Source organism: Methylomonas sp. Uni0011, assembly GCF_056850255.1.
In genome coordinates this window covers 573,833-617,756 of record NZ_JBVVNO010000001.1, presented here as the reverse complement: position 1 = coordinate 617,756, position 43,924 = coordinate 573,833, and the positions used below count along the sequence as shown (strand labels likewise).

Here is a 43,924-nt window from a genome sequence, read left to right as displayed (position 1 = left end):
TAATACCTTGATCTCTTTATTTTTTGTTTCTTTCATGATCTGCGCTAATTCAACTGTCATTTTAAAATGACTATCTTGGCCCACTTGAGCCGGTTGGTGAAGTGGGGCGGACCATTCCATTAGGTCTAGCAATTAAGCATCCTTGAAAAGTTTTGCTATGTTTCTAGACCTGACCCCTTTTTGTGTGTGCTACGAATACGACCCTAGCGACAACCCGAGCACTCTCACCATGCCGACGGCCAGCACCGAGCTGACTGTCACAACGTCAACCAGATCAGCAGCGCCAACGGCGTGGCCTGTAGCTACGACGCCGCCGGCAAACTCACCGACGACGGCATCCGCACTTACCAATGGGATGCCGGCAAGCGGCTGCTGAAAATCTGCTTCAAAGCGAACGCTCAAGCGACGTGGCAGGACGTGGCACACTGCGGACAACCGTTAACTTGGCGGAACGATTCGGCGGCTTTTTTGACTGCGCTGGCGCAACTGGCGATAGAGCCCAAGTAGCGAATGCTGTCCTTGGCCGGCAACAGGGTGCAGGCCGCGTTGTGAACCAGATGATCTCCGTTTGCTTGAGCATTGATTTCGACGTAAAACTCAGCCATGGTCTTTACCTCATAAAAGTATGTTGGATTGCAGGTTGGGCCCGAATGTCGTCGACCGGCGCATCCCGCGCCAACGGCCTGGAATGACCTGGCAGGACTCCGCTCCGACACTGTTCGGGTGCGATTGGCTCAGAGCAAGCGCCATGCCACGTCGTGGTCGCGGAGCACGGCGGGACCGGAAACGGCCGGCGCAAAGTTTGCCGATGCCCGTTGGCCGCGGCGTTCCCGGCGGAGCCGGCGAAAGAAAGCCGATTCATTTTTCGCAAAACGTGGTCCGGTTATGCCGGGATCGTCTTGTCGCATTTCCTACAAGAGAGCTGGGTTTTGTCGACCGTCAAGGCCGGCTGGGCTGGTCCAGCCGTTTAGGTTTCACGGTGAAACTCGGTCTGCACGATCTTGCTATCTGGTCTGGTTTTTGCTGGTTTCGGGGTATCTTTCACTGCCTGGAATATTGCGATGCGCTACGAACCTCACTCAGACGAAATTGCTGCCGTTCCCGAGATGTCCGATGAAGAATTACTGGAGTATTTCTTGTACCGCGTGTTCGAGACCGACGAAGTTTGGTGTCTGAAAGACGCCGGGCAACCGGTGCTACGCGACGTGGCCGGCCGGGACACGCTGCCGGTTTGGCCGTATAAAATCTTTGCCGAGGCTGCCGCCAACGGCGACTGGGAGGGGCTGCAGCCGGTGCCGGAGTCGGTGGACTATTTCACCTATCAGACGCTGAATCGCGCCGCCGGTCAGGACGTGGTGGTGGAAATCCTGCCGCGAGGCCAGGCGGCGGGATGTTTGATTACACCGCAGCGCTTGTTCGGCATGCTGGAAAATATGATGGAAGCGCGAGACTACACGGTAGGAGATTGAGCCGGCCGAGAAGGTGGTAGCCGCAGTCGAATCCCGCTGCGGCTAACCTGGCTTGATCGCGGCGGCGGCAGCGGCAAGCTCGCTGGCCGACAAAAGCGTGAACGGATAGCGCCGAAACTGTATAAATAAGGCTTTCGGCCATTTCGGGTTTGGGCTTATGCAAGAAATTATGTACGACGTCAGCAGTCTGTTGATCGCATTGTTATTGTTATTGTCGATGTTGCTGGCGATAGAGATCGGATATCGTGTGGGCCTGCGCATCATGCCGACGGTGCGCGACGACTTCAAGGCCCATGTCAACGCGACCTCGGCATCGCTGGTCGGCATCCTGGCCCTGTTGTTGGGTTTTACCTTTTCGTTGTCTTTGCAGCGTTACGATAGCCGCAGCGAGGCGGTGGTCGACGAGGCCAACGCAATCGGCACCGCCTATTTGCGCGCGCAATTGCTGGCGGAACCGCACCGCGGGCAGACCTTGGCCTTGCTACGCGAGTACCTGGATTTGCGGGTGCAGACCGGTAACGTCGATCTGACCGAGCGGGTGCGGCGTAAAGCCTTGATCGCCGAAGCCGGCAGAATGCAGGCCAGACTATGGGAATATGCCAGCCAGGCTAACGCCGCCGCACCGAGCCCGGTGACGACCGGCTTGTTCATTCCGGCGTTGAACGAGATGATCGACAATTTCGGCAAGCGCGACGCCGAGATGAACCGGCACGTACCGGAATTCGTGCTGTTGCTACTGTACGCTACTTTCCTGATGACCGGCGCTATCGTCGGTTACGCCACCGGCCTGTCCGGCCACCGCGCTTCTTTCGTCACTCATATCATGGTCGGCTTGATCGTGGTGTTAGTGTTCATCATTCTTGATCTGGACCGGCCGCACCGCGGTTTGATTCAGGTCAGCCAGGACAGCCTGACCGGTTTGCAGGCCGCGATTCGTGGTCAGGCCGGCGCCAATCCGGCGGAGTAGAGGCATGACGCGGCGCGCTGAGAAAATATCGGAATCGACCGGCATCGCCCCACCGCCGGACCGGCTGAGGCCCAGCCTGCACTGGTTCCATCTGCTCGCGCTCGGCGTCGGCGCCATCGTCGGCACCGGCATTCTGACCTTGATCGGCGTCGGTGCCGGCAAGGCCGGTCCGGCCGTGGTGGTGTCTTTCGTGTTTGCCGGCCTGGTCTGCGCTTGCGCGGCGCTGGCTTATGCCGAAATGGCGACTGCGATGCCGCAGGCCGGCGGCGCTTACACCTACGCCCGGCTCGTAATCGGCGAGCGGATCGCCTGGCTGGTGGGCTGGAGCCTGATTCTGGAATATTCGCTGGTGGTCAGCGCCGTCGCGGTCGGTTGGTCGGGGTATGCCGCACCGTTGCTGCACGACGTGCTGGCGATTCAGTGGCACTGGATGCAAGGCCCCGAGGCCGGCGGCAGCGCCAATCTGCCTGCCGTGGCCGTCATCGCCGCAGTGGCGGCAGCTTTGATCTACGGTACCAGGGAAAGCGCAACTTTCAACGCACTGCTGGTGGGCTTGAAACTGGTCGCCTTGCTGCTGTTCGTCGTGCTGGCGGCGCGCGAATTCGACCCGGTCAATCTGCAACCTTTCATGCCGTTCGGTTTTGCCAAACAAACCGGCGCCGACGGCGTCGAGCGCGGTGTGATGGTCGCCGCGGCCATCATCTTTTTTGCGTTTTACGGTTTCGATGCGATCGCCACCGCGGCCGAAGAAGCCCACGATCCGGAGCGGGATCTGGCGCTTGGTATCGTCGGTTCGATGTTGGTCTGCGTGGCGATTTACATTGCTGTGGCGCTGGCGGCGTTGGGGGCGCTGAGTTACGAACGGTTCGCTGCCAGCCCGGAGCCGTTGGCCTTGGTGTTGCGCGAACTGGGTCAACCATTGGCGGCGCGGTTTCTGGGCTTGTCTGCCGTTGTCGCATTGCCGACCGTGATTCTGGCGTTCTTTTACGGCCAAAGCCGGATTTTCTATGCGCTGGCGCGGGACGGCCTGTTACCGGCCGCGCTGGCCAAAATTTCCCGGCGCGGCACGCCGGCCGGCGCCACGGCCTTTACTGCGTTGTTGGTCGGCGCCATCGCCGGCACGTTTCCGCTGGCGGAGATCGCGGCATTGGCCAATGCCGGAACCTTGCTGGCGTTTAGCGCGGTCGCCGCCAGCATGCTGATCTCCCGCCGGCAAGGTCCGCCGCCGCCGGGCCGCTTCCGCGCGCCGCTGCCCTGGCTGACCGGCCCGCTCGCCATTCTGGGCTGCGGCTATCTGTTCGTCAGCCTGCCGTGGCAAACGCAAGCCTATTTCCTGATCTGGAATGCCTTGGGCGGCCTGGTTTACTGGATTGCCGGCCAACGCCGCCGCTCTTGAAGCTGCCGTAACCGGCGTCATCTGTTCGGCTCTCATCTCCACCGTTTTCACAGTCCCGCTTGCCCGGTAAGGCATAAAGCGGAGGACCGTCGGCACCGGTAACCCTTAGCTTAACGTTCCCCAGCTTCAACGCCGGCTCAGCCGCCGCGAACCCGCAATCGTCTTGCGCCCATGCTACGGCGCCGATTTATTCTCAAGTTTAACTGAGCCGTAACATACCTCCCTTATTCTTTATCGCGTTAATTGCATAAGGTGCTGACAAAATCCAGAAAATACCGGAAACGTGCAGAAAATAGTGACCAATTTTACGGAACGTGCCGTGATGTCGCGGGGCTGGGTTGGCTTTTGTCGCATGATTACGGAGTCTAGCCAGGCGACGCCGGGCGCAATGCGGAAACCGATGGCGCGTAACGACAACACCGCAGGCCGCGACCGCCAACAATAGCCGGTGGTGTGGCTGATTCCTGTCTCTGCTTATGCTGCTTTCGGATATGTCTGTGAACAATTTCACGTTATTTGGGATAAGTCCGTTACTGATTCAAAGTTCCAAAAAAAATATCGTAACGCTGCATCGGCTAACGCTGAATTTGCACAGCAAACAACCCCGATTCGAAACGAAGAGAGCCTTAAAGAGTGAAACCCGTGACTAGCGATTCAATTGCATCCGTGCTCGGAGCCGAGCAAAAAAATGCCGATTCCGCCGCAGCGGCGCCGGTTGCCGATTTATTGGGTTTGCTGGAACACCGTGCCGAAACCCAACCCGATTTTCCGATCTATCACTACCTGCGCGACGGCGAAGACCTGGCGGAAACCCTGTCGTTTCGAGACGTGGCCTTGAAGGCGAAAACCGTGGCCGCGGCTTTGCAAGGCATCGCTGCCGAGGGCGAGCGGGTCATGCTGTTGTATTTGCCGGGTATCGAATTCATTACCTCTTATTTCGGTTGCCTGTACGCCAAGCACATCGCGATCCCGTTACCGCCGCCGCGCCAATCGCGCATGCTGCAAACCCTGGAAAAAGTCCTGGAAATCGCCCGTTCGGCGCAACCGGTGGCAGTGTTGACGACGCAGGCCGTCAAGGAAAAGGCCGAAGAACATTTCGGCAGCCTGCCCGAGTTTGCGGCGATGCGCTGGCTGGCGACCGATACCTTGGATGCCGGGCTGGCCGCCGCCTGGCGTAAGCCGGAAGTCGCAGCCGACGATATCGCCTTCCTGCAATACACCTCGGGTTCGACCTCGTTGCCGAAGGGCGTGATCCTGACCCACGCCAATCTGATGTGCAACATGCACTACTTCGACCGCAGTGGGGGCCACAGCGCCGAGTCCCGATTGTTGACCTGGCTGCCGCCGTTTCACGATCTGGGCCTGATTTACGGCCTGCTGACGCCGGTCTATTGCGGCATGGCCTGTTACATCCTGCCCAATGCCGCCTTCGTGCAACGGCCGGCGCGCTGGCTGGAAGCGATCAGCCGCTTCGGCATTACCCATACCATGGGGCCGAACTTCGCCTTCGACCTGTGCCTGCACGGCGTCAGCGACGAGCAATTGGCCGGTCTGGACCTGAGCCGATGGCAACACGCGCTGAACGGCGCCGAGCCGGTCAGGATGCAGACCATGCGCGCCTTCACCGAACGCTTCGCCGCGGCGGGCTTCGATTTCCGCGTGTTTAGCCCCAGTTGGGGATTGGCGGAAGCGGCTTGTATCGTTACCGGCCTGCATTACGCCAGTAGCGGCCAGCACCGGCACGAGCGGCCGGCGGCGGAAGAAGTCTGGGTCCGCGCCGCCGAATTGCAACGCAACCGGCTGGTATTCGCCAGCGCCGACGACCCGTCGGCATTGTCGCTGGCCGGTAGCGGCTACCCGATTGCCGATACCGAATTGCTGATCGTCGACCCCGACAACTTGACGCCATGCCCGCCCGACCGGGTCGGCGAAGTCTGGGTGCGTAACGGTGCGGTATCGCCGGGCTATTGGCAAAATCCGGAGCAGACCCAAGCAACCTTTCACGCCTGCGTGGCCGGCGACGATTCCGGCCGGCGCTGGATGCGGACCGGCGACCTGGGCTTTTTATACGCCGATCAACTCTACATCACCGGCCGCTTGAAGGACGTCATTATCGTTCGCGGCCAAAACCATTATCCGCAGGATATCGAATGGACGGTGGACAAGGCCCACCCGTTATTAAAGATGGGCGGCGCCGCGGCCTTCACCGTCACCGCCGACGGCGAGGAACGCCTGGTGGTGGTCGCCGAAACCTCGCGCCGTTTCAAGCCCGAGCAGCATGCGCAGGAATTGTTCGCGGCGATCCGCAAGGCGGTGGCCGACGGCCACGAGCTGCAAACCGCCGCCATCGCGCTGTTACGGGAAAGTGCGATCCCGAAAACCACCAGCGGCAAAATCCAGCGCGCGGCAACCAAGCGCAGCTTCCTGCAACACAGCTTGCAGCCGTTGGCGCAATGGATCAATCGCAATCTGGAACGGCAACTGGCGCCAACCGAATCCGGCGCCGCCGCAACCCGGCCCGACGCCGAGGCGGTGCGCGCCTGGTTGCGGCAGCGGGTAGCTGAAGTGTCCGGTCTGGAGCCGGCCGAAATCGGTTGCGATGCCGCGTTCGGCGAATTCGGCCTGGATTCCAACCTGTCGGTGCGCCTGACCGACGAACTGGAAAAAGCCTTCGGCTACGGCCGCTTGCCGGCCAATCTATTGTTCGACTACCCCAGCATCGACCGGGTCGCGGAGTATTTATGCCGCGGCGAAGCCGAGACGCTCGCTAGCGAATCCGGCGCCGAAGCGAGTGCCGACATCGCGATCGTCGGCATGGCCTGCCGCTTTCCGGGGGCGGACGACACCGCGGCGTTCTGGGATTTACTGAGCGCCGGCACCAGCGCGGTGCGGCCGCTACCCGCCGAGCGCAAGGCCTTGCTGGCCGGCTTGGTGGACGATGTCGACGCGCTGGGTGCCGCCGGCTGGCTGGACGGCATCGACCTGTTCGATCCGGCGCCGTTCCATATTTCGCCGAAAGAGGCGGAGATACTCGATCCGCAGCAGCGCTTGCTATTGACCGCGGCCTGGACCGCGCTGGAACAGGCCGGCATTTCCCGCGAGGAATTGGCCGGCTCCGCTACCGGCGTGTTCATCGGCATCAGCGGTTCGGAGTACGGGCAATTGGCCTGGCGTAGCGACAGCAGCCTGGACGGCCACGCCGGCACCGGCACCGCCGCCAGTATCGCCGCCAACCGGCTTTCTTATTTTCTGGACTTGCGCGGTCCCAGCCTGGCGGTGGATACGGCCTGTTCCTCGTCGCTGGTGGCGGTGCACCTGGCCTGCCAAAGCCTGCTGGCCGGCGAATGTGACACGGCTCTGGTCGGCGGCGTCAATTTGATGCTGAATCCGGCCTTGACCCGCGCGCTGGGCAAGGCCGGCATGTTGTCGGCTACGGCTGCCTGCCACAGTTTCGACGCCGCAGCCGACGGTTACGTGCGCGGCGAAGGCGTCGGGCTGGTGGTGTTGCGCCGGGAAACGCAGGCGGCCGCGCGCGGCAATCGGGTGCTGGCTTACATCGCCGGCAGCGCGATCAACCAAGACGGCCACAGCTTCGGTCTGACCGCGCCGAACGGCGTCGCCCAACGCGCCTTGTTACGCCGGGCCTACGCCGTGGCCAAACTGGAGCCGAGTACGGTCGATTATCTGGAAGCGCACGGTACCGGCACCGCGTTGGGCGATCCGATCGAAGCCGGCGCCCTGGCCGAGGTGGTCGGGGCCGGCCGCGAGCGGCCATGCCTGATCGGTTCGGTCAAGGCCAACATCGGCCATCTCGAAGCTGCGGCCGGCATTGCCGGCCTGATCAAGGCCGTGTTGTGCCTGCAACACAATGCCGTACCGCCGCTGGCCGGATTCAGCGCGCTGAATCCGCACATCCGCTTCGATGCCAAGGCGCTGGCGGTCAATACCGAACTGCGCCGTTTCGCGACAGAACAGCCGTTACGCCACATCGGCGTCACCTCGATGGGCTTCGGCGGCAGCAACGCCCACGTCGTGCTGCGCCGGGCGGAACCGGCCGCTGCCGCCGTAAATCGGCCGCAGCGTTCGCATTACGCCTTGTTGTTGTCGGCAGAGCGGCCGGCCGATTTGGCGGCGTTGGCTGAGGCTTACCTGGATTTTCTGCAAGCCGGCGCCGAGCGCTGGGCCAGCCTGTGTTATCAGGCCAACCGCGGCCGCAGCGGCTTGCCTTACCGCAGCGTGTTGCATGCCGCCGACAGCGGCGAATTGCTGGCCGGCCTGGCCCGGCTGGCGCAAAGCGGCCTGGCTGGGCCGGCGGTTGTCGTCGGCACGCCGAAACCGCTGGCCTTCCTGTTCACCGGGCAGGGTAGCCAATATGCCGGCATGGCCCGCGGATTGTACGCGCATGCGTCGGTGTTCCGGGCCACGGTCGACCAATGCGATCTGTTATTGAGCGGCGCCGGTATGGTACCGGTGGCGCCGTTGTTGTACGGCCCGGATGCGCTGGATAGCGACCATCTGGCCGAAACCGCGACCGCCCAACCGGCACTGTTCGTGGTCGGCTACGCGCTGGCGCGCTATTTCGAAAGCTGCGGCCTGGCCCCGGCCGTCGCGGTCGGCCACAGTCTGGGCGAATACGTCGCCGCCTGCTTTGCCGGGGCGATGTCGCTGGCCGATGCCTTGCGCCTGGTGGTGTTGCGCGCGCAACTGATGCATCGTTGTTCCGACCGCGGCGGCATGCTGGCGATGCTGACCGGCAAGGCCGCCGCTCTGGAACTGATCGCCGCCGACCCGGCGTTGGCGCTGGCAGCCGACAACGGCCCGGCGCAGGTCACGGTTTCCGGTCCGCTGCCGGCGCTGGAAGCGCTGACCGAACGCGCCAAGGCTGCGGGTATCGCCGTGCTGCCGTTGAAGGTCAAGCGCGCTTTTCACAGCGCCGACATGGAACCGATACTCGAAGAATTCCGCGCCGTCGCCAATCAGGTGGCGTGGCAAGCGCCGCGGCTGCCGGTGATCGGCAACCTGCACGCGGCGCCGGTAGCGCGCTTCGACGCCGACTATTGGGTCGAACATCTGCGCCGACCGGTACGCTTTAGAGAATGTATCGCCGCCGCCGAGGCGTTAGGTGTCGGAACGTTTTTGGAGATCGGCGCCCAACCGGCATTGGCCGCGATGCTGCGTCGCTTCGACCCGGCGCCGGCCGTCGTCTCCAGCCTGGATGCGCAGCGCCCCGACTGGCTGGCGCTGAATTCGGCCCTGGCCGAGTTGTGGCGCGCCGGTTACCGCGTCGATTTCGGCGCCGCTTGGGCCGGCGAAACCTTCGACCACCTCGATTTGCCCGGCTATCCGTTTCAACCCAGCCGTTTTTGGCTCCAACCTACCACCAGGACACCCATGACGACCGCGACCGCCACCACCACGACCGGCGAACTTGCCCGTTTACTAGCCCCGTTGCTGAAATGCGCAACCGATGACATCGACCCCAACCGCTCGTTCCTGGAACTGGGCGCCGACTCGCTGGTGCTGGTGGAGTTTCTGCGTCAGGTGCAGGGCCGTTTCGGCGTGCAAGTTGCGATTCACAGTTTATTCGAAGACTTGCGCAGCCTGCAGGCGCTGGCCGTCTGGCTGGCGGAGCAGGGCGCTACTTTGCCGGCCGGTGCCGAGGCAGAGTCGGCCGCTGCCGTTGTAGCGGTCGCTAGCTGGTTGCAACGCCAGCTCGGCCTGTTGCTGAAACGCCCGGCCGACGAATTGGACAACCGGCGCAGTTTCCTGGAATTGGGCGCCGACTCGCTGGTGTTGACCGAACTGTTGCGCCTGGTAAGCGAACGTTATGCGGTCGATATCGGGATGGCGCGCTTGTTTGCCGAGCTGTCCAGCATCGACACGCTGGCGCCGGCGCTTGCCGCCGCCAGCCCGAAACTCGACGCCGAGCCGGCCGCCGCCGCGGCATTACCGGCGGCGGCCGAATCCGAACAGGCGCCGTTGCCGTCTGCCGCTCCCAGTGCCGCCGCGCCAGGCGAATGGCACGGTCTGCTGGAGCGGCAATTGGATGCGTTCAACCGCCTGGTGCAAGATCAACTCGGCTTGTTGCGCGGCGGCGTCTCTTCGCCGTCGCAACCGGCGCCTGCCGTGCCGGCATCCAGCCCCAGTCCGGCGCCGGCAGCTGCTCCGGCTCCGGCTTTGCGGCCGGCAACGCCGTTGCCGGCCGCCGGTAATGCCGCGGCGGCCGGCTTGAACCCGGCGCAACAGCAACATCTGCGCGAACTGGCCGCTGCCTACCAGGCCAAGCATGCCGGCTCGAAACGTTATGCCGAAACCTACCGCGAGGTGTTCGCCGATTACCGCAGTTCGCTTGGTTTTCGCCAAGCGACCAAAGCGATGATCTTCCCGCTGGTGGTCAAAACCGCGGCCGGTTCCCGGATTTACGACCTGGACGGCAACGAATTCGTCGATTTGACCATGGCCTTCGGTTCCAGCCTGCTCGGCTACAACCCGGAGTTGGTCAAGCAAGCCCTGGCCGCCCAGCTGGCGGACGGCATCCAGGTCGGGCCGAAAAGCCCTCTGGTCGGCGAGGCGGCGCAGTTGGTGCGCGATCTGACCGGTTGCGAGCGGGTGGCTTTCGCCAATTCCGGCACCGAAGCGGTGATGACCGCGGTACGGATGGCCAGAGCCGTCACCGGTCGCACCCGCATCGTCCGCTTTGCCGGCTCTTACCACGGCCATTCCGATACCATGCTGGTCAAGGCCGGCGGCGAGGGTGGCAGCGGTTTGCCGATCGCGCCCGGCGTGCCGCTCTCGGTGGCGCAGGACGCCATCGTGCTGGCCTACGGCGACGAGGCCTCGCTGGCTACGATCCAAGGCCATGCCGGCGAACTGGCAGCCATCGTGGTCGAGCCGGTGCAAAGCCGGCGGCCTGGCCTGCAACCGCGCGAGTTTCTGCAGCGCTTGCGGGAAATCGCCAGCGCCGCCGGTTGCGCGTTGATATTCGACGAAATCATCACCGGTTTTCGTTTGGCGCCGGGCGGCGCCCAGGAATATTTCGGCGTCCGCGCCGACTTGGTCACTTACGGCAAGGTGGCCGGCGGCGGCATGCCGATCGGCATCGTCGCCGGCAACGCCCGCTTCATGAACGCGATCGACGGCGGCCCCTGGCAATTCGACGACGACTCTTATCCGGCGGCCACCGCGACTTTCTTTGCCGGCACCTTCAGCGGCCATCCGCTGACCATGGCCGCCGCCGTTGCGGTACTGCTCCAGTTGCGCGATGCCGGCCCGGCCTTGCAAGCCGGTATCACCGCCAAGACTGCGCGGCTGGTACAGGAATTGAACGACTATTTCGCCGCCGAGGGTTTCGCGATTCGGGTCAACCACGCCGGCTCCTTGTTTCGCTTCGTGTTTTTTGACAATTACAGCGTCGAATTCCAGCCCATCGAAGCCAATCTGTTTTTCTACCACATGACGCTGCGCGGCGTGTACATCTGGGAAGGCCACACCTGCTTCCTCAGCAGCGCCCATAGCGACGCCGACGTCGACTTTATCGTCCGTGCCGGGCGCGAATCGGCTCAGGCCCTGCGCCAAGGCGGTTTCTTCCCGCCGCCGGCCGGATCGCCATTGCCGGCCAGCCGCGACGCGGCCGGCAGCGAAGCCGGCGCCCAGGCATTGAATGCACTGGCGACCGCGTTGGCGGCCCAGGCCTTGCAGGAATTGCAAGTCTTGCCGGCACATATCGGCGGTATTTGCAAGGTCGAACGCGCCGCTGGCGCCATCGGCGTGGCGCCCAAGCGCCGCCGCCTGTTCGGCCGCCTGTTTGCGATGTTGAACGAAGCCGGCTGGCTGCGCGCCGTCGGCGAAGACTGGGAGTTGCTGCAAGCGTTGCCGGTGGCGACCGCGGATCTGGAACGTGAGGCGCGCAGTTCGGCCGACGCCGCCGCAGTCGACTTATTGTTGCAGTGCGCCGCCGCGTTGCCGGCCGTGCTGTGCGGCCGCAGCGATGCGGCGGAAGTGCTGTTCGGCGGCGAAAACTACGCCTTGCTGCAACGGCTTTACCGCCACGCCCCCGGCGCTGCCGCGGCCAATGCGGCTCTGGCGCGGGCGGCGGCCGCCGCCGTTGCCGACGTTTCCGGTAAAGCCGCGGTATTGGAAGTTGGCGCCGGCACCGGTTCGGCCACAGCGCAATTGTTGCCCGGCCTGAGCCGCCGTGATCTGCGCTATCTGTTTACCGACCTGTCCAGCGCCTTTTTACACCGCGCCGAGCGCGAATTCGCCGGCTACCCGCAGGTCGAATACGCCACCCTGGATATCGAACGCGACCCGGCCGAGCAGGGTTTTGTCCGGCAAAGTTTCGATTTGATCGTGGCCTCCAACGTGCTGCATGCGACCGCCGAGCTGAGCAAAACCCTGAACCATCTGCGCAGCCTGCTGACGCCGAACGGCCGCCTGCTGTTGCTGGAATGCGTCGGTCGCCAGCCCTGGCTGGACTTGATCTTCGGCCTGACCGACGGCTGGTGGGCGTTTCAGGACAGCACGTTACGAGCCGACTATCCGTTGCTGCCGGCCGCCGCCTGGACCGATTTGCTGCAACGCGCCGGCTTTATCCAAGCCGCCGCCGAAGTCCATGCCGGTTATCAGGCGGTTATCACGGCGCGGCTGCCGCAGGCGCCGGCCGCGTTGCCGCTGAACGGCGCGCAGCAGGACATCCTGGTGCATCTGGAATTGAGCGAGGAAGTGCAGGCGGCTTACAACGAAGTGGTGCTGTTCGAGCTGGCCGGAGCGCCGGAGCGGGACAAATTGGAGCAGGCCTTTCGCGGCGTGGTGGCCCGGCACGACTCGTTGCGCGCTGCATTGAGCGAGGAGCGTAGCCAGGTCGTTATCGGCCAGGAGCCGGATGCGGCGCTGGTCGAAGCCGATTTTTCCGACTTGCCGGATGCACTGGCCGAAGCCAAGGCCCGGGAATGGGTGTTGGCGCGCAGCGCCGAACCTTTCGATCTGACCCGGCCGCCGCTCATTAAAGCGTTTCTGGCCCGGCTGGGCGACGACCGCTACTGGTTGCTGTTTCTGGCCCATCACATGATTATCGACGGCATTTCCTACGGCTTGCTGATCCAGGAAATCGTCGAGTTCTACCGCCACCTGCGCGACGGTAGCGCGCTGGCGCTGCCGCGGCCGGTGACGCTGGCGGAAGCCAATCGCCGGGTTGCCGCGCAACGGCCGCAGGATCGCGAATTCTGGTTGCAGCAGTTCGGCCAGGGCGTCCCGGCACTGGATTTGCCGACCGATTATCCGCGCCCGCCGGAACAGCGCTTTGCCGCCCAGCGCACCTGCCTGGTGCTGGATGCCGCGGTCGCGGCCCAATTGAAAGCGCTGACCCAACGCTGCAATGCAACGCCGTTCATGGTCATGCTGGCCGTCTACCGCTTGCTGTTGAACCGTCTGAGCGGCCAGCAGCGCTCGGTGATCGGCGTGCCGGTGTCGATGCACGGCGACCGGCCCGGCGAAAGCTTCATCGGCTTTGGGGTCAACGTCCTGCCTATCGTCGGCAACAGCGATAGCCAGGCCACGTTCGCCGACTACCTGCAACAGGCCAAGCACGACTTTCTGCAAGCTTTCGAACGCCGCGGTTTTCCGTTCGCCGAACTGGTGCGCGCCGTCAATCCGGAGCGCGATCCGAGCCGGCCGGCGCTGGTAAGCGCGGTGTTCAATTACGAGGCGGTCGGCGCTCTGGCCGGCGGCGGTTTGCGTTTCACGCCGCTGGTGCCGCCAAGCGCCCACACCAAATACGAATTGACCTTGGACGTGGTGGCCGACGCCAGCCAGACCGTGCTGGTGCTGACCTACAACACCGCGCTGTTCGCAGCCGACACCGCGGAACGTTTGCTGGCGCGTTACGCCAAGCTGTTGGCGCAACTGGCGGCGGCGCCGAACACCCGGCTCGGCAGCATCGATTTGCTGCTGGATGCGGAACGCGAGGGCTTGGGCATGAATCCGCCCATCGCCTACGACAACCGCTGCCTGCATCATTTATGCGCGGACCAGGCCAAAAGCACGCCGGAACAGATTGCGCTGCGGTGGCACGACACCGAGTTGAGCTACCGCGAACTGGACGCCCAGGCCAACCGGCTGGCGCATTTGCTGCAACAGCATGGCGTCGGTGTGGAAGACCGGGTGGCGGTATGCCTGGCGCGCGGGCCGCAATTGGTGGTGGCCTTGCTGGCGGTATTGAAGGCCGGCGCCTGTTACGTGCCGGTCGATCCCAACTATCCGGCCGAACGTCGGGCCGTGATCTTGCGTTGCGCTGAAGCCAAACTGTTGCTCGCCGATACGGCCGATGCCGCCATCTCGGCCGCCGCCAACGCCGCGCCGATGCTGAGCCCGGCCGACCCGCGCCTGGCCTCGTGCCCGGACACGGCGCCGGCCAGCACGGTCAGCCCGGAACATCTGGCCTATATCATTTTTACCTCCGGCTCCACCGGCCTGCCCAAAGGCGTGGCGATCGAACATCGCAACGCTGCGTCGATGATCGACTGGGCGGCGCAGGAATTCGCGTTGCCGGCCGGCGCCGGCATGCTGGCCTCGACTTCGGTCTGCTTCGACCTGTCGGTTTACGAAATCTTTTACCCGCTGGCGCACGGCGGCAAGGTGGTGATGGTGGATAACATCCTGCACCTGCCGGAACTGGCGCGCCAGGACGATATCGCCGTGATCAACACGGTGCCGTCGGCGATGGAAGAAATTCTGCGGCAGCGGGCGGTACCGGCATCGGTACGCACCATCAATCTGGCCGGAGAAGCCTTACCCTTGGCCCTGGTGCAGGGCATCCAGCAGCACTATCCGGACGTGGCGGTCTACAACCTGTACGGCCCTTCGGAAGATACCACTTACAGCACCTTCGTCCGTTTCCCGGAACGGTTCCAGGGGCCGGTGACGATAGGGCGGCCGATCGCCGGCAGCCAGCTTTATCTGCTGGACGCCGATCTGAATCCGGTGCCGGCCGGTGGCAAGGGCGAAATTTATCTGGCCGGCAACGGCTTGTGCCGGGGCTACTTCGGTAACCAGGCCGGTACCGCGGCCGCGTTCCTGCCGGATCCGTTTTCGGCGACGCCGGGAGCGCGCATGTACCGCACCGGCGACCTGGGCCGGCTCAATCCCGACGGCATGGTCGAATACCTGGGCCGCTCCGATTTTCAAGTCAAGATTCGCGGCCACCGCATCGAGCTGGGCGAGATCGAAACCGTGCTGGCGCAAGTGCCGGGCGTGCAGCGGACGGTGGTCATCGCCGACGGCGAGCCCGGCCGCCAGCGTCTGCTGGCTTTCTACAGCGCCGAGACCGAGCTGGGCGACGTGCTGAAACAAACCGCCGCGGCCAAGTTGCCGGCATTCATGGTACCCGGCGTCTGCACCCGAGTGACGGAATTTCCGTTGAGCCCGAACGGCAAGATCGACCGGCGCCAACTGGCGCAACTGGCCCATGGTCAGGAAGCGGCCGAGGCCGCGCTGGGCGGACAGTTGCCGCGCAATGCGCTGGAAAGCGAAATCGCCGCGATCTGGGCCGAGCACCTGCAATTGGACAGCATCCATATCGGCGACGATTTCTTTGCCCTGGGCGGCCATTCGCTGCTGGCGACGCAAATCCTGTACGAAATCAATCGCCGCCACGGCTGCCGCTTGCGGCTGACCGACATCATGAAACACCCGACCGTGGCCGAACTGGCGGAAGCCGTATTGGAGCACGCATTGCAGGATTCGCCGGATTTGCAGGCGCTGCTGGCGGAACTGGTGCGCGACGGCGCCGAATTGGCCGCGTCCTGAGCCAACGGGTTAACTGGAGACAAAGAGATGGCAAACACACAATCATTGATCGCCGAGCTGAGCAACGAACAGCGCCAGAGTCTGATGGCCAGACTGCAACAACGGTCGCAGGACGATAGGTCCCAAGCCCAAACCGACTTCTACGTACCGAAACTGCAGCCAATGGGCGAGGCCCGCTTCGAGCCGTTTCCGCTGACCGACATTCAGCAGGCGTATTGGGTTGGGCGGCAGGCGGCATTCGATCTGGGCAATATCGCCGCCCACGGCTACATGGAAGTCGACTGCCGCGGCCTGGATCTGGTGCGGCTGGAAACGGCTTTCAACCGGTTGATCCAGCGCCACGACATGCTGCGCGCCGTCGTCAATCCCGACGGTCGCCAACAGATTTTAAAAACGGTCCCCGCATATCGCTTTGAAGTGCTGGACGCCAGTGTCGCCGGGGACGACAGCAACGCCAGTCTCGAGCAAGTCCGCGAGGAAATGTCGCACCAGGTATTGGATACCGCGGTGTGGCCCTTGTTCGACATTCGCGCCAGCCTGCTGGCGGACGGCGTGGTGCGGCTGCATCTGAGCATAGACGTGCTGATTTTCGACGCCTTGAGCTTCGACATCCTCAGCGAGGAATGGCGCCGGCTGTACCAGGGCGATGAATTGCCGCCGCTGGAACTGTCCTACGCCGACTACGTCCGCGGTCTGGAATTGATGAAGCAAACCGAAGCCTACCGCGAGTCCTGCAACTATTGGCGGGAAAAAATCAAGGACCTGCCGCCCGGCCCGGATTTTCCGCTGGCCGTGGCTCCGGAAAGCATAGCCCGCCCGCAATTCCGCCGCCTGTCCGCCAGCCTGGACGCCGCGCGCTGGGGCCAAATCAAAAGCCGCGCCCAACGCCTGGGCGTGACGCCGTCGGCGGTGCTGCTGGCCGCCTACGGCGCCGTCGTCGCCCGCTGGAGCAGCCGCAAACGTTTTACCTTGAACTTGACGCTGTTCAACCGGCTGCCGTTTCATCCGCAAGTCAATGTGCTGGTCGGCGACTTTACGTCGGTGGTGTTGCTGGAGCTGGATTATTCCCGGCCGGCGTCATTTTCGGAACGGGTCAAGTCGGTGCAGGCGCAGTTATGGCGCGACATGGACCATCGCTACGTCAGCGGCGTGCAAGTGTTGCGGGAATTGACCGAACAGCGCCGCGACGCCAACGCCTCCTTGTTCCCGGTGGTGTTTACCAGCGCGATCAAACCGAACCCGGCGGACGACACCCCGGCGGCGATGTCGTGGCTGGGCGACGTGCATTACACGATTACGCAGACGCCGCAGGTCTGGCTGGACCATCAGGTCACCGAAGACGCCGGCAAACTGGAATACGATTGGGACTCGGTGAGCGGCCTGTTTCCGGACGGCTTCCTGGAAGCGATGTTCGACGCCTACCGGCAACTGGTCGGAGGTCTGGCTCAGGACGACATGCTCTGGCAACGGCCGGAACTCGACCTGTTGCCGCGGGAGCAGCGGCAATTGATCGCAGCAGCTAACGCCACAGCGGCGCCGGTGCCGGCCGGATTGCTGCACGAGCCTTTCGTACGCCAGGCCCGTGCCAATCCGGAGCGGATTGCCGTGATCGACGCCGAGGCCGAATTCAGTTACGGCGAGCTGTACCGGCTGGCCAATCGCTTGGCGCAGCGCTTGTGGCAGAGCGGTGCCGGTAGCGGCGAGCTGGTCGGCATCCTGTTGCCGAAAGGCCGCTGGCAGGTGGTGGCCGCCTTGGGCATTCTCGAGGCCGGCGGCGCCTATCTGCCGATCGAACCCGGTTACGGCCCGGACCGGATCGCCCAGATTATCGAATTATCCGGCTTGCAGCGGGTGGTGGCGGCAGATGCCGCTGCCGGGCTGAGGCTGCCGGCGGGTATCGAAGTGCTGACGGTCGCCGAATTGGCGGCGTCGGCGCAGCCGGTCAAAGCGCTGCCGGTAATGCGGCAGCCGACCGATCTGGCCTACGTGATCTACACCTCCGGTTCCACCGGTACCCCGAAAGGGGTCATGATCGACCATCGCGGCGCCCTGAACACCTGCGTCGACATCAATCAGCGCTTTGAAGTCGGTCCGGACGACCGGGTATTGGGTTTGTCGGCGCTGAATTTCGACCTGTCGGTCTACGACATTTTCGGCGTACTCGGTGCCGGCGGTGCGCTGGTGTTGCCGGATGCCGACCGCCAGCGCGACCCCGGCCATTGGGACGAGATGGTGCAGCGCCACGGCGTCACGCTCTGGAACACCGTGCCGGCATTGATGGACATTTACACCACCTATCTGGACGAGGTGGCGCGGCGGCCGAATACCAGCCTGCGGCTGGTGATGATGAGCGGCGACTGGATTCCGCTGCCGCTGCCGGAGGCGATTCGGCGTAGCTGCCCCAATGCGCAACAGTTCAGCCTGGGCGGCGCCACCGAAGCCTCGATCTGGTCCATCATCTATCCGATCGGCGAGCTCAGCCCGGACTGGCGCAGCATTCCCTACGGCAAGGCCATGCTCAACCAAAGCTTTCACGTGCTGGACGAGCAGATGCAAGCCTGTCCGGTCTGGGTGCCGGGCGAGCTGTACATCGGCGGCATCGGCGTGGCGCTGGGCTATTGGCGCGACGCCGAGCGCAGCGCGGCCCAATTCGTCACTCATCCTCGCAGCGGCGAAAAGCTGTACCGGACCGGCGACCTCGGCCGTTTGCTGCCCTGCGGCAACATCGAGTTTCTCGGCCGTAAGGATTTCCAGGTCAAGATCAACGGCTTTCGGGTCGAATTGGGCGAAGTGGAAATCAATATCGCGCGCTTTGCCGGCGTCAAGGCGGCGGTGTGCGCCGTCACCGGCGACAGCGGCCGGGCGCGGCAGTTGATCGCCTACTACGTGCGCGACCCGGAGGCACCGGCCGCCGCCAAAACGGAGGACAACGACAAAATCCGCTTTCGCCTGTCGCAGCCCGGCCTGCGCCGCTTCGACGCCGCGGCCGAGGCGGTGGCGCTGGCCGCGGAGCCAGAGGCGAGCGATGCCGGCTATCGCCGCCGCTCGCAGCGGCTGTTTCCCGACACCGCCGTCGATCTCGGCAGTCTCGGCCGGCTGTTGAGCCGGTTGCGCCGCGATCCGACTGCGGCCACCCCGAAATACCGCTACGGTTCGGCGGGTTCGCTGTATCCGGTGCAACTCTATCTCTATGCGGTACCGGGCCGGATCGCCGGCCTGGCCGGCGGCATGTATTACTACGATCCGGACCAGCACCGTCTGGTGCATTTGCCCGGTAACGGCCGGATCGACGCCGCGTATTACGGCAGTTGGAACGCGGCGATGGTCGACAGCGCCGCCTTCCACCTGTTCCTGGTCGCCAATCTGGAGGCCATCGAACCGCTGTACGGCCAGGATTCCATGCACCTGTGCCGGATCGAGAGCGGCCTGATCACCCAAATTCTGGAGCAGGACGCGCATCGCTTCGGTCTGGCTACCTGCCAGCTCGGCGGTTTCGATTTCGAACGGGCCCGGCCGCTGTTCCAGCTGGAACAGCGTTCGGCCTATCTGCACGCGCTGGTCGGCGGCGTCGAACTCGGCGACGCGGAACTGCGCGAACTGCAACTGGCGCAGGCCCGGTTCCAGCATTCCGACGCCGGTTTCGAAAGCCGCTTGCGCGACTACCTGAACCAGAAACTGCCCGACTACATGGTGCCGTCGCTGTTTATCCGCCTCGACGAACTGCCGCTGTCCGCCAACGGCAAACTCGACCGCAAAGCCCTGCCGCAACCGCGCAAGGAAGTCGAGGCCGTCGCCGCGGTGGCGGTGGCCGATTCCGATCTGGCCCGGCAAATCTGCGCCGTCTGGCGCGAAGTGCTCGGCGTGGACAGCGTCGGCCCCGGCGACAATTTCTTCGACCTGGGCGGTACCTCGGTGGACATGATCAAGATCCATACCCGGCTGCGGCCTTTGTTGAGCAAGGACGTGCCGTTGCTGGACATGTTTTTCGTCTATCCGACCATCGCCGCGCTGGTCGACTATCTGCAACCGAAACCGCGCGCCGCGGCACCGTCCACTGCGGCCGCAGACGGCGCGAAACGGGAACGCTCCGGCCGGGCGCCGCGTCGCCGCAGCGGCGCGGAATAAGCCCGCCTGCCGCCAATTTCATCGAAACATAGACAACGGAAGCAAAGCACATGCAAGCAAATCAAGCCAACTCGGGCGCCATTGCCATCATCGGCCTTGCCGGCCGTTTTCCGGGAGCGAATTCGGTCAGCGAATTCTGGGACAATCTGGTTGCCGGCCGCGACGCGTTGCGGCATTACACTCAGGACGAAGTGCAGCAGGGCATCGCCGCGCACGACGCCGCCTCGATTCCCTACGTCCGCAAGCAAGTGGCCGGCGGTTCCTGGGTGGCCGCCGGTTATTACCTGGACGACGTCGATAAATTCGACGCCGGTTTTTTCGGCTATACCCCGGCCGAAGCCGAACTGCTCGATCCGCAGCAGCGCCTGTTCCTGGAGTGCGCCTGGGCGGCGCTGGAAGACGCCGGTTACATCCCGGACGACTGCCCCGGCACGGTCGGCGTCTATGCCGGCACCGCCTTGTCGCGCTATTTTTTCAATAACATTTTCCCGAACCGCGACATCATGTTCGCGTCGTCCAAGGACTTGATCGCCGGCATCGGCAACGAGCCGGATTACATCACCAACCGCACCGCATACAAGCTGAACCTGACCGGGCCGTCGATCACGGTGCAAACCGCCTGTTCGACCTCTCTGGTCGCGATCCACCTGGCCTGCCGGGCCTTGCGCGCCGGCGAATGCGACTCGGCGCTGGCCGGCGGCGCCCTGGCGACCGTGCCGGGCGGCCTGGGCTACCAATACCAGGAAGGCAGCATGGCTTCGCCGGACGGCTTGTTGCGTACCTTCGACGCCAAAGCCGAGGGCACCGTGTTCAGCGAAGGCGGTGTCGGCATCGTCGTATTGAAACGCCTCGAAGATGCGTTGGCCGACCACGACCGGGTTTATGCGGTGATCCGCGGTACTGCGGTAACCAACGACGGTGCGTTCAAGGCCGGTTATACCGCGCCGGGTATCGACGGCCAGATGCATGTGATCGAGCGGGCCTTGGCCGATGCCGGGGTCGATCCGGACCAGATTAGCTATGTCGAAGCCCACGGCACCTCGACGCCGCTGGGCGATCCGATCGAGATTACCGCGTTGGCGCGGGCCTGGCGCAAGCATACCGAACGCACCGGCTATTGCGCGCTGGGCTCGCTGAAAACCAATGTCGGCCATCTGGCACCGGTGGCCGGCGTCGCCTCGGTGATCAAGACCGCCCTGGCCTTGTGGCACCGCACGCTGCCGCCCAGCCTGCATTTCGGCACGCCGAATCCGCGCATCGATTTTGCCAACAGCCCGTTCTTCGTAAACGACACTCTGCGCGACTGGGATTGCGCCGGTACCCGTTACGCCGCGGTCAGCTCGTTCGGCATCGGCGGCACCAATGCCCATGCCATCATGGAAGAAGCGCCGCCGCAGCCGGTCACCCGTTCCGGCGCAAAATTGCGCAGCTTCGTGTTGTCGGCCAAATCTTCCAAGGCCTTGAGCCGGGCCGCGGCAAATCTGGACGATTTCTTGCGCCGCCAACCCGGCGTCGATTTGGACGACGTGGCTTTTACCTTGCAAGAGGGCCGCAAAGCCTTTCCGGTACGCGCCGCCGTCGCTGCCGATAGTTTGGAAGCCTTGCAGCAGGGGTTGGCCGCGATTCGCGACAATCCCTCCAAAACCAAAGCGCTGCCGGCCGACGCCAAGAAAGTATTCCTGTTCACCGGCCAGGGCAGCCAGTATCTGACCATGGGGCGCGGGCTTTACCAAAATCTGCCGGTATTCCGCCAGGTATTCGACGATTGTTGCGACCAGCTGCGCAGCCATTTGGGGCTGGATTTGCGCGATTTCGTGCTGGCCGCCGATCCGACCGATGCGGCGCTCACTGAACAACTGGGGCAGACCCGCTTGGCACAGCCGATGCTGTTCGCCTTCGAATACGCGCTGGCGAAACAGATGCAGGCGCTCGGCATCGAGCCGGACGCGATGATCGGCCACAGTCTGGGCGAATACGTCGCAGCCTGCCTGGCCGAGGTGTTCGAGCTGGACGCGGCCTTGCGGCTGGTGGCTTTGCGCGGCGCGCTTATGCAAGCCATGCCGTCCGGGGCCATGCTGTCGGTGTCGCTGGACGAAACCGCGGTAGCGGCCTATGTCGGCGGCGAGGTCAGCCTGGCCGCGGTCAACAGTCCGAATGCCTGCGTGTTGTCCGGACCGCACGCCGCGATCGCGGCGGTACGCGAGCGGCTGGAAGTGGCCGGCGCCGCCTGCCGGCCGTTGCTGACTTCGCACGCCTTCCACTCGGCGATGATGCAGCCGATGATCGCCGATTTTACCGCCGCGGTGCGGCAGGCGGCGCCCAAGCCGCCGAGCCGGCCCTACGTCTCCAACCTGACCGGCGACTGGATGGCCGCCGCCGACGCCTGCGACCCGGACTACTGGGCCCGGCATTTGCTCGGTTGCGTCCGCTTCCGCCAGGGTATGGCCACCTTATTGGCCGGCGGCGGCAGTTATTTCATCGAAATCGGCCCCGGCAACGTGTTGAGCACCTTCGCCAGACACGCGATCAATGCCGCCAAAGCGGCGGCGGCCGTGGTGCAAACCGTGCGCCATCCCAAGGAAACCAAGCCCGATGCGCTGGTATTGCGCCAGGCGCTGGGCGATTTGTGGGCGGCCGGGCTGGAGCTGGATTGGGAACGGATCGATAGCGATAACCAGGGACGGCGGATTTCGCTGCCGACCTATCCGTTCGCCCGCGAGCGCCACTGGCTGGAACCGCCGCAAGCCGGCGCCGCCGGCACGGAAAACCCGGCGCAACGTCTGGCCGATCCGGCGCAATGGTTTTACGCGCCGTCGTGGAAACGCCAGCCCGGCCGCCTGCCGGACATAGGAGATTGGTCCGGCGAGCGGGTGTTGATCGTCGCCGAGCGTAACGGATTCAGCCGGGCCCTGGCCGAGCGGATCGAGGCGGCCGGCGGCAGCGCGGTGATTGTCGCGCCGGGCGCCGGCTTCGCCGACGACGGCGAAAGCGGCTACAGCCTGAATATCGGCGACGCCGCCGACTTCGAACGGTTGGCGGCGGTGTTCGCCGAGGCTCAGCCGACCGCAATCGTGCATGCGCTGTGCGCCACACCGCGCTCCGCGGCCGGACTCGACAGCGAGGACTATTGGCTGGAGCGCAGCTTTCACAGTCTGGTGTTTCTGGCGCAGCAGTTTTCGGCCGAGGCCGGCGACCGCCGCCTGCCGTTGCTGACGCTGTCCAGCGAAATCCACGACGTGTTGCCGGCCGAGCCGGTCAACCCGCTGAAGGCGGCGTTGCTTGGCGTGCATCTGTGCCTGGGCCACGAATACCGCAAATTCCTGAGCCGCAATCTGGATTTCAGCCCGGACGATCTGGTCGGCGCCGCTGCCATCGCCGTCAGCGCCGACCGCGCTGTCGGCGAACTGGCGCGGCTGCGCGGCGAAACCAAACCGCTGCTGGCGCCGGCCGACCATTTCGCCGCCTGCCGCCACGGTTACCGTTGGGCGGCGCACTACGAACCGACCCGGATCGACCCGGCGCCGCTGGATTTCACCGCCGACGGCGCCTATCTGGTGACCGGCGGTCTGGGCGGGCTGGGTCTGGCCGTGGCCGACTACATGGCCGCCCGCGGCGCCAAGCACATCGTCCTGCTCGGCCGCTCGGCCTTGCCGCCGAAAGCCGAATGGCCGCGTTGGCTGGCCGAACACGAGGCGCAGGACCGGACCACCGATCGCATCCGCAAACTGGCGGCGATCGAAGCCCGCGGCGCCGAAGTGGAAATCTGCCAAGGCGACGTGGTCGACGCCGAGCGTATGACCGAACTGGTTGCGGCGTTGCTGGACAAATACGGCCGGATCGCCGGGGTGGTGCATTCGGCCGGGGTGGCCGGCGGCGGCTTGATCCAACTGAAAACCCGCGATGCGGCCGAAGCCGTATTGCGGCCCAAAGTGCGCGGCATTCTGGCCTTGCAGCAGGCGTTCCGCGCCGCCGATACCGAGCCGGGCTTCATCGTGCTGTTTTCGTCCTTGTTTGCCGTGATCGGCGGTATCGGCCAAGTCGATTATTCCGCCGCCAACAACGTGCTGGACGCCTATGCCCGCGCCGGTTTCGGCACCAGCAAGGTGGTGTCGTTGAACTTCGGCGGCTGGCGCGAGACCGGCATGGCGGTCGATGCCGGCTTATATGCCCGGCGCGAACTGCCGCCGCTGCCGGCCGGCAAGACGCTGGCTCATCCTTATCTGCACTCGTGCCAGGAAAAATCGGCGCAACACGCCAGCTACACGGCCTGGCTGCGCGAACCGGACCACTGGGCGCTGCTCGAACACCGGATCGAAGGTGTGGCGACGATGCCCGGTACCGGCCTGGTGGAAATGGTGCGGGCGGCGTTCCAGGATTACCGCGGCTCCGAACAGGTCGCGATCGATAATTTGTATTTCTTCCGGCCGTTGATGGTGCCGGCTCTGGACATGGCCGAAGTGCATTGCGACTTTAACGCGTTGCCGGGCGGCGGCTACGGCTTCGAGGTCTACACCCGCGAAGCCGGGGTCAAGGCGCCGCTGCTGGCCGGCGATATTTACGCCGCCGAGCTGGCGGTGGCCCGGATCGACCCGCAGGCATTGGCGGCAAGTTGCGCCGGCGAGGTGCTGGATTTCAGCGACGGCCGGCCGCAGGCGGTGCAGGACGATTCCGGCTTCCTCAGCCTGGGGCCGCGCTGGCAAGTGCTAAGCCAGATTCGCTGCGGCGGCGACCATCTGTTGGGCCGTTTGCAGTTGCCGGCCGCTTTTGCCGACGACCTGAATCAGTTCATGCTGCATCCCAGCCTGTTGGACATGGCCAGCGGTCCGATCACCGGCCATCTGTTGCGGCGGCTGGATTTGGATATCGACGGCGAGTACCTGCCGTTCGGTTATGGCCGGCTGACGATCGCCGCGCCGCTACCGGCCGAATTTCTCAGTCACGTTTGTTTCCGCGGCCTGAGCGGCGACCGCGAATCGCTCAGTTTCGATATTGCCTTGTACGACATGGCCGGGCAGCGCCTGGCCCAAATCGACGAATTCACCTTGAAGAAAGTGCCGGCCGGCGCTTTTGCCTTGCCGCCGGCCACCGCCGCCGATAGTCATGGCGAGGACGATAGCTTGTCCACCGCCGAAGGCCTGGAGATCTTCCAACGGGCGTTGGCCTCTGCCGCCTCGCCGCAGTGGGTGATCAGCCCGCAGCCGCTGGATGCCTTGCTGGAACGGATGCAGGCGCAACGTGCCGCCGAGGAAGCCGGAACAACGGCTGCCAAGCCGAAACTGCAGCGCGAGGACGCCGATGCCGCGCCGCCGACCAATCCCACCGAAGAAATCCTGGTCGGCATCATGGAGGGCGTGTTGGGCATCGAACCGGTCGGCATCCACGACAATTTCTTCGACATGGGGGTGGACTCGGTGATGGGGATACAAGTCGTGTCGCAAGCCAAGCGCTTCGGCTTGACCGTGAAACCCAACCAGTTGTTCGAACACCAGACCGTTGCCGCGTTGGCGGCCGCGATCGGTGCTTCGGCGCCGGCGGCGGCCGAACCGGCCTGGCTGACTTTCGGTCAGCGCGAATTGCTGGCGGCCGGCCGGGGTTGGGACAGCCTGCAGCTGGAACTGCCTGTTGCAGTCACTACCGACGATCTGGCCGCGGCGCTGGCCGCGGTGGCGGCGGACTACCCGCTGCTGCTGGCCCGGATCGAGACTAACGGCGAGACACCGAGCTGGGCGCAGGCGGAAACCGTTGCAATTCTGGCGGCGGACGCGGCGGCGGAAGCCGGCGGCGACGCCGCGTTCCGGGTCTTAGCCGATGGCCGTTGGCTGGTGCTGCAAGCCCGGCCAGCATTGGGTCTGGATGCGGCCGGGCTGAGCCAAATCGGTGCCGCCGTGCTGGCCCGCTTGTCGGGTAGCGCCGCTGCGGCGCCGCTCGCGCCCTGGCGTCCGGCCGCCGCCGCCGATTTGGCTGCCGCCGCCGGCGAGCGCGATGCTCAGGCCGAGAGCGCCGGCTATGCCGCGGTGCCGGATCAATCCGCAGCGCTGGCAGCGACCGGCGCTTGCGCCGCCGCGGCCGAAATCCGGATCGAGGCCGACCAACTTCAGGGCCTGGAACGCCTGCGTGCCGCGTTGAATCTGGATGCCGAGGATCTGCTGCTGGCGGCATTCGCGGCCAGCATCGGCGAATGTTTTGCGCTGGAGCCGGTCGCGGTCCGCTACGCGCAAACCCATATCGTTGCCGAATCCGGCGCCGTGTTGCGCTACAGCTATCCGCTCTGTCTGGAAACGGACAGCGATGCATTGACGGCGACCACCCTGGCCAAAGCTGCCCGCAAGCAAGCGCCCAGCGCCGGTTTCGGTTTCGAATTGGCCGCTTCCGGATTGCCGTTGCCGAGCGTGCGCTTCACCTGGCTGGGCCAGTACGGCAACGGCCGGTTCGAACCGGAGGCCGTGCTGGCCGCCGGCGAAGCCTTTGCCGTCAGCGCCTGTCTGGCAGCGGACGGATTGCTGTTGCGGTTGGCTGTGGATGCCGAACAGGTAGAGCAATTGCCGCGACTAAGCACGGCGTTGGAAAGCACCGTGATTGCCTACTTGGCTGCAGCCGAACAGGCCCAGGGCCGGGGATTTACTGCCGCCGATTTCGGCGACGCCGGTTTGTCCGAAGAAGACTTCGCTACCTTGTTCCAAACCATCGAATAACGAGTTGATAGAGCCATGACCATCGATCGCGCCAACATCGCCGACATTTACAAGCTGACGCCGATTCAGGAAGGGATGTTGTTCCATTCCCTGAGCAGTCCCGACTCCGGGGTCTATGTCGAACAGTTCAGCCAAACCGTACCGTTCGACGTCGATGCCTGCCTGTGGCAGCAAGCCTGGAACCATGTGATCGCCCACCATGACATTCTGCGTAGCGGCTTTTTCTGGGAAGGCTTGGAAAAGCCGGTGCAGGTGGTGCAGCGCCAAGCCGAAATCCGGGTCGATGCCCTGGATTGGGCGGACCTGGCCGAGGCGGAACGCGAGCAAGGCCTGCAAGCGCTACGCGCCGCGGACGCCAAAGCAGGGTTCGATTTGGCCAAGGCGCCGTTGCTACGCTTGCGGGTGATTCGGACCGGGGCGGAGCAGAGCGTGTTGCTGTGGACCTACCACCACATCCTGCTCGATGGTTGGTCAGCCTTTATCGTGCTGGATCAGGCCCTGCAGGCTTACATGGCATTGGCGGACGGGCGCGAGCCGGCGTTGCCGGCCAGTGCGCCGTATAAAAATTACTTGCGCTGGCTGGGGCAACAGGACCGGACCGCGGCCGAGACTTTCTGGCGCGATTACCTGGCCGGCTTCGCTGCGCCGACGCCGCTTGGCCTGGTCGAGGGCAATCCCGACGCCGAGCCGGACTGCGACTACGCCGTGGTCCGTCGGGCGCTGGGCCAGGCGCGGGCGGAGCGTTTGCGCGAATTCGCCCGCGCCGCGCGCTTGACGCCGAATAGCGTGATTCAGGGTGCGTACGCCTATTTGCTGGCTTTGTACAGCGGCGAGGACGACGTCGTGTTCGGCTGTACCGTGTCCGGCCGGCCGCCGGAACTGGAAAACTCGCAGCACATGGTCGGGCTGTTCATCAATACGCTGCCGTTGCGGGTGCGCATCCGCGCCGCCCAGCCGGTAGCGGCATGGTTGCGGGAGTTGCAGGACGGTTTGCTGGCCTTGCGCAGCTACGAACACAGCCCGTTGGTCGAGATTCAGGCCTGGAGCCCGATCGGGCCGGGGCTGCCGTTGTTCGATTCGATGCTGGCGGTGGAATCGTTTCCGCAGTCCAGCCAGGTGCAACTGCCCGACGTTGCGGTGGCGCAAAAGACCAATTATCCATTGACGCTGGTGGTCGAACCGGCGGGCGAGATGAATATCCGCGCCATGTTCGATCCGCGCCGCTATGCGCCGGCAATCGTCGAACGTTTCCTCGACCATTGGCAAACCGTGCTGGACCAGATGCTGCTGGATGCCGAGCGGCCGCTGGCCACGCTCAGCGCGATGGCGGAAGCCGAACGCCTGCGCCAGGCGGCCTGGAACGCGACCGCGACCGATTTTCCGCGCGAGCGGGACTTGGCCGCGTTGTTCGCCGAGCGGGCGGCGTTGCACCCGGAGCGGACCGCGTTGGCAGTCGGCGACGTCCGCCTGAGTTATGCCGAACTGGACCGGCGCGCCAATAGTCTGGCCCATTTTCTGTTGGCGCAGGGTGCCTCAGCCGGCGGCCAAATCGCGCTATTGCTGGAGCCTTCGGCGGAACTAATTATTGCGATACTGGCTGTCGTCAAAACCGGCAATGCTTACGCGCCGCTCGATCCGAAGGCGCCCGCCGCCCGGTTGACCGGCATGTTGCACGACCTGAGCTTTAGCCAACTGCTCAGCCACGGCGGCCGCGGCGACGCGCTGGCGGCGGACGGGCTGCAGATTATCGATCTGGACCGGACTTGGGCGAATTGGAGCAGCCAGCCGGACACCGCGCCGGCCGTGACTGTCGATACCCGGCGGCTGTTCTACGTGATCCATACCTCCGGTTCCACCGGCAAGCCCAAAGCCGCCGGGGTCTACCACGACAGTTTCATCAACTTCATCTTGTGGTGGAACCGCGAATTCGGTTTCGGCAGCGCCGACAAATGTCTGTTGATCAATAAAATTACCTTCGATCTGGCGCAGAAAAACGTCTGGGGCGCCTTGCTCACCGGCGGCGAATTGCACCTGGCCGTCGGCGACCATTTCGATCCGGACTATGTGCGCCGCAGCGTGGCCGAGCAGGGCATTACCTGGATCAACTGTACGCCGAGCATGGGCTACGCGCTGGCCGAAGGCGAAGACGTCGATTACCGCGACTTGGCCTCGCTGCGCTACTTGCTGCTGGGCGGCGAGCCGGTGAACAAGGCCAGACTGGCGCCGTGGCTGTTGTCGGCACACAGCCGCTGCGAATTGGTCAATACCTATGGCCCGACCGAATGCACCGACCTTTGCACCACCCATCGCTTCAGCCGCGAGGAGCTAGAGCATCCGGAGTGGCCGGTCACGGTCGGCAAAAACCTGCCCAACGTGCGCATGCTGGTATTGGACCGCTTCAACAATCCGTTGCCGGCCGGCATCGCCGGCGAGGTGATGATAGGCGGCGTCTCGCTCGGCGTCGGCTATCTCAACAATCCGGGCTTGACCGCCAGCCAGTTCATTCCGCATCCGCAGCCGGAAGTTGCCGGCGAACGCTTATACCGCACCGGCGACTTGGGCTACTTCCGCGAGGACGGCAGCATCGTCGTCAAAGGCCGGGTGGATTATCAAGTCAAGGTTCGCGGCTACCGGATCGAGCTGGAGGAAATCGATACGGTATTGCGCGGCCACGCCGCGGTGCAGGACGCCGTGACCGTGGTCAGCGGCGGCGACCGCCAACAACTGGTCAGTTACCTGGTGCCGGCGGCGGCTATCGCCGAGCCGGCCGAGTTCCGCGCCGAGTTGCGGGCTTATCTGGCGCAACGCCTACCGGATTACATGGTGCCCAGCGTCTTCGTCCTGTTGGCGGCGATTCCGTTGAACGCCAACGGCAAGGCCGACCGTTCCGCGCTGCCGGTGCCGAAGGCAAGCGATGCGCTGCAGGCCGCGCTGGCGCAAGCGCCGGCCGACGCGGTGGAAGAGGCCTTGCTTGGCGTCTGGCAGAAAGTGCTGGGCCGCGACGACATCGGCGTCAACGACAATTTCTTTGCCTTGGGCGGCCATTCGTTGACGATCACTCAGGTGTTCTCCAGGATTCCGAAGCTGTTCGAGGTCAAGCTGGGCCTGTCCGAACTGTTTCAACAGCCGACCATCGCCGGGCAGGCTGCATTGATCCGCAACCGGCAAGCGGGCGGCGCGCCGGCTTATCCGGCATTGGTCCGGCAGGAACGGCCCGAACCCTTGCCGCTGTCCTACGCCCAGAGTCGGCTTTGGTTCGTGCAGGAATATGCGCCGGACAATCCAGCCTATAACGTTCCCAACGCGGTGTTCCTCGATGCGCCGGCCGATGTCGAAGCCGTGCGCCTGGTACTGGCCTGGTTGACCCGCCGCCACGAATCGCTACGCACCTGCTTCCCGGCCGCCGGCGGCGAACCGCGCCAGCAGATTTTGCCCGATTTCGAACCGCCGCTGGTCATCGACGATCTGTCGGCGTTGGCGGAGCCGGAACGCGAGCTGCGCATGGCCGAGCTGGCCACGGCGGAAGCGCAGGCGACCTTCGATTTGGCCGCCGCGCCGCCGCTACGCTATCGGCTGTTGTTGAATCCCGAAAATGCCGTGTTGTTGGCGACCTTGCACCACATCGTCACCGATGGCTGGTCCACCGATATTTTCGTGCGCGAATTTCGCCAGGCCTACGCCGCCTACCGATACGGCACGGAGCCGGATCTACCGGAACTTGCGCTGCAGTACGCCGATTATGCGTTGTGGCAACGCCAGCTTTTGACTGGCGAGCTGCGCGAAACCCAGCTGGCCTACTGGCGCGGCGAGCTGGACGGCGCGGTGCATACCATCGGCCTGCCTTACGATTTTCCGCGGCCGGCGCAACTGTCCTGGCGGGGCGGTATGGTCCGCGACCGCTACGCGCCGGAACTGGCCCAGGGCTTGAAAGCGCTGGCGGAAAAACAGGGAGCGACGCTGTTCATGGCGCTGATGGCGGCCTTCGAATTGTTGTTGTACCGCTGGTCCGGCCAGGACGATTTCGTGCTGGGTACGCCGATCGCCAACCGCCATCTCGAAGAGACCGAGCCGGTGATCGGCTTCTTCGTCAATACCTTACCGATCCGGGCCCGGATCGACGCCGGCCATAGCTTCAACGACCTGTTGGCGGCGGCGAAACAAACGGCGCAGGCCGCCTACGAACATCAGGATCTGCCATTCGAAATGCTGGTCGATGAATTGAAACCGGCGCGCAGCGCGGCCTACAACCCGTTCTTCCAGGTCTGTTTCGCGTTGCGTAACGCTTACGAGGACATGTCGCTAGTCGATAGCGACGAGTGGGTGGCGCGCTGGGATTTGTATGTGGTGTTCAACGAGCAGGACGGCCTGAGCGGGCAATGGGAATTCAGCCGCGCGCTGTTCCGCCCGGAAACCGTAGAGCGGCTGGCGCAATCGTTCGCGGTGCTGCTGCCGCAACTGGTGGCCGATCCGGACCGGGCGCTGGCCGATTACGATTTGTTGGACGGCACAGGTGCCGCCGAGATGTTGGCTTTGGGTAAAGGGCCAAACCTGGATTTGGACGGTCGCCTGTTTCCGCAGATGTTCATGCAGCAGGTGCACAACCGGCCGGAAGCTCCGGCAGTCCTGTTCCAGGATAGCGTTATCAGTTATGCCGAGTTGAATCGGCGGGCCAATCGGTTGGCTCATTTCCTGATCCGGCTGGGCGTCGGCAGCGAATTGCGGGTGGGTTTGTGTCTGGAGCGCAGCCCGGACTGGATCGTGGCGATTCTGGCGGTGTTGAAATCCGGCGCGGCCTATGTGCCGCTGGACCCGAACTATCCGGCGGACCGGCAGCAATTCATGCTGGAGGATGCCGATTGCCGCTGGTTGATCGCCCACAGCCATATCGCCGAACGCATCCCGCTACCGGCCGGTATCCGTTTGCTGGCGCTGGACGGCGAATACCTGAGGGAAGCGATCGCCCGCGAATCGGTCGAAGAACCGCAGGTCGCCGGCATGCTGCCGGAGCAGTTGGCATACGTGATCTATACCTCCGGCTCGACCGGTCGGCCGAAAGGGACCTTGATCGAACACCGCAACCTGGCGCTGGTCAGCGTGGCGTTGGCGAATCGCTTCGATTTTCGCGGCGGCAGCCGCATGTTGCAGTTCGCCTCGTTCAGTTTCGACGCCTCGGTCTGGGAATGGGCGGTGGCCTTGGCCAACGGCGGTTGCCTGTGCATGGCCGCCGACGACGTGATCAAAAGTCCGGATCGGCTCGCCGACTTTGTCGCTACCGCGACGACCAGCCACGCGCTGTTGCCGCCGTCGTTATTGGCTTATCTCGACCCGGCGAAACTGGCCTGCCTCGACCATTTGCTGGTCGGCGGCGAAGGCTACCAGCAGGCGCTGGCCGAAGCCTGGAGCCCGAACCGGCGTTTTTTCAACGCTTACGGTCCCACCGAAACCACGGTGATTTGCATGGCGGCCGATTACCGGCCGGGCGACGCCAAATTGACTTTGGGCCACGCCCTGGCCAACACCGAATTGTTCATCCTCGACGGCAAACTGCGGCCGGTGCCGCTCGGCGTGCCGGGCGAATTGTGTATCGGCGGCGGCGGTGTCTGCCGCGGCTATCTGAACCGGCCCGAATTGAACGGCGAAAAATTCATCGCCCATCCGTTCCGGCCGGAGAGCGGCGAGCGCTTGTACCGCACCGGCGACCTGGTGCGCTGGTTGGCGGACGGCACCATCGAATTCCTGGGCCGGATCGATAACCAGATCAAAATCCGCGGCTTCCGTATCGAGCTGGGCGAAATCGAAGCCCGGCTGATGGAACACGAACGGGTGCGCGACGCGCTGGTGTTGGTGCGCGATATCGATGCCGGCAACCGGCAATTGGTCGGCTACGTGCTGTGCGAAGCCGACGCCGACGGTTTGGCCGCGGAGCTGATGGCAAGGCTGCGGGAAAGCTTGCCGCATTTCATGGTGCCGATGGCGGTGATGGTATTGGTTGCCTGGCCGATGACGCCCAACGCCAAGATCGACCGCCGGGCGCTGCCGTTACCGGGCGCTGCCGACACGGCAAGCCGGGTTTGCGAACCGGCCGCAACCGAGCGCGAGCGCTGGCTGGTCGAATTGTGGCAGGAGATTCTCGGCGTCGACACGGTCGGCGTCAGTGACGACTTTTTCGAACTGGGCGGCCATTCGCTGAGCGCGACCCGGTTGATGGCGCAGGTGCGGGAGCAAAGCGGGCGTTCGATGCCGCTGAAAGACTTTTTCGTGGCGCCGACCGTGCGCAGCATGGCTGCCTATCTGGATGCGGCCGGAGCGGAAACCCAAGCGGACGCGGAAGACACCGCAATCCTGCTGCCGCCGCGGCCGGTGGATTTGGAGGCTGAATCCGCCATCGCGCTGCCGACGCCGTTGCCGCCGGCCAGCGGCAGGATGCAAAACGTATTGCTGACCGGCGTCACCGGTTTTGTCGGCGCTTATTTGCTGGAACAAATGCTGGAACGCTGGCCGGGGACCACGGTGCACTGTCTGGTACGCGCCAGTTCGGCCGAAGACGGCTTGCGTCGGATTCGCGCCAATCTGGAGGAATACGGCCTGTGGTGGGACGGCTATGTGCCGCGGATCAAAGTGGTGGTCGGCGATTTGGCCAAGCCCAACCTCGGCTTGAGCGGCGAGGCGCGCGATTACCTGGCCTCGGAAATCGACTTGATTCTGCATAACGGCTCTCATCTGAACCACGTGTTGCGCTACGGCCAACTGGCCGCGGCCAACGTCGGTTCGACCAAGGCCCTGCTGGAGTTGGCCGCCTACAACCGCTTGAAACGATTCGCCTACGTCTCAACCGGCGGCGTGTTCAACACCGAAATCTCGGGGCGGAAAGTGGACGAAGACAGCGATCTGGCCGGCGAAGGCTTTACCGATCTGGAAGGCTACAACGCCAGCAAATGGGTGGCGGAAGCGGCAGTCAGGCAAGTCGGACGGATGGGCCTGCCGATCCAGATTTTCCGTCTGGGCCGGGTGGCGGTGGACAGCCGCAGCGGTGCCGGCCGCGACGACGATTTCATCGGCTTGTATCTGCGCACCTGCATCCAGCTCGGGGTCTATCCGGATTACCCGCTGGTCGAAAAGGCGATACCGGTGGATTACGCGGCGCGGGCGATTATCGCCTTGGCCGGACAGCCCGGCGGCGGCGAAATATTCCATTTGATGGGCGAAGAAAGCTACGACTGGAGCAAATTGCTGTCCCAGCACGTGGCCGGCAGCGTCGGCCTGAAACGCATCCGCGCCGACCATTGGGTAGACCGGGTCAAGCAGGCTTCGACCGAAACCCCGCTGCCGTTCGCGCCCTACCTGTTTTATTGGGATACCGACCGCGGCGCGCCGGACAAGGGCAGTTTGCAGATCGGTCAGGCGAAAACCCTGCGCCGGCTGGCCGAACTGGATCTGCCGGCGCCGCAGATCGATCGCGCGGCCTGGCAACGTTACATCGAGCGCTTGTTCGTTAGCGAAGGCCGCGAAGTAGCCTTCAAACGCCGCGGCTGGTTTTAGCAACGCGGTCGCCCGCAGGCATTGAACTTAAATTAAGAATTGGAGAATGGTCGCTATGGCTGAAGAATTGGAAACGGGTTTCGTCGTGGTCTGCAACCACGAACAGCAACACGCCTTATGGCCGGCTTTCAAGCCGGTGCCCGCCGGTTGGCAGCAGGTCAAACCTGCCGACAGTCGGGAAAACTGTCTGGACTATGTCAATCAACATTGGCCCGACATCCGGCCGTTGAGCTTGAGAACGCTATGAAACCGATGACTGCTCAGGAAGAATTCGGAACGCGGCCGCCGTCGCCAGTGGTGCGCACCGTGACATTGGGGCTGAACCTGGACCCGGACCAGCCGGAGCGCGGCGCGGAAGCGGCGCGGCGCTTTTTCGGGAAGGCCGGCAACCGTTTGGCGGAAAGCGGCCTGCGGGCGCGTTGTTTCCGGCTGGCCGGGCAACCGTTGGACCGCTTGCTGCAAGGCCGCCGCATTCGGGCCAATGCCGCGGCCGAATTTGCGGTGCGGATGGAGAATGCGTTGGGCGATATCTGGTTTTGCATGCCCGGCCCGTTTTTCGTCGATGCGGCCGACGACCCGGAATTGCTGGCGCTGGTGCCGGCCGTGATCGGCGCCACCCGCCACGTATTCATGAATACTTTGGTCAGTTCGGCGGCCGGCATGCACCGCGGCGCGTTGCGCCGGGCCGCTGCGGTGGTGCGGGAACTGGCTATGCTGGACCAACAGCATCAGGCCAATTTCCGGTTTGCGGTGATGTCCAATGTCCAGGCCAGTACGCCGTTTTTTCCGGCGTCCTGGCACCAGGGCGAGGCCGGATTCAGTATCGCGCTGGAGTTGTCGGAACTGGCCAACGCCGCGTTTTCGCAGCCCTTGCCGTTCGACGAGAAACTGGCGGTATTCCGCAATCAGGTGCGGCGGGCGGCGCAGGAGGCGGCCGAGTGCGCGGAGGCGCTGGCCGCCGAGACCGGGGTCGGTTTTCGCGGTATCGATTTCTCGCTGGCACCTTACCCCGGCGAGGACACTAGCGCCGTCAGCGCGATCGAGGCGCTGGCCGGCAGTCCGGTTGGCAGTTTCCAATTCCTGTTTTCGCTGTATGCGGTGAACAATTTGCTGAAGCAGGGCTTGGCCGATTTTCCGCAGGTCGGCTACAACGGCACCATGCTGTCGGTGTTGGAAGACAGCCATCTGGCGCGGGCGGTGGGCAACGGTAGCGTCGATGTCAAGGATTTGCTGCTGTACTCTACGGTGTGCGGCTGCGGCCTGGATATGGTGCCGCTGGCGTTGGACGTCGGCGTCGGCCAGATCGCGGCCTTGATCGAAGCGATTTGCACCGAAGCCATCAAATGGAACAAGCCGTTGATTACCCGCTTGTTGCCGAGCAGCGTCGGCGCCAACGGCGAAACCAATTTCAACCATCCGTTTATCGTCAACACCCGGCCGATTGCGCTGAACCGCAACGCGTTTGCGCCGGCCAACGATAGCGAGGCCTTTTTCGATCCCCGACGCTGGGCGCCGACCGCGCTGCCGGCTTGATTTGACTACTACCAAGACAGAGCGATGACTACCGACAATTGGTTTACCGATTTTAATCTGGGCGGCCGCGCGCCGTATCTGCTGGTCTGCTTTCCGTATTCCGGGGCCGGCGCCAACGTGTTTCGCAGTTGGGCCGGTGCGCTGGATAACGTAGACGTGCTGGCGGCGCAGTTGCCGGGCCGCGAACGCCGCATCGCCGAACCGGCCATCGGCGATCTGGACGCGTTGGTCGCCGGCTTGCTGCCGGCGCTGATCGCGCGGCTCGACCGGCCGTATCTGTTGTTCGGCCACAGCATGGGGGCGTTGATTGCCTACCGGGTGGCGCTGGAGCTGGAGCGCCGCGGGGTGCGGCCGCCGAAACAACTGATCGTTTCCGGCTACCGTTCGCCGGAACTTGGCAGCCGCAACCGGGTGTTGCATACGCTGAGCGACAGCGAATTCATCGTCGAATTGCAACGCTACGGCGGCACGCCGGACGAGGTGTTGCAACACGAGGAAACCATGCAGTTGTTGTTGCCGATGCTGCGCGCCGATTTTCGCATCCACGAAACTTACCGCCACGTGCCGCAACCGGCGGCGCAATTCCCAATTGCAGCCTTCACCGGCATGGCCGACCATCTGGTGCCGGGCGAGGATATGGCGCCCTGGCGTGACAAAACCGCGGCCGGCTTCGAACAGCGCCTGTTCGGCGGCGGCCACTTCTTTTTACTGGAGAACCGCGACGCCGTGCTGGGCGCGCTTCAGGACATCGTCAACGAGCATATCAAAGACGATATCCTGCTGCCGATGGCGCGGACTCCTGCCGCAGCCGGTTACGAACCGGTCTTTTAAAATGACGAGACTACTAGTTATGACGCAACCGATCATCAAATTGGAACATATCACCAAGTCCTACGGCCACGGCGACGGTGCCGTCAACGTGCTGCAGGACTTGAACCTGTCGATCCAGCAAGGCGAGTTCACCTGTATCTGGGGCGCTTCCGGCAGCGGCAAATCGACGCTATTGAACCTGATGGGCCTGCTGGACCGCCCGGATCAGGGCCGGATCGCGATCAAAAACGAAGAAGTCCTGGGGCTGAACGACAATCGGCTGGCCGATTTCCGCAGCCGGCATCTGGGCTTTATCTTCCAAAGCTTCAATCTGGTGCCGGTGTTGTCGGCCCAGGAAAACACGATGCTGCCGCTGCAAATCCGCGGCGAAGCCGACGATACGGCGCGGCGCCGGGCGCGCGACCTGCTGGCGGAACTGGGGCTGGAGCGGCATTTGCACAAACGGCCGGACGAAATGAGCGGCGGCCAACGCCAGCGGGTGGCCATCGCCCGGGCCTTGATCGGCGATCCGGATATCGTGCTGGCCGACGAACCGACCGCTAATCTGGATTCGGCCAATAGCGACGCGATCATTTTGTTGATGCAAAAGCTGAATCAAAAACGCAAGGTCACCTTCGTCTTCGCCACCCACGATACCCATTTGCTGTCCTACGCGGCCCGCTCGATTCAGGTCCGCGACGGCCGGATCGTCGACGACCGCCACAATACTTATTTGAAAGAGGCCTCCTGATGTCCATGTCACTCGCAATGCGCTGCAAACTGGCGGCGCGCAACGTCATGAAAAACCGGCGCAGAAGCCTGGTCACCGTGCTGTCGGTGGCGATCGGCTTTCTGGCGCTGAGCTTGTTCGAAGGTTATTTCACTTACGTCTACCGGATTCTGAAAGACCAGGCCATCGTCGGCGAACGTCTGGGCCACTTGACCGTGGTGCGCCGCGGCTTCTTCGACGAGGGGACGTTGGACCCGGAAAAATTCCAACTCGATGCGGCTGCGCTGGATTTGGTGACCCGCACCGTCCGCGAAGTGCCTGGCGTGAAATTGGTCAGCCCGCGGCTGGCCGTCAGCGGCTTGGTCAGTAACGGCACCACCTCGCATATTTTCATCGGCGAAGCGATATCGGCGGAAGACCAGACGGCGCTGCGCGGCGCCGAATACGCCTATCTGCCCGGCAAACTGGCGCCGGGCCAGGACGATGCCGTGGTAATCGGCCAGAAGATGGCGAAGATCATGGGCTTGCAGCAGGGCAGCGACGGCGTGTTGATGGCGTCGACGCTGTCCGGCATGGTCAACGCGGTCGATTTCCGGGTCGGCGAAATCGCCAACACCGGCTCGATGGGCACCGACGACAAGTTCGCGCTGTTGCCGTTAGCGTTGGCGCGTAAGTTGTACGGCAGCGACGGCGCCGACCGGGTTGTGGTATTGCTGGATGCGGTCGATTCGATTCCGGCCGTAAAGCCGGTGTTGCTGGAAAAACTCAAGGCTGCCGGCTTCGACGCCGACATCAAGGAATGGAGCGAATTGTCGGTGTACTACACTCAAGTCAAAGGCCTGTTCGACATGATGTATCTGTTCATCATGGTGGTAGTGGTGATGGTGGCGATGACCAGCGTGGTCAATACCATGACGATGGCGATTGCCGAACGCACCCGCGAAATCGGTACCTTGCGCGCGATCGGCATGCGCTCGATGACGATCAAGAGCCTGTTCGTGATCGAAGGCGTCATCATCGTCTTCGTCGGCTCGCTGGCCGGGATGGCACTATCCTATGCCATCGGTGCCGGCATCAATCTGGCGCAGATTACTTATTCGCCGCCGGATTCTTCGGAACAAGCCGCGCTGGTGATCGAATTGTTGTTTAATAACATGTTCGGTTCTTTATTCACTCTGTCGGTGTTGGCCGCGGTCGCTTCGTATTTCCCGGCCCGCCACGCCACGCAAAAAACCATTGTCGGAGCCCTGGGCCATGTTTGAATTCGTCCGCACCCCTTTATTTGCAATATTAATGCTGGCGGCTTCTGCTGCGGCCGCAGACCCGACGCCGCTGGAACTTTTGAAAGCCAGCGACCGCGCCCGCGGCGGCGAGATCGGCGGTATTACCATGACCAGTACCGTCATCGCCTACCAGGACAATGTCGAGGATAAAAGCTACACGCTGAAGATCGAGGCCGACCAGGACAACTCGTTGGTTACCTTCCTGAAACCGGCCACATCCGCCGGCAAGATGATGCTGATGCAGAACCGGAATATGTGGTTCCTGTCGCCCGACGTCAGCAAGCCGGTGCCGATTTCGCCGCGGCAACGCCTGCTCGGCGAGGCCAGCAACGGCGACGTCGCCACCACCAATTACAGTCGCGATTACGACGCGACCCCGGCCGGCGAAGCGGACGTGGCGGGGCAGCCGTGTTACGTACTGGACTTGAAAGCCAAGGATGCGAACGTGGCCTACGACAAGATTCGATATTACGTCGCCAAGGACAGCCAGTTGGCGTTGAAAGCCGAATACATGACGGTCTCCGACAAGCATTTCAAAACCGCATTGATGGAATATGCCAACCGGGTCGAGGTTGCCGGCAAGAGCCAGCCTTTCGTCAGCAAAATCGAGATTCAGGACGAAGTGCAAACCGGCCAGAAAACCGTGTTGGTTTACGACAAAGTCGAAGCCGCGGCGGTACCGCCGAGCCGCTTCGATCTGCGGGCCTTGCTCAGCCGCTAACGGCCGATGGCTTCGGGGAATGCTCTGCGCGGCTTGCGGCCGGCGTTGCTGGCCGTATCGCTGCCGGGCATCGCCGCCGCAGCCGACAAATTCGAGTTCGAACACAGCTTCATGCTGCAAAGCTTCGGTGCGATTTACGATATTGCCAAGAACAGCAATCTGAATCCGGACAACCAGCTCGCGCAACTGGACAATTTTCAGCAGGGTACCCGGCTGCGGTCGAAATTCACCACCCGTTACGGCGGCTTCAGCGCCAAGCTCAGTCCGCGCTTCGGTTACTTTTTAAGCAACCAGGCCGACGGCGGCAACGTCGTGGCCGGCGAGCATTATTTCCAGGATTGGCTGGCGCAATATGCGACGGACGACCTCAGCCTGTCCTATAGCCGCGAATTGCTGTACTGGGGGCCGTCGTTGTTCGCGTCGCCGTCCAACCCGTTCTTCCCGAACAGCAACCAGACCAACCCCTTCATCGAGCCCGGCGCCCAGGATTTCGTGCAACTGCAGTATTTTCACGATTATTCCAACACGCTGGCGTTGATCGGCAGCGTGGCTCGGGGCCGGTCGACGCTGGAAACGCCGGATTTCAAGAAAACTGTGGCGCTGAAATACGACCACCGCGGCGACGATTATTCGCTGAGCGCGATTGCCGGCTACCGCGAAAACGACGGCCTGCCGCAGGGCGGCATGTTCGGCCAGTGGACGCTGAACGATTCGACGCTGCTGTATTTCGACGTCGGCATGAAAGGTAAAAGCTACGGCTTGTATCCGCAGGCATCCGATTCGCCGCTGGGCTACGAATTGGCGCCGAACGGCAACGGCCGCGGCTGGTTCGTCGACTTCCTGGCCGGCGGTTCCTATACCTTCGACAACGGCGACGTATTGAATTTGGAATACCGTCACAGCAACGAAGGTTACAGCAATGCCGATAGTGCCGCTTACCGGCGCATGGCCCAGAACGCCGCCGGGTTGCTGCTGGGTGCCGATCCCAATTTGCAAGGCTTGGCCGCCGGCACCCTGGCCCAGGCCTCGTCGGTGCAAATCCGCTCGCTGAATCAGCATTACCTCTACGCCAATTACCGGGTGCACGAAATCGTCGAAGACCTCAGCCTTAATGTGCTGTATTCGCAAAACCTGCAGGACGGCGGCGCGCAACTGGTGCCGATTGTCGAATACAACCTGTTCGGACAGGTCAATCTGGCCGCCAACCTGGTATTCAATCTGGGCGGTAGCGATACCGAGTTCGGTGGCTATCTGAATAATATCTATTTCCTGGGTGTGAAATATTACTTCGACTGAGCGCCGGCAGATGAACATGGATAACGCAGGGTCTGGCGTTGCGCCGAATTTCGCGGATTTAAGGCAACGGTTTCCGCCGGTTCCGGCGCCGACACAGGGGAGGGCGCAAGTCTGGCTGGCCTGGACCGAGCGTTTTGCCGATCCGGAGACGCTAGAAATCTGCCGCAATCTGCTGGCCGCGGACGAGTTGGAAAAGTGGCGGAAGTTTCATTTCGAGCGCGACCGCCAGCTGTATCTGGTGGCACACGCCATGGTCAGATTCGTGTTGGCCGCTTATCTGGATACCGAGCCGGACAAATTGCGGTTTACCGCCAATCGCTACGGCCGCCCCGAACTGGTCCGCAAACCGGGCATGGCCGATGTCCGCTTCAACCTGTCCCACGCGCGCGGACTGGCGGCGCTAGTGGTCAATTGCGATACGGATTGCGGAATCGACGTCGAGGCGAAGCGCGATTTGGGCGACCTCGCAGCGATGGCCGGCCAGGTACTGACCGTAGCCGAACGGGAATATCTCTGGCGTTTGCCGGCAGCGGAACGGAATTGGGCGTTTCTGAAGTTCTGGACCCTGAAGGAAGCCTACATCAAAGCCCAAGGCACCGGCCTGTCGCAAGAGCTGGACCGGTTTGGGTTTACCTTTGGCGAGGATAAAACCATCTATTTCCGTCCTAGTAGCGCGGAAGAGGCCCCCGCTTGGCAATTCGCGCAAAGCTATCCGGGGCCGGAGCATGTTTTAGCGCTGGCATTTCGCTGCGGCGGAGGGCGGGAACTGGATACGACTTATCACGAATGGCTGCCGCACCGGTTGAGCGGTGGTTGAACCGATTGCCTACCGTGAATCTGCATTGGGGCTTTCAATTTAGCTATGCTTAACAAAAATGCTTGATTGCAAGACCAGACTCGGGTGATGCGACCCGGGTAACGATCACGATTGTCGCGCGGGAAAAAGCGATTTTGGACGAGGTGCGGCCGATGTTTAAGCCAGTGGAATTGAAGGAATCCAACTAGGACTGACGTTTGAGATGGGCACGGGTATCGTGCCCACTTTCGCAACATTGGCCTCATAGAGTACTGAATTTGTTTTCGATACAACAATTCTTGATATTAAAGGAACAAGGATGACTGACCAAGCGAGTGAAGAAATTAAACAAGAGATCGAAAATCAGACTATCGCTGATTTTCTCGAAGGCACACCTCCCAATCAACTTATTCATATTTCTGATCTATCGGTTTGGAAGGGAGGCCAATATGGGAGATTTAATGTCATGCATACACCTGAGATACAGTTGCATTGCGAAAATGACAGTTGCAACGGTATAAGGTTTTTTAGATGTGTATCCGGTGATGATCAAGTTTTATCAGTTAAAAAATATGTGTACTTTTTTGTTACATATCTTTGTTCTAACTGTCAGAAGGTCGAAAAAGTATTTGCCCTAGCTGCAATGGTTAGGACAGACGGAGAACCGGAGGGTGCCTGTTATAAGTTTGGAGAGTTACCTATCTACGGGCCTCCAGTGCCATCTAAATTGATTAAGTTGATCGGACCTGATCGAGACGAATTTCTAAAAGGCCGTCGCTGCGAAAATCAGGGGTTAGGGGTTGGTGCATTTATCTACTATCGGCGAGTTGTTGAAAATCAAAAGAACCGAATACTGGGCGAAATAATCAAAGTTTCCGAAAAAATTGGTGCATCAGAAGATAAGATTAATCTATTAAAGTCGGCGGTTAGCGAAACTCAATTCAGTAAGGCTTTGCATATTGCCAAAGAGGCTTTGCCTGAAAGTTTGCTGATTAACGGGCATAGCCCGATTCTGCTGTTACATTCAGCACTCAGCGAAGGGGTGCATGCGATGTCGGACGAGCAATGCCTGGAGATGGCAAGCAGTGTTCGTGTCGTTCTGGGAGAATTGTCGGAGCGGCTCGCGCAAGCCTTAAAGGACGAAGCGGAGTTGACGAGGGCTTTGTCGACGTTGATACACAATAAGCCGAAATAGGAGTACTATCATGAAGCAAATTAGACACCTAACAGGTTGGTGAAAAACCATATTTGAGACGCTAATTTTGCTCAATCGAACCAGTATTTAGTAGTAAAATAGCTTCGTCGGCACTAAATATAGAGTCATTCAACGCCAAAAAAGAGTTTTTCACCAACCTGCTAATACTGAATTTTTTCGAAAAATTTAATTTTCGAGTAAGTAGTTGAGCTAAAACTGCAAATAATAGATGCGTAATGGAAGATAAAAAGTTGATTTCTGAACAAGCTTTAGTGGAGTTATATCGGCAGATCCATACGCAAATTGTCAGATACCGAGATAATCAATGGCAAATTGTGATTTGGGCGATTGGCCTGCTTGTTGGTGCGACAGCCATTTCCAGGAATATATCTATAAATAGTGAGTGGCGAATAGTGATTAAAACTCTCGCAGTAATTTTCGAGGTAGTTGCAGCCAGCTACAGTATTTGGCACCTCTATTTCGTGCATCAAGCACTTACTTGGAATAGAAAACTTCGCCAAAAGTTAGAAGAACAATTTCAATTTCATATTCCAGGAGCGTATTTCTCACCATCAGTTTTGCTTGAATCCTGGAAAGGTCGCACTATCAATTTTTGGCAGGGAAAAGGACATTTGTGGTCTTGGTGGGAGCTTATATTATAGTTACCGTTTTATACGGAATCACAGATGTGTTGATGCATAATGAAGCCTGAATTTCGTCCACGGAGCATAGGACGTATCGAATGCCGGGAAGCGCAGCCGTTGCGCGTTGATGTTTGCTCGGCACAACCCAACAGGTTGGTGAAAAACTCATTTTTGACCCTGACTCAGTCTGTATTTAGTTTAAGTTATGATACTGCAGACACTATATATTGATTAAGTTGGCCAAAATTAGCGTCTGAAATATGGTTTTTCACCAACCTGCTAAGCGGGTGCTAACCTTTCGAGTTAGGTCAATTTCCGTTGCTTACAGACTTTACGAAAACAAAGCCAACCGGGGTCCAACATGAAAAATTCGGTTCTAACAACAATATCAATTTCTCTTTTAGCGGTAATATCGATGCTTTTTTTAACCGGGCTGAATGACTCTGAAACAAAGCTCGAATATCGTGTTCTTGCAGAAAAAACTTCGGCCGCTCAGCTTCAAGAAGTATTGGATAATGGCGTATCCCAAGGATGGAAACTTCATACTTACGACGGATATCGCGGTATCGTTATTATGGTCAAGGGATAGTAGTTTACACCGATTTCATCTTGTCCTACCACGTTAAAACAATGTAACGACATAAACAATCAATATCTATCGCCAAAAATACAGCTCTAATTAATAACAACCAAAGGAATTATCATGGCTCAGCAAATTGAACAATATACACTCGGTTGGCATCCTGAAAAAGGCAGTGCTTACAGGATTAAATTGGTTGGAAGCGCTTGGAGTAATTGGATATTCGTACCTGCCGCCGATCTTGCGGCTTTGGCCGCAATTTTTAACGAGCAGCCGGTCTATCTACAACCTGACAATTCGATAACGACAGGTCCTGAACCGATTGGCGACTGAATATTAAGCAAGC

At 62.3% G+C, this 43,924-nt stretch carries 20 protein-coding genes; all 20 read left to right on the top strand.

Annotated features, from left to right (window positions below; translation table 11 throughout):
- Positions 1–291 precede the first annotated feature (291 nt).
- The 20 genes from AC0IM9_RS02720 to AC0IM9_RS02625 all read left to right on the top strand — a co-directional run bounded on the left by AC0IM9_RS02720 (position 292) and on the right by AC0IM9_RS02625 (position 43,911).
- Complete coding sequence (locus AC0IM9_RS02720; protein WP_482802962.1) at positions 292–507, top strand: hypothetical protein; 216 nt, start codon at positions 292–294, stop codon at positions 505–507.
- Positions 508–1,061: 554 nt separating this feature from the next.
- Entirely contained in the window at positions 1,062–1,469 is a 408-nt protein-coding gene (locus AC0IM9_RS02715) for a DUF2750 domain-containing protein (RefSeq protein WP_482802961.1), read from the top strand.
- A 157-nt stretch (positions 1,470–1,626) separates the two neighbouring features.
- Positions 1,627–2,436 (top strand): bestrophin-like domain, encoded by an 810-nt coding sequence (locus AC0IM9_RS02710; RefSeq protein WP_482802960.1) that lies wholly within the window; start codon positions 1,627–1,629, stop codon positions 2,434–2,436.
- A 4-nt stretch (positions 2,437–2,440) separates the two neighbouring features.
- Complete coding sequence (locus tag AC0IM9_RS02705; RefSeq protein ID WP_482802959.1) at positions 2,441–3,832, top strand: amino acid permease; 1,392 nt, start codon at positions 2,441–2,443, stop codon at positions 3,830–3,832.
- Positions 3,833–4,474: 642 nt separating this feature from the next.
- On the top strand, positions 4,475–15,634 hold the full coding sequence (locus AC0IM9_RS02700; RefSeq protein WP_482802958.1) for a non-ribosomal peptide synthetase: 11,160 nt from the start codon (positions 4,475–4,477) through the stop codon (positions 15,632–15,634).
- A gap of 27 nt (positions 15,635–15,661) precedes the next feature.
- Complete coding sequence (locus tag AC0IM9_RS02695) at positions 15,662–19,759, top strand: non-ribosomal peptide synthetase (RefSeq protein WP_482802957.1); 4,098 nt, start codon at positions 15,662–15,664, stop codon at positions 19,757–19,759.
- A gap of 50 nt (positions 19,760–19,809) precedes the next feature.
- Positions 19,810–26,451, top strand: a complete 6,642-nt coding sequence (locus AC0IM9_RS02690) for a type I polyketide synthase (RefSeq protein ID WP_482802956.1) — start codon at positions 19,810–19,812, stop codon at positions 26,449–26,451.
- A gap of 15 nt (positions 26,452–26,466) precedes the next feature.
- Positions 26,467–33,990, top strand: a complete 7,524-nt coding sequence (locus AC0IM9_RS02685; protein WP_482802955.1) for a non-ribosomal peptide synthetase — start codon at positions 26,467–26,469, stop codon at positions 33,988–33,990.
- A gap of 55 nt (positions 33,991–34,045) precedes the next feature.
- Complete coding sequence (locus AC0IM9_RS02680) at positions 34,046–34,237, top strand: MbtH family protein (RefSeq protein ID WP_445370212.1); 192 nt, start codon at positions 34,046–34,048, stop codon at positions 34,235–34,237.
- Positions 34,234–35,523 carry a DUF711 family protein gene (locus tag AC0IM9_RS02675; RefSeq protein ID WP_482802954.1) on the top strand — a complete coding sequence of 430 codons (1,290 nt, stop codon included), beginning with the start codon at positions 34,234–34,236 and terminating at the stop codon, positions 35,521–35,523. The genes AC0IM9_RS02680 and AC0IM9_RS02675 overlap by 4 nt, the downstream gene beginning before the upstream one ends.
- 24 nt (positions 35,524–35,547) lie before the next feature.
- Entirely contained in the window at positions 35,548–36,354 is an 807-nt protein-coding gene (locus AC0IM9_RS02670) for a thioesterase II family protein (protein ID WP_482802953.1), read from the top strand.
- 19 nt (positions 36,355–36,373) lie between these two features.
- Positions 36,374–37,084, top strand: coding sequence for an ABC transporter ATP-binding protein (locus AC0IM9_RS02665; protein ID WP_140912270.1), 711 nt, complete (start codon positions 36,374–36,376; stop codon positions 37,082–37,084).
- On the top strand, positions 37,084–38,325 hold the full coding sequence (locus tag AC0IM9_RS02660) for an ABC transporter permease (protein WP_482802952.1): 1,242 nt from the start codon (positions 37,084–37,086) through the stop codon (positions 38,323–38,325). Before AC0IM9_RS02665 ends, AC0IM9_RS02660 begins: the two co-directional genes overlap by 1 nt.
- Positions 38,318–39,067 (top strand): outer membrane lipoprotein-sorting protein, encoded by a 750-nt coding sequence (locus AC0IM9_RS02655; RefSeq protein ID WP_482802951.1) that lies wholly within the window; start codon positions 38,318–38,320, stop codon positions 39,065–39,067. Before AC0IM9_RS02660 ends, AC0IM9_RS02655 begins: the two co-directional genes overlap by 8 nt.
- Before the next feature lie 6 nt (positions 39,068–39,073).
- Positions 39,074–40,363, top strand: a complete 1,290-nt coding sequence (locus AC0IM9_RS02650; RefSeq protein ID WP_482802950.1) for a hypothetical protein — start codon at positions 39,074–39,076, stop codon at positions 40,361–40,363.
- Between the two features lie 16 nt (positions 40,364–40,379).
- Positions 40,380–41,180, top strand: a complete 801-nt coding sequence (locus tag AC0IM9_RS02645; protein WP_482802949.1) for a 4'-phosphopantetheinyl transferase family protein — start codon at positions 40,380–40,382, stop codon at positions 41,178–41,180.
- Positions 41,181–41,478: 298 nt separating this feature from the next.
- The gene (locus AC0IM9_RS02640; RefSeq protein WP_482802948.1) at positions 41,479–42,354 is read left to right on the top strand and encodes a hypothetical protein; all 876 of its coding nucleotides are present in this window, start codon (positions 41,479–41,481) and stop codon (positions 42,352–42,354) included.
- A gap of 236 nt (positions 42,355–42,590) precedes the next feature.
- Positions 42,591–43,016 carry a hypothetical protein gene (locus tag AC0IM9_RS02635; RefSeq protein WP_482802947.1) on the top strand — a complete coding sequence of 142 codons (426 nt, stop codon included), beginning with the start codon at positions 42,591–42,593 and terminating at the stop codon, positions 43,014–43,016.
- Between the two features lie 343 nt (positions 43,017–43,359).
- A complete protein-coding gene (locus AC0IM9_RS02630) occupies positions 43,360–43,587 on the top strand; it encodes a hypothetical protein (protein ID WP_482802946.1) in 228 nt (75 codons plus the stop codon).
- Between the two features lie 114 nt (positions 43,588–43,701).
- Positions 43,702–43,911 (top strand): hypothetical protein, encoded by a 210-nt coding sequence (locus AC0IM9_RS02625; RefSeq protein ID WP_482802945.1) that lies wholly within the window; start codon positions 43,702–43,704, stop codon positions 43,909–43,911.
- Positions 43,912–43,924: the final 13 nt, after the last annotated feature.

Coding starts and splice junctions, on each gene's coding strand:
- AC0IM9_RS02660 (WP_482802952.1), top strand. CDS start 37,084: ATGTCCATGTCACTCGCAATGCGCTGCAAACTGGCGGCGCGCAACGTC.
- AC0IM9_RS02635 (WP_482802947.1), top strand. CDS start 42,591: ATGGAAGATAAAAAGTTGATTTCTGAACAAGCTTTAGTGGAGTTATAT.
- AC0IM9_RS02705 (WP_482802959.1), top strand. CDS start 2,441: ATGACGCGGCGCGCTGAGAAAATATCGGAATCGACCGGCATCGCCCCA.
- AC0IM9_RS02640 (WP_482802948.1), top strand. CDS start 41,479: ATGACTGACCAAGCGAGTGAAGAAATTAAACAAGAGATCGAAAATCAG.
- AC0IM9_RS02625 (WP_482802945.1), top strand. CDS start 43,702: ATGGCTCAGCAAATTGAACAATATACACTCGGTTGGCATCCTGAAAAA.
- AC0IM9_RS02670 (WP_482802953.1), top strand. CDS start 35,548: ATGACTACCGACAATTGGTTTACCGATTTTAATCTGGGCGGCCGCGCG.
- AC0IM9_RS02715 (WP_482802961.1), top strand. CDS start 1,062: ATGCGCTACGAACCTCACTCAGACGAAATTGCTGCCGTTCCCGAGATG.
- AC0IM9_RS02665 (WP_140912270.1), top strand. CDS start 36,374: ATGACGCAACCGATCATCAAATTGGAACATATCACCAAGTCCTACGGC.
- AC0IM9_RS02675 (WP_482802954.1), top strand. CDS start 34,234: ATGAAACCGATGACTGCTCAGGAAGAATTCGGAACGCGGCCGCCGTCG.
- AC0IM9_RS02695 (WP_482802957.1), top strand. CDS start 15,662: ATGGCAAACACACAATCATTGATCGCCGAGCTGAGCAACGAACAGCGC.
- AC0IM9_RS02710 (WP_482802960.1), top strand. CDS start 1,627: ATGCAAGAAATTATGTACGACGTCAGCAGTCTGTTGATCGCATTGTTA.
- AC0IM9_RS02650 (WP_482802950.1), top strand. CDS start 39,074: ATGGCTTCGGGGAATGCTCTGCGCGGCTTGCGGCCGGCGTTGCTGGCC.
- AC0IM9_RS02690 (WP_482802956.1), top strand. CDS start 19,810: ATGCAAGCAAATCAAGCCAACTCGGGCGCCATTGCCATCATCGGCCTT.
- AC0IM9_RS02645 (WP_482802949.1), top strand. CDS start 40,380: ATGGATAACGCAGGGTCTGGCGTTGCGCCGAATTTCGCGGATTTAAGG.
- AC0IM9_RS02630 (WP_482802946.1), top strand. CDS start 43,360: ATGAAAAATTCGGTTCTAACAACAATATCAATTTCTCTTTTAGCGGTA.
- AC0IM9_RS02680 (WP_445370212.1), top strand. CDS start 34,046: ATGGCTGAAGAATTGGAAACGGGTTTCGTCGTGGTCTGCAACCACGAA.
- AC0IM9_RS02685 (WP_482802955.1), top strand. CDS start 26,467: ATGACCATCGATCGCGCCAACATCGCCGACATTTACAAGCTGACGCCG.
- AC0IM9_RS02655 (WP_482802951.1), top strand. CDS start 38,318: ATGTTTGAATTCGTCCGCACCCCTTTATTTGCAATATTAATGCTGGCG.